Origin of the sequence: Flavobacterium sp. MFBS3-15 (genome assembly GCF_026107645.2) — a bacterium.
Lineage (GTDB): Bacteria > Bacteroidota > Bacteroidia > Flavobacteriales > Flavobacteriaceae > Flavobacterium.
This window is the reverse complement of sequence record NZ_JAPCHV010000019.1, coordinates 1-57,671: the sequence shown is the minus strand read 5'-3', so window position 1 is coordinate 57,671 and position 57,671 is coordinate 1. Positions and strand designations below refer to the sequence as shown.

The 57,671-nt window shown below is 47.6% G+C and carries 47 protein-coding genes and 1 tRNA gene (1 of these 48 running past the window's edge); 18 read left to right on the top strand and 30 right to left on the bottom strand.

The genetic code is table 11. The features are described 5' to 3' along the window. A protein-coding gene (locus OGH69_RS15640; RefSeq protein WP_265175429.1) for a DsbA family oxidoreductase crosses the window boundary here: on the top strand, positions 1–274 show its 3' end. It extends 422 nt beyond the left edge of the window; only the last 274 of its 696 coding nucleotides appear in the window; its start codon lies off the left edge, out of view; its stop codon occupies positions 272–274. A 412-nt stretch (positions 275–686) separates the two neighbouring features. Here the strand turns inward: OGH69_RS15640 and OGH69_RS15635 are convergent, their stop codons facing one another. From OGH69_RS15635 to OGH69_RS15620, 4 genes are read right to left on the bottom strand one after another with little or no spacing between them, the layout of a single operon-like run. Continuing rightward, complete coding sequence (locus tag OGH69_RS15635; protein ID WP_265175428.1) at positions 687–1,724, bottom strand: hemin-degrading factor; 1,038 nt, start codon at positions 1,722–1,724, stop codon at positions 687–689. A gap of 12 nt (positions 1,725–1,736) precedes the next feature. Further along, positions 1,737–2,513, bottom strand: a complete 777-nt coding sequence (locus OGH69_RS15630; RefSeq protein ID WP_265175427.1) for a heme ABC transporter ATP-binding protein — start codon at positions 2,511–2,513, stop codon at positions 1,737–1,739. A 2-nt stretch (positions 2,514–2,515) separates the two neighbouring features. Further along, positions 2,516–3,550 carry a FecCD family ABC transporter permease gene (locus OGH69_RS15625; protein ID WP_265175426.1) on the bottom strand — a complete coding sequence of 345 codons (1,035 nt, stop codon included), beginning with the start codon at positions 3,548–3,550 and terminating at the stop codon, positions 2,516–2,518. Next, positions 3,540–4,406: a heme/hemin ABC transporter substrate-binding protein gene (locus OGH69_RS15620; protein WP_265175425.1), complete on the bottom strand. Its 867-nt coding sequence runs from the start codon at positions 4,404–4,406 to the stop codon at positions 3,540–3,542. Before OGH69_RS15620 ends, OGH69_RS15625 begins: the two co-directional genes overlap by 11 nt. Before the next feature lie 284 nt (positions 4,407–4,690). Here OGH69_RS15620 and OGH69_RS15615 point away from each other — a divergent pair, with 284 nt between their 5' ends. The 4 genes from OGH69_RS15615 (at position 4,691) to OGH69_RS15600 (ending at position 9,940) form a co-directional block, all read left to right on the top strand. Further along, positions 4,691–6,328 (top strand): S41 family peptidase, encoded by a 1,638-nt coding sequence (locus OGH69_RS15615; RefSeq protein WP_265175424.1) that lies wholly within the window; start codon positions 4,691–4,693, stop codon positions 6,326–6,328. Between the two features lie 36 nt (positions 6,329–6,364). Continuing rightward, complete coding sequence (locus tag OGH69_RS15610; protein WP_265175423.1) at positions 6,365–7,033, top strand: sulfurtransferase; 669 nt, start codon at positions 6,365–6,367, stop codon at positions 7,031–7,033. A gap of 118 nt (positions 7,034–7,151) precedes the next feature. Then, positions 7,152–9,125, top strand: coding sequence for a KUP/HAK/KT family potassium transporter (locus OGH69_RS15605; protein ID WP_265175422.1), 1,974 nt, complete (start codon positions 7,152–7,154; stop codon positions 9,123–9,125). Further along, positions 9,125–9,940, top strand: coding sequence for an OmpA family protein (locus tag OGH69_RS15600; protein WP_265175421.1), 816 nt, complete (start codon positions 9,125–9,127; stop codon positions 9,938–9,940). The genes OGH69_RS15605 and OGH69_RS15600 overlap by 1 nt, the downstream gene beginning before the upstream one ends. Before the next feature lie 170 nt (positions 9,941–10,110). Here OGH69_RS15600 and OGH69_RS15595 read toward each other — a convergent pair whose 3' ends face one another. The 4 genes from OGH69_RS15595 to pgk form a co-directional block, all read right to left on the bottom strand. Continuing rightward, positions 10,111–10,566 (bottom strand): GNAT family N-acetyltransferase, encoded by a 456-nt coding sequence (locus OGH69_RS15595; protein WP_265175420.1) that lies wholly within the window; start codon positions 10,564–10,566, stop codon positions 10,111–10,113. Continuing rightward, on the bottom strand, positions 10,563–11,540 hold the full coding sequence (locus OGH69_RS15590; protein WP_265175419.1) for a DUF4837 family protein: 978 nt from the start codon (positions 11,538–11,540) through the stop codon (positions 10,563–10,565). The genes OGH69_RS15595 and OGH69_RS15590 overlap by 4 nt, the downstream gene beginning before the upstream one ends. A gap of 17 nt (positions 11,541–11,557) precedes the next feature. Beyond that, complete coding sequence (locus OGH69_RS15585; protein WP_265175418.1) at positions 11,558–13,300, bottom strand: lytic transglycosylase domain-containing protein; 1,743 nt, start codon at positions 13,298–13,300, stop codon at positions 11,558–11,560. A 92-nt stretch (positions 13,301–13,392) separates the two neighbouring features. After that, positions 13,393–14,583 carry a phosphoglycerate kinase gene (pgk, locus tag OGH69_RS15580; protein ID WP_265175417.1) on the bottom strand — a complete coding sequence of 397 codons (1,191 nt, stop codon included), beginning with the start codon at positions 14,581–14,583 and terminating at the stop codon, positions 13,393–13,395. A 227-nt stretch (positions 14,584–14,810) separates the two neighbouring features. On the opposite strand from pgk, the gene OGH69_RS15575 reads away from it, so the two are divergent. The 5 genes from OGH69_RS15575 (at position 14,811) to OGH69_RS15555 (ending at position 25,100) form a co-directional block, all read left to right on the top strand. Further along, positions 14,811–15,305 (top strand): YfbM family protein, encoded by a 495-nt coding sequence (locus OGH69_RS15575; protein WP_265175416.1) that lies wholly within the window; start codon positions 14,811–14,813, stop codon positions 15,303–15,305. Between the two features lie 19 nt (positions 15,306–15,324). Continuing rightward, positions 15,325–15,879, top strand: coding sequence for a hypothetical protein (locus tag OGH69_RS15570; protein ID WP_265175415.1), 555 nt, complete (start codon positions 15,325–15,327; stop codon positions 15,877–15,879). A 253-nt stretch (positions 15,880–16,132) separates the two neighbouring features. After that, the gene (gene holB / locus OGH69_RS15565; protein WP_265175414.1) at positions 16,133–17,281 is read left to right on the top strand and encodes a DNA polymerase III subunit delta'; all 1,149 of its coding nucleotides are present in this window, start codon (positions 16,133–16,135) and stop codon (positions 17,279–17,281) included. Between the two features lie 7 nt (positions 17,282–17,288). Beyond that, positions 17,289–17,684 carry a DoxX family protein gene (locus tag OGH69_RS15560; RefSeq protein ID WP_372339342.1) on the top strand — a complete coding sequence of 132 codons (396 nt, stop codon included), beginning with the start codon at positions 17,289–17,291 and terminating at the stop codon, positions 17,682–17,684. 444 nt (positions 17,685–18,128) lie between these two features. Continuing rightward, a complete protein-coding gene (locus OGH69_RS15555) occupies positions 18,129–25,100 on the top strand; it encodes a T9SS sorting signal type C domain-containing protein (RefSeq protein WP_265175412.1) in 6,972 nt (2,323 codons plus the stop codon). Between the two features lie 55 nt (positions 25,101–25,155). Here the strand turns inward: OGH69_RS15555 and OGH69_RS15550 are convergent, their stop codons facing one another. The 7 genes from OGH69_RS15550 to OGH69_RS15520 form a co-directional block, all read right to left on the bottom strand. Continuing rightward, entirely contained in the window at positions 25,156–27,441 is a 2,286-nt protein-coding gene (locus OGH69_RS15550; protein ID WP_265175411.1) for a helix-turn-helix domain-containing protein, read from the bottom strand. A 461-nt stretch (positions 27,442–27,902) separates the two neighbouring features. Beyond that, entirely contained in the window at positions 27,903–28,481 is a 579-nt protein-coding gene (locus tag OGH69_RS15545) for an OmpH/Skp family outer membrane protein (protein ID WP_265175410.1), read from the bottom strand. A 281-nt stretch (positions 28,482–28,762) separates the two neighbouring features. Beyond that, on the bottom strand, positions 28,763–29,617 hold the full coding sequence (locus tag OGH69_RS15540) for a class I SAM-dependent methyltransferase (RefSeq protein WP_265175409.1): 855 nt from the start codon (positions 29,615–29,617) through the stop codon (positions 28,763–28,765). Continuing rightward, positions 29,617–30,138 carry a hypothetical protein gene (locus OGH69_RS15535; protein WP_265175408.1) on the bottom strand — a complete coding sequence of 174 codons (522 nt, stop codon included), beginning with the start codon at positions 30,136–30,138 and terminating at the stop codon, positions 29,617–29,619. Before OGH69_RS15535 ends, OGH69_RS15540 begins: the two co-directional genes overlap by 1 nt. Beyond that, positions 30,138–32,009 (bottom strand): tRNA uridine-5-carboxymethylaminomethyl(34) synthesis enzyme MnmG, encoded by a 1,872-nt coding sequence (gene mnmG, locus OGH69_RS15530; RefSeq protein ID WP_265175407.1) that lies wholly within the window; start codon positions 32,007–32,009, stop codon positions 30,138–30,140. The genes OGH69_RS15535 and mnmG overlap by 1 nt, the downstream gene beginning before the upstream one ends. A gap of 428 nt (positions 32,010–32,437) precedes the next feature. Beyond that, entirely contained in the window at positions 32,438–32,863 is a 426-nt protein-coding gene (ybeY, locus tag OGH69_RS15525; protein ID WP_265175406.1) for an rRNA maturation RNase YbeY, read from the bottom strand. Then, positions 32,850–36,191 carry a coiled-coil domain-containing protein gene (locus OGH69_RS15520; protein ID WP_265175405.1) on the bottom strand — a complete coding sequence of 1,114 codons (3,342 nt, stop codon included), beginning with the start codon at positions 36,189–36,191 and terminating at the stop codon, positions 32,850–32,852. Before OGH69_RS15520 ends, ybeY begins: the two co-directional genes overlap by 14 nt. 302 nt (positions 36,192–36,493) lie before the next feature. Here OGH69_RS15520 and gltX point away from each other — a divergent pair, with 302 nt between their 5' ends. The 3 genes from gltX to OGH69_RS15505 all read left to right on the top strand — a co-directional run bounded on the left by gltX (position 36,494) and on the right by OGH69_RS15505 (position 39,644). Further along, on the top strand, positions 36,494–38,005 hold the full coding sequence (gene gltX / locus OGH69_RS15515; RefSeq protein ID WP_265175404.1) for a glutamate--tRNA ligase: 1,512 nt from the start codon (positions 36,494–36,496) through the stop codon (positions 38,003–38,005). 211 nt (positions 38,006–38,216) lie between these two features. Further along, a complete protein-coding gene (locus OGH69_RS15510; protein ID WP_265175403.1) occupies positions 38,217–39,209 on the top strand; it encodes an SPFH domain-containing protein in 993 nt (330 codons plus the stop codon). Positions 39,210–39,347: 138 nt separating this feature from the next. Then, positions 39,348–39,644: a hypothetical protein gene (locus OGH69_RS15505; RefSeq protein WP_265175402.1), complete on the top strand. Its 297-nt coding sequence runs from the start codon at positions 39,348–39,350 to the stop codon at positions 39,642–39,644. Positions 39,645–39,698: 54 nt separating this feature from the next. Here the strand turns inward: OGH69_RS15505 and OGH69_RS15500 are convergent, their stop codons facing one another. The 10 genes from OGH69_RS15500 to rnr all read right to left on the bottom strand — a co-directional run bounded on the left by OGH69_RS15500 (position 39,699) and on the right by rnr (position 48,291). Further along, complete coding sequence (locus OGH69_RS15500; protein WP_265175401.1) at positions 39,699–39,935, bottom strand: DUF6327 family protein; 237 nt, start codon at positions 39,933–39,935, stop codon at positions 39,699–39,701. A 2-nt stretch (positions 39,936–39,937) separates the two neighbouring features. Then, complete coding sequence (locus tag OGH69_RS15495) at positions 39,938–40,300, bottom strand: competence protein (RefSeq protein ID WP_265175400.1); 363 nt, start codon at positions 40,298–40,300, stop codon at positions 39,938–39,940. Positions 40,301–40,303: 3 nt separating this feature from the next. Beyond that, positions 40,304–40,651 carry a YtxH domain-containing protein gene (locus tag OGH69_RS15490; RefSeq protein WP_265175399.1) on the bottom strand — a complete coding sequence of 116 codons (348 nt, stop codon included), beginning with the start codon at positions 40,649–40,651 and terminating at the stop codon, positions 40,304–40,306. A 355-nt stretch (positions 40,652–41,006) separates the two neighbouring features. Beyond that, positions 41,007–42,692, bottom strand: coding sequence for a glutamine--tRNA ligase/YqeY domain fusion protein (locus tag OGH69_RS15485; RefSeq protein ID WP_265175398.1), 1,686 nt, complete (start codon positions 42,690–42,692; stop codon positions 41,007–41,009). 139 nt (positions 42,693–42,831) lie between these two features. After that, positions 42,832–42,902 (bottom strand) — tRNA-Cys (locus OGH69_RS15480). A gap of 72 nt (positions 42,903–42,974) precedes the next feature. Then, complete coding sequence (gene folB, locus OGH69_RS15475; RefSeq protein ID WP_265175397.1) at positions 42,975–43,334, bottom strand: dihydroneopterin aldolase; 360 nt, start codon at positions 43,332–43,334, stop codon at positions 42,975–42,977. Positions 43,335–43,456: 122 nt separating this feature from the next. Continuing rightward, positions 43,457–44,143 (bottom strand): LysE family translocator, encoded by a 687-nt coding sequence (locus tag OGH69_RS15470; RefSeq protein WP_265175396.1) that lies wholly within the window; start codon positions 44,141–44,143, stop codon positions 43,457–43,459. A gap of 319 nt (positions 44,144–44,462) precedes the next feature. Further along, the gene (locus OGH69_RS15465; RefSeq protein WP_265175395.1) at positions 44,463–45,104 is read right to left on the bottom strand and encodes a DUF2807 domain-containing protein; all 642 of its coding nucleotides are present in this window, start codon (positions 45,102–45,104) and stop codon (positions 44,463–44,465) included. A gap of 139 nt (positions 45,105–45,243) precedes the next feature. Then, the gene (locus tag OGH69_RS15460) at positions 45,244–45,924 is read right to left on the bottom strand and encodes a head GIN domain-containing protein (RefSeq protein ID WP_265175394.1); all 681 of its coding nucleotides are present in this window, start codon (positions 45,922–45,924) and stop codon (positions 45,244–45,246) included. A gap of 183 nt (positions 45,925–46,107) precedes the next feature. Then, entirely contained in the window at positions 46,108–48,291 is a 2,184-nt protein-coding gene (gene rnr / locus OGH69_RS15455; protein ID WP_265175393.1) for a ribonuclease R, read from the bottom strand. A gap of 120 nt (positions 48,292–48,411) precedes the next feature. Here rnr and OGH69_RS15450 point away from each other — a divergent pair, with 120 nt between their 5' ends. Both OGH69_RS15450 and rpiB read left to right on the top strand, forming a co-directional pair. Then, positions 48,412–48,651: a DUF2007 domain-containing protein gene (locus tag OGH69_RS15450; RefSeq protein WP_265175392.1), complete on the top strand. Its 240-nt coding sequence runs from the start codon at positions 48,412–48,414 to the stop codon at positions 48,649–48,651. A 752-nt stretch (positions 48,652–49,403) separates the two neighbouring features. After that, complete coding sequence (gene rpiB / locus OGH69_RS15445; RefSeq protein ID WP_265175391.1) at positions 49,404–49,832, top strand: ribose 5-phosphate isomerase B; 429 nt, start codon at positions 49,404–49,406, stop codon at positions 49,830–49,832. A gap of 663 nt (positions 49,833–50,495) precedes the next feature. On the opposite strand, the gene OGH69_RS15440 is transcribed toward rpiB, so the two are convergent. The 5 genes from OGH69_RS15440 to OGH69_RS15420 form a co-directional block, all read right to left on the bottom strand. Next, positions 50,496–50,813 carry a type II toxin-antitoxin system RelE/ParE family toxin gene (locus OGH69_RS15440; RefSeq protein WP_265175390.1) on the bottom strand — a complete coding sequence of 106 codons (318 nt, stop codon included), beginning with the start codon at positions 50,811–50,813 and terminating at the stop codon, positions 50,496–50,498. After that, positions 50,813–51,043 carry a hypothetical protein gene (locus OGH69_RS15435; protein WP_265175389.1) on the bottom strand — a complete coding sequence of 77 codons (231 nt, stop codon included), beginning with the start codon at positions 51,041–51,043 and terminating at the stop codon, positions 50,813–50,815. Before OGH69_RS15435 ends, OGH69_RS15440 begins: the two co-directional genes overlap by 1 nt. Before the next feature lie 477 nt (positions 51,044–51,520). Then, positions 51,521–52,210, bottom strand: coding sequence for a hypothetical protein (locus OGH69_RS15430; RefSeq protein ID WP_265175388.1), 690 nt, complete (start codon positions 52,208–52,210; stop codon positions 51,521–51,523). A 622-nt stretch (positions 52,211–52,832) separates the two neighbouring features. Next, on the bottom strand, positions 52,833–53,264 hold the full coding sequence (locus tag OGH69_RS15425; protein ID WP_265175387.1) for a contact-dependent growth inhibition system immunity protein: 432 nt from the start codon (positions 53,262–53,264) through the stop codon (positions 52,833–52,835). 122 nt (positions 53,265–53,386) lie between these two features. After that, positions 53,387–53,875 (bottom strand): hypothetical protein, encoded by a 489-nt coding sequence (locus tag OGH69_RS15420; RefSeq protein WP_265175386.1) that lies wholly within the window; start codon positions 53,873–53,875, stop codon positions 53,387–53,389. A gap of 397 nt (positions 53,876–54,272) precedes the next feature. Here OGH69_RS15420 and OGH69_RS15415 point away from each other — a divergent pair, with 397 nt between their 5' ends. The 3 genes from OGH69_RS15415 (at position 54,273) to OGH69_RS15405 (ending at position 57,540) form a co-directional block, all read left to right on the top strand. Beyond that, positions 54,273–54,758 (top strand): hypothetical protein, encoded by a 486-nt coding sequence (locus tag OGH69_RS15415; protein ID WP_265175385.1) that lies wholly within the window; start codon positions 54,273–54,275, stop codon positions 54,756–54,758. A gap of 84 nt (positions 54,759–54,842) precedes the next feature. Next, positions 54,843–56,966: a Tex family protein gene (locus OGH69_RS15410; protein ID WP_265175384.1), complete on the top strand. Its 2,124-nt coding sequence runs from the start codon at positions 54,843–54,845 to the stop codon at positions 56,964–56,966. A 196-nt stretch (positions 56,967–57,162) separates the two neighbouring features. Next, positions 57,163–57,540 carry a DUF5684 domain-containing protein gene (locus tag OGH69_RS15405; RefSeq protein ID WP_265175383.1) on the top strand — a complete coding sequence of 126 codons (378 nt, stop codon included), beginning with the start codon at positions 57,163–57,165 and terminating at the stop codon, positions 57,538–57,540. Positions 57,541–57,671: the final 131 nt, after the last annotated feature.

The window sequence follows — 57,671 nt, the reverse complement described above, 5'->3', positions numbered from 1 at the left end:
TGCCGGCTCCGTAGGGCTTGACACTGAGGCATTGGGCAAAGCCATGGGCAGCGAAGCCTATTTCCAGGATGTGGTAATGGACATACAGGAAGCCCGCAACATTGGCGTGCGTGGTGTGCCGTTCTTTGTGTTCAACCGCAAGTATGCCGTGAGCGGTGCACAGGAAGCCGAATCGTTCCTCGATGCCCTGCAAAAATCCTACGGCGAATGGAAAACCAATGCCCCGCTTGATATTGTCGATGGTGACAGCTGTGGGGCGGATAGGGAGTGTTAACGAGGTATGTACTATACGCACTGTCATTGCGAGGAGGAACGACGAAGCAATCTTTCTGCTCACGCAAAGCCGGTTACATAGAAAGATTGCCGCGCTCCGTTCCTCCGCTCGCAATGACTGTGCGGCTAAAAATCCTTGCTAATTCGGCCGAGTGAAGCTCTTCCCCTCCCTTGGAGGGGTGCCCGCAGGGCGGGGTGGTTAAAATGAAACGAATGCTTTTTTGTGCTATGTAAAACCACCCCGGCTTTCAGCCACCCCTCCAAAGGAGGGGAAGAGCTTCACTCAAACCTGAAGAGCCTGCTGAACAATCCATAAAAAATAAAATCCGGGCGATCCGCGTCATCCGCGTTCCCTTTCAAAAACAAAAAGCCGCTCCTCTCAGAACGGCTTCATAAAGATAACTTCCTGTAAATTATAGTGAAGCAACAAGCTCCCTCCACTCCTGAAGCTCAGGGATGCCCGGCTTCCTTTTGCCGAAGAACTGCACGATGATCTCGCCCATTTCGTTGAATACTTCAATGGCCGTCACCTCACCGTCTTCGGTCGGTTTGCGCACAATCCACGTCTGTGCGATCTTGCCGGTGTCCAGGTGCAGGTTGAAGTCAGGGTCCATCACGTTGAACCATTGGTTGTGCCACATGGTTTTGCGTACCAGGCCGGTATGTATCTGGATGTTGCCGCGGTTGCCTACAAAGCACATGATCGGCAGTTTTTGTCCCGCAGCGCCTTCCAGGATTTTTACTACGGTATTGTTGTCGACTTTTTTGGCGAAGTGCCCGTTCGGTGCAAGGCGAAGCGCCTGTGTACGGGTCACGCCGAATTTCTTAAGCATCCCGAAGAACGCGTGCGTATCGTTTAAATTTTCCCAAGCCTCGCGGAAACCCGCCACGTCTATCTCCTCATCGGGCTTCTCATCAATGATAAGCGGCACCGCTATAGTGGTTTCCTCCTGGCTCTGGTTGTCCGATTTAAATTGGGCTACCAAAGCATCAAAAGCTTCTGCATTGCTGTCTTTGGTAAGGTAGATCTTGTGTATCGCGAGCCCGTCTTTTCCAAAGAATTGGAGGCTTTTCCTGTCGCCATGCTCGCTGGTTTCCGACACGGCAAAAGCCTTGTCCCAGTGCGAAAGGAAAATACGCAGGTCGATGTCCTCGCCCACGAACAATCCCGCGAACGGGCTGCTGAAATCGGGGTTGAGGTAAACGCCTTTGCGCTCGTGAACGCACTCATCATTGCGGGTTAGGCCCATTACCTTGCCCAGTTTTTCAACTTCGGTCAATATGGCGGCAAACTCAGGGCGAAGGCGTGTTACGGTTTCGCCAACGCTTGTGGCTACAAGTTCGACCTCGCTAACGCCAAGCTGCTCGGCGGCATTCCGTATCCTCAGGTGTGGGTTTTCGGCTTTCAGGGCCTCCCACTGCGATTTCAGTGTATTGGTTGTGGTATCCATTATAGTGTGTATTTAAATTCCAAAAATGATTAAGGGGTTCCGGTTTACCGGATTCGGGCATATCGTACACGGAAAGTTGTACACCCGGCTTATTATTTCTTTTGTGAAAACTTTACAAGGCACGTCGTGAGCCACGATCTTTCCTTTTTTCAGGAGCATTACCCTGTCGGCAAACTGCGCAGCCAGGTTCAGGTCGTGCAGTACCATTACGGCTGTGTTGCCCCTTCCGGTAAAGTTCTTTACGGTATGCAGTATGCGGTGCTGGTGCAGTACGTCTAGGTTGTTGAGGGGCTCATCCAGAAAGACCAGCTTTTCCGACACATCATTATCCAGTTGGCACAATACCCTTGCCAAATGCACCCTTTGCTTTTCCCCGCCAGAAAGCGAGTTGTAGTCGCGGTCTTTCAGTGCGGCCACATCGGTTTCCTCCATGGCAGTAAGCACCGCATCCTTGTCTGTTTTGGAGGGCTGGGCATTAAAGTACGGGTATCGCCCCATCATGGCCACATCGGCCACAGATAACGGGATGTCGCTGTTGTTGCTTTGGGAGAACTTCGCCTTGTTTTGCGCCAGTTCCTTATCGTCCCACTGCTTAAAGGTTTTCTTTTTGAAGATAACAGGGTCGGCAGTTTTGCCCATTTCATTGGCCAGCACGCTCAGCAGCGTACTCTTGCCGGCGCCGTTGGGGCCTACAATCACGAGCAGCTCACCGGTACGGACCGAAACATCGATGCCTTCGAGTATGGTAAACTTACGGTGTGCGTACGATATGTTGTTTGCTTCTAACATAATTACATCTGTTTCCTGTTGCGCATCAGGATGATCATGAATATCGGTGCGCCCATGAATGCGGTAAGCACCCCCACCGATATTTCGCTCGGTGGGGCGATGGTACGGCTCACGGTATCGGCAGTGAGCATCAGTATGCTGCCCCACACCGCCGCGAGCGGCAATATGATATTGTACCTGCTCCTGAATATCAGCCTCAGTATATAGGGCACGATAAGCCCCATGAAGCTGATGGTCCCGGCAAACGCCACGCAGGCGCCTACCATGAGTGCGGTGAGTATTACAATCTGTTTTTTAATGCGTTCAACGGGTATGCCCAGGTGCTGCGCGTCGCGTTCGCCCAGCATCATGGCGTTCAGCGCCTTGCCCTTGTTGATGAGCATGCTAAACGAAAAAGTTACCACCACTGCCAGTATGCCGCATTTGGCCCATGTGGCCCCGGCAAGGCTGCCCAGGTTCCAGAAGGTAAGGTCGCGCAGCTCTTCGTCTTTACTGAAGAAGATGAGCAGCCCCATGACCGCAAACCCTATCGCCGTAATGGCCACGCCGCTAAGGAGCATCATCACGATGTTGGTGCGCCCATTCTGTGTAGAAAGGCGGTACACCGTAACCATTGTAAGCAATGCCCCGAGGAATGCCATAATGCTCAGCAGTGAGTAGTGCAGCGCTTCGGGTATATAGGGCCTGATGTAGCTCCCCAAAACTATCGTGATAGCAGCAAACACTGATGCTCCGGCTGTTATCCCAAGCAAATCGGGCGTGGCTAATGGGTTGCGGAACATACCCTGCAGGCACGTACCGGAAACGGCCAGCGCGCTCCCTATCAGGATGCCCATTACGATGCGCGGCAATCGGAGATCCATTAGTACGAAGCGTTCGGACGGGTCGATGCTGCCGTCGTTGGCCAGGATGCCGTTGAATATTTCCAGGAACGAATGTTTTTCGAATACAAAAACCCCGCTGTACAGCGACCACACCGCTAAAACGATCAGTAGCAGGAAACTCAGCAGCAGGTATATAAAGAGCTTATTTCGCATGTCCTGAAAGCAGCTGGTTCAGCGCTTTTGCCGCTTCGCCGGTGCGTGGGCCAAAGTTGGTAAGCAGGCCGCCATCCATTGTTATGATATTTTTATTCTTGCCGGCATTGGTCTTGTCTACTCCGGGAATTTTCAGCACGCCTTCGATGCCGTTAACGCTCTGCGCACCGCTTTCGAACAGCAGGATCACATCCGGGTTGCCTTTGATGAGCGCTTCTGGCGTGAGCGGCTTGAAGTCGGCAAAATCGGTCACGGCGTTCGCGCCGCCGGCCAGCTGTATCATGCCCTCGATAGGTGTTCCTGTTCCGCTAACCATCAGCATGTTCGCGCCACGGGCGTAGATGAACAGTACTTTAGGTGCTTTTTCAAACTTGGTAAAGCCCTGGCGGTCTGTGTCAATTTTGTCCTGGAGCGCTTTGAAGTCTTCATGGTTAAGCTCCGCAGCTACATCAGCGATAAGCTTTTTAGCTCCCGGGGCTGAAAAATCCTGTTTGAAAATGATTGTAGTAATCCCACTGCCCTTCAGTTTAGACTGCAGGTCAGGCGTCATGTCTTTTTCTGTTCCGAATATTATGGTTGGTTTAAGGTCTAATAATGCTTCTATCGAAAGCCCACGGGATACATGGCCAAGGTCTTCTATCTTTTCACTATTCTTAACACTTTCAGGATACGTTGAAGTAACGTCGCGCCCTACGAGGTTTTTTTCATAGCCTAAAGCCGCTATAACTTCTGTTACAGCACCGTTTAGAGAAACTATCCGGGAAATATCATTTTTGGGTTTGCTGTCCTCATTTTTACAGGAAACGGCCGCAAGCAGGATAAATGCTAAAGCCATGAAATTGGTTATCTTATTCATTGGTTAATGATGTTGTTTAAATTGAATCTAAATTAAGGCAAATGTATTATTTTTATTTAGAATGAAAAAAAATAAGAACTTAAAACTTAAGTGATGCGGCTTCATATAAGGGTTACCTGTGCATATTGATAGTGGCGGGGATTGGACATTACGCACTATTATTTGCCTTTTCCCGTTTGATATTCAGGATGCGGCACAAAGTTTCAGGTGACAATGGCAATAGATTAGCCTTTAATCCTTATTTTCGTAACACGATTATCATCAAAAAATAAAGAAAGGAAATTATGTTTACCAGGTTAAAGAAAAGATATGTACTGCCCACGCTTGCCGCCGGGTTTTTATTTGTTGGGGTAAGCTTTAAAGAGGATTTCTTTGAGATCGCCAAACAGATTGAGATATTCACCACCCTGTTCAAGACCGTGAACAACAATTATGTGGATGAAACCAATCCAGCTCAGCTAATGGACAAAGCCATAAAGAGCATGCTGGAGGACCTGGATCCCTACACCAACTACTTTAACGAGCAGGATGTGGTCAAATTCAAAATCAACAGTACGGGCGAGTATACCGGCATTGGCGCACAGATATCGCGCAAGGAAGGCAAACTCATCATCAAGGAGCCGTACAAAGACTACCCTGCCGACAAAGCAGGCCTGAAAGCAGGCGACGAAATCATACAGATTGGCGATGTGGTGCTTGCCAATTTTAAAGAAGATGCCAGCGAACTGCTGAAAGGCTCGCGCAATACCAAAATCGACATAAAATACCTGCGCCAGGGCAAGCCGATGAGTACCCAGCTGACACTGAACGAGGTAGATGTAAAGGCCGTGCCCTATTATTCGCTCGTTGGCAAGGAAACCGGCTACATTGTGCTTTCGCAGTTCAATGCCAAGGCTTCGCAGGAAACCAAGGCCGCGCTCATCGACCTGAAAGGCCAGGGCGCCAAAAACATCATACTCGACCTGAGGGGCAATCCGGGCGGGCTTTTGAACGAAGCGGTAAACATCTGCAACCTTTTCGTAAAGCAGGACGAGATCATCGTGACCACAAAATCGAAGAACGAGAAATACAACAACACCTATAAAACCCAAAGGCCCCCGGTAGACCTTGATATCCCGTTGGTTGTTTTGGTAGACGGCAAGAGCGCCTCAGCATCGGAAATTGTGGCCGGTGCACTGCAGGACCTTGACCGTGCGGTAATCGTGGGCAGCAGGAGCTTTGGCAAAGGCCTGGTGCAGCGCCCCCTTGACCTTACCTACGGCACACAGGTAAAAGTGACTATTTCGCGCTACTATACGCCTTCAGGACGCGGCATACAGGCACTGGATTATACGCACAAGGATGCAGACGGCAAGGCCATCCGCATTGATAAAAAGGATTACAATGCCTTTAAGACCCGCAAGGGCAGGACAGTATATGACGGTGGCGGCATATTGCCCGATGTAGAGCTGGATGAATCCAAACAAAGCGCCATTGCCGATGCGCTGATACGCAAGGACGGTATTTTTAATTATGCTACGGTATATTACTACAAGAACCCTAATGTAGGCACAGCAATACCCACCGTTTCAGATGCGGAGTTTGAAGCATTCAAGGCGTACCTGAAAAAAGAGAAGTTTGAGTTTGATACCGAGACCGAAAAATCGCTGAAAGAAGTGCTTGAGGTAGCCAAAAAGGAAAAAGTAGACCAAAGCATTGCGGCCGAATACAACCAGCTGCTCACCGCGCTGCAAAAAAGCGAGGAGAAAGAGCTGAACCTCCACAAGAACGAAATAAAGCAGCTGCTTTTGGATGAGCTCATCAAGCGTTACCAATACAAGGAAGGGCTGTATAAATATTACACAACGAGCAACGTTGAAATCCAAAAGGCGGCGGCACTGCTTAATAACGCTGCCCAATACAACAAGATACTTTTAAAATAATATTAATCCCGGCCGCATTGCCGGGATTTTTTTGCCATGCAGCAGCCCCTCCCTCCCATCATCGGCCCAAAAGAACTATTGCTACTTCCAAAGGGCGGCTATATCCTCATAGATGCCGGGCCATCACGCGAACGTTATAACGACACGCACCTGCAGGGCGCTCTTTATGCCGACCTTAACGCCGACCTTGCACAGGTTCCTCCAGACCCGAAGGATGGCGGGATGCAGGCCGCGCAGAAAGAGGGTTTTGCGGCAAGCCATGCCATTGAAACGCCAAAAGGCAGGGAGGATTATACATTCTTAAACTGGCAATTGCCCACAGCAGATATGGATGGCGCTGCTACTGCCGCTGCAGGCGGAGAATCAATTGTCATCGATGTACGTGACAAAGAACGCTTTGCAGGCATTACAGAACCTGTCGACCCCATCGCGGGCCATATACCGGGAGCAATTAATATTCCGTTTGCATCGAACCTGGATGCGGATGGCAAATTCCTTTCACCTGAACTATTACGTGAAAAATACGTTGCGGCGCTGGGGAATATCCCCACCGGAAATGTAATAGTGCATTGCGGTTCGGGCGTTACGGCATGCCATACACTGTTGGCGCTGGAACTTGCAGGGCTGGGCATTCCTGCCTTATATGTGGGTTCCTGGAGCGAATGGTCCCGTAATGGCAAACCGATTGCCGGCAACATTAAGTGATTTCTTACATCTTATTCCCGCAAAGACCAAATATAACACGTTCAAACTGGCGGATTTATAAAAAACATATACCTTTGCCTTCTAATCTAATTTAATCGTGGGCCATAGTCACAAACACATGAGCAAGGTAACCCTTGGCGGTCTGATAGTTACCTTGGGGATTATTTACGGAGATATAGGAACCTCGCCCCTATATGTAATGAGGGCAATTTTTGGCGAAAAGGAAGCCATACGTGAAGAACTGGTGCTTGGGGCACTATCCTGCATCTTCTGGACAATTACACTCCAAACCACGATTAAGTATGTCTGGCTCACCCTAAAGGCCGACAACAAAGGTGAGGGCGGCATCTTTTCGCTGTACGCGCTGCTTAAGCGCTTCAAGAAAAAATGGATGATCGTACCTGCCATCATAGGGGGCAGCTGCCTCCTGGCTGACGGGTTCATTACGCCTCCCATCTCTGTATCCTCTGCCATTGAGGGTCTGCGCATTTATAATGAGGATCTTGACACAGTACCTATCGTCATCTCGATACTTTTCGTTTTGTTTTTCGTGCAGCGTTTCGGAACATCGCTCATCGGCAAGGCTTTTGGCCCTATGATGCTGCTGTGGTTCAGTATGTTGGGGGTACTGGGAGTAATTGCCATATCCGGGAATGTATTTGTCCTGAAAGCATTAAACCCTTACTACATTCACTACCTGCTCGAGATGCACAGCGAAGGCTTTTATGTGCTTGGCTTCGTATTCCTTTGTACTACGGGTGCCGAGGCGCTTTACAGCGACATGGGGCACTGTGGCAGGGGCAATATCCGCGTGAGCTGGATATTTGTAAAGACGATGCTCGTGCTCAACTACTTTGGGCAGGGCGCCTACCTTATGGCCCACAAAGGCGAAACCCTTACGCAGATAAGCGGAAAGCCGCATGACCCGGCCAACCCTTTCTACCTGTTGATGCCCGAGTGGTTCCTTCCTTTCGGTATTGCCATTGCCACATCGGCTGCGGTTATCGCATCGCAGGCGCTCATCAGCGGTTCGTTTACCATGATATCCGAGGCCATGCGCCTCAACTTTTGGCCGAAAGTTTCGGTTAAGTACCCTTCAGAGCTCAAAGGGCAGCTTTACATCCCTTCGGTCAACTGGATGCTGTTTGCGGGCTGTGTTTCTATTGTACTCTACTTCCGCGAATCGAGCGCCATGGAAGCGGCCTATGGCCTTGCGATTGTCATATGCATGCTAATGACGACATCACTATTGGGTATGTTCATGGCTACACGCCGTTACCCTACAGTGGTGATCCTGGCAATAATCACGGTTTACCTTGTTATTGAGGGCGCTTTCTTCATGGCAAATATCGACAAATTCCACAATGGAGGCTACGTGTCAGTTATTATAACGGGCGTGTTGGGTGTAATAATGACGGTGTGGTTCTGGGCGAAAAAGATTCGCAGCGAATATACCGAGTTTACCAAGATCGAGAACTACAAGCAGGTATTGTCTGAATTGAGCAATGACACGTCCATACCAAAATATGCCACCCACCTGGTGTACATGACCAATGCCCAGCTGGGCGACGAGGTGGAATCGAAGATCATTTATTCGATACTGCAAAAAAGGCCAAAAAGGGCTGACATTTACTGGTTTGTACACGTGAATGTGGTGGATGAGCCCTACAAAATGGAGTACCGCGTACGCGAAATCATGAAAGATGACGTTATAAGGATAGACTTCTATCTCGGATTCCGTGTGGCGCCAAGGATAAACCTTATGTTCAAGCAGGTGGTGCGCGACATGGTGCAGAAGGGCGAAGTGGACATTACCAGCCGCTATGAATCGCTTAACCGAAACAACGTTATAGGCGACTTTAAGTTTGTACTGATAGAGAAATTCCTGTCATACGACAACGACCTGCCGTGGTACGAGAGGATCGTGCTCGACATTTACTTTGTGCTCAAGCAGGTAAGCCTCTCCGAAGGCCGTGCGTTTGGCCTGGACAGCAGCTCGGTAAAGGTGGAGAAATTCCCGATAGTGATCCATCCGCCGGAAGACCTCGTGCTTACGCGTGTTGATGAGAGCAATGTACATAATAACGATTGATGAAAAAACTATTTTACCTGGCGGTCCTTTTGCTTGTGCAGCCCCTGATAGCACAGGAAGAGACGCTTTATTCCATTTACTTCGAATTCGACAAATATAACCTTGACGACAAGCAGGGCAATAACGTAGTGGCCTTTATCAAGGCGATCGATACCACCAGGATCGAAACCATACAGATATTTGGCTATTGCGACGACCGCGGCAAGGACGAGTATAACTTTAAGCTTTCGACCAAGCGCGCCAATACCATACGCGACACGCTGATTGGCCGCGGTATAAAGAACAAGATCATCGTGACCATAGAGGGCAAGGGCCGCATCATGCTCGATGAAGACATTGATAACATAAGCGAGGCACGTTCCAAGAACCGCCGCGTAGACGTTGTGGTCAACTTCAGGCCGGCGCCACCGCCAAAGCTCGATCCGGGCTTTTACAATACGATTAAGAAAGACATGATCGTGGGCGATCACATTTACCTGGAAAATATACTCTTTGAGCGCGGCAGCAGCAAGCTCACCGCCAAATCGCGTACCGAACTGGAAAAAGTAGCCCGGCTGCTCCAAAAATACAAGAACCTCAGCTTCGAGATACAGGGCCACATCTGCTGTACGCCATCGTTCCACAAGGAGGCTATTGACAAGGACACCAAAAAGCGCGAACTCTCAACCAACAGGGCGCTGACGGTTTATAAATTCCTCGCCTCAAAAAACATCCCAAAGACACGCATGGTCTACAAAGGCTATGGCAACACAAAGCCTCTGGGTAAAGGCAGCGAGTACGACCGCAGGGTGGAACTGGTGATTACGAAGATTTAATTTCAGATTTCAGATTGTAGATTTCAGATTGAGGTCACTCCTGCCGGATAATTGGCCACATGAAATTGAAAGATATTTAATCCAGGACTTTGCTTGATTAGAACACCGCTAACCGTTTTTTGATTTACCATTTTTCAGATTATGAGTGTAGCTCAATCTGAAATCTGAAATCAAAAATCTGAAATGGCATGCATCCGGATGTGCGGTATGTCATCTTCAAGATACTGTTCCCCATCTTGTACAAAGCCGTGGCTTTCGTAGAATTTTTTCAGGTACAGCTGTGCCGAAATGGTAATGCTTCCGGTATTAAAGTGCTGTCTTATACCGTCAATCGAGGCTTTCATCAGGCTGTGGCCCCATTTTCGGTCACGGTATAACGGACTGATGACCACCCGGCCTATTGAGGCATTGTCAAAATAATAACCGGGCGCAAAAAGGCGCGTATAGGCCACAATCTTACCGTCATGGCTGCCCAGCAGGTGCAAAGCCTTGTCGTCTTTGCCGTCAATGTCCTGGTAAACGCAATTTTGCTCCACCACAAACACTTCACTGCGCAGTTGCAGCACTTGGTATAGTTCAGGTAAAGAAAGTTCGTTAAATCGCTTTATTTTAAATTCGGGGATCATAGGAATTTTATGGACTTGATTATCGACTCCAGTTCCATGATAAGGTCCCTTTTGTCGGAAGACGGGCTGTAGATGAACCCTTCTACCACGAGGTAGCATTGGTGCTTGTCGTCGCGGATGGCATAGTTGAGGAAGGGGCCGTTCATGAAATCGCCCTCCATCTCCCAGTTGCCGCGGGTTTCAAAAGCCCGCTTATCGTTAAAGCCGGTCATGAAAAAATAAGGCGAATAGGCCTCTTCGGTAACCATGAAAGTGCCCTTTTCAGTACCATGGATGTATTGCCGGCCTATGGAATCTCGCATCCTGATAATATTGTTCAGGATATCCTTATCCCTTTCCAGCACATCATATTTAACCGTATACAGCAACACATTGGTGTTGCCGCTGGGGATATCTTTCTTGAGCCAAAGGAATTTGTCGTTCTTAACCGGAATGCCGTACGTTGCCGGAACGTTGATGGAAATGCCGTACTGCGAAGAAAAGACGCTTTCCGTGAGTAGGCCTTCTTGCTGGTTTCGCTTTTGGATTTGTGCAATCTCGGTTTGCCTTATGGTACGGATCACCTCATCGGCATGCATGTCGATAAGCTCCAGCAGCTCATCTATAGACCTGCCTGTTATGGTAAATGTGTTTTGGGGCTTGCAGTTGCCGTCCTGCCTGAACTTAAAATCCCTTTTCCCGGATTTCTCCACCACAATGATGTTCCTCAGCTTTGTCATGTCGGCCTCAAACGATGCGTCATTGAGCTGGCTAAGGGTAAAAAGGGGCTCCTCCTGGCTAAGGCCGTCTAGCGGGGCGGCAAACCTTTTGCGCAGGCTGTCGCCTACCTCGCCGTTCCAAAGCACATCATCTATTACGATCGATATTTCGTTAAGTTTGCCGGCAGAGACTTCGGCATCGGTTTCTTCACCCGTTTTGCAGGCAATGCAGCAAAGCATGAAAACAAAACAAGCGAATTGTTTTATTTTTCCCATGGTGAGGTTGTATTTGATTAGTTTACCTCTTTCACCTTCAGCTTCATGCCCGGCTGGATGCTCTCGCCCTGGATTTTATTCCATGTTTTGAGGTTCTCCACAGTAACACCGGGGTGTTTTTTGGCAATGCTGAACAATGAATCGCCTTTTTGCACAATATACATGCGCTGCTCTTCATAGCTGGTAGACCTCGACTTTCTCGCAGGCTCTTTGGCAGCCACTTCGGTTTTGGCTTCCGCTTCGGCCACATCTTCTGCAGCCTCTTCGGTTTCTTCCGGTTCTTTGGTATTTTCGGCTATAGCCGTTTTGCTGTTGGCGGCAACATCCTTAGCTTCTTTGGTTTCTTTTTTCGTTTCCCTGGCGGCAATCGCTTCTTCTTCCTTAACCGGTGTGCTGATCGTGATGGCCTTTTGGATCTTCAGCCTCTGCCCTATCTGGATGTTGTTGCCCTTTATCCTGTTCCACTTTTTCAATTCAGCCACGCTTACATCATATTTGTTGGCAATGGCACCCAGGTTGTCGCCACGTTTTACCGTGTACGATTTTGTAGTTACAGAAGATGTCCTCTTCTTTTTGGCCGATGGGGCAGCATCATTGGATGCATAGGCCGTTTCCGGCTTGCTTACAAAGAAAGGCTTTTCGCGAAGGCTTTCCTCATAATCAACATAGGCATATACGCTGTTTTCGTTGGAAGCGAAAATGGCAGCCTTATCTTTCGGAAGTCTTATGTAGTGGGCTTTATCTGACGTGAACGGAACAATGTCCAGCTTGTAGATCGGGTTCAGGAACTGCAGCTGGCTTACCGGCATGTCGAGCAGTTTCGAAATCTGCTTGAACGATATCTGGCGCTTCACCATTATGGTGTCGGTCTCAAAATACGATAGCGGTGCTTTTTTAGCATTGATGCCGTGCTCTTTGGCATATTCGTAAATGTACATCGTTGCCAGGAAGGTAGGCACATACGCCTGTGTTTCCTGCGGCAGGTTTTTGCGGATGTTCCAGTAATTGTGGTAGGTGCCAGAGCGGCGTATGGCCTTGGTCACATTGCCCGGCCCGGCATTGTACGATGCAAGCACCAAATCCCAGTCGCCAAAGATGTTGTACAGGCTCGACAGGTATTTGCACGCTGCCTCGGTAGCTTTCAAAGGGTCGCTGCGCTCGTCAACGTAGGAGTTCACCTCAAGGTTGTACTGCTTGCCCGTTGGGTACATGAATTGCCACAACCCTGTTGCCCCTACCCTGGACTTAGCCCTTGGGTTAAGCGCCGACTCGATCACGGCAAGGTATTTTATCTCGATAGGCACATTGTATTTGGCCAGATGCTCCTCGAACATCGGGAAGTAGAATTCCGATATGGCCATAAGGCGCTCGTACGAACGCGGCCTGTTCTTGAGGTACGATTTTATGATGTTCTCCAGCCCCTTGCTGTACTCAATGTTAAAGGGTGACTTCGCATCCAGCGCGGCCAGCCTTTTCCTGAGCAGCTCGGTATCAAGGACATAATCCACCTCAACATCAGGGTTGATGTTTTTCAGGTCTTCCTGCATGCCTTCAAAAAGGTCCTCATTGGCAAGCTCCTTCAGCCAAAGGCTGTCGATACATGCCATTTCCTCATGGTGCGTGAACGATGCCTTGATGGAATCTAAATAGGATAATTTCGTTTCAGTCTTAAAAGGGATGCCTGCATCGGCGCTTTCCTGGGCAAAACCCGTAAAGGAAAACAGCGCGAGGACAATCGGCATTACACTTTTTTTAATCATAATTTACTTTTTTAAGGAGTTAAATTACAGGGCTTTGCATGCTACAAACCTATAATAACTCCATAGTGTGTTTTCTATTATAAACTTTAACACTACTTGCCCTGTATAGCGGCAATTCCCGGTAGTGTTTTCCCCTCCAGCATTTCCAGCATGGCGCCACCGCCTGTGGAAACGTAACTCATCTTCGGCTCAAGGCCAAACTGTTTTACTGCCGCTACCGAGTCGCCCCCGCCTACCAGCGAGAAAGCTCCTTTTTCTGTAGCTTCGGCTATGAAGTTGCCAAGGGTAATGGTGCCTTTGGCAAAGTTTTCCATTTCAAATACGCCCAGTGGCCCGTTCCACAGAATGGTTTTGGACTCCAGGATCACTTTTTTGAAGTTTTCCAGTGACTTCGGCCCGGCATCAAGCCCCTGCCATCCGTCCGGTATCTCGTTCACGTCAACCACCTTCGTGTTGGCATCGTTCTTAAACCCGTCGGCAGCAATAACGTCTACCGGAATGTGCACCTGTACGCCTTTCTCTTTGGCTTGCTTCAGGATGTCGAGGGCCAGTTCCTGCTTGTCGTCCTCGCAAATGGAGTCGCCAATCTTGCCGCCTTGTGCCTTTACGAACGTAAAGGTCATGCCACCGCCTATGATCAGGTGGTCTACCTTGTCCAGGATGTTTTCGATAACCGTGATCTTCGACGAAACTTTCGACCCGCCCAAAACGGCCGTTACCGGCTTTTCGCTGTTTTTAAGCACCTTGTCCAAACTTTCGATCTCCTTGGCAAGCAGTGTGCCAAACACTTTATTTTCAGGAAAGTAATTTGCTATTATCGTTGTAGATGCGTGCGCGCGGTGTGCGGTGCCAAAGGCGTCGTTCACGTACACATCGCCCAGCTTGCTCAGCTTTTCGGCAAAGCCTTCATCACCGGCCTCCTCTTCTTTGTAAAAACGGAGGTTTTCCAGCAGCAGCACTTCGCCCGGCTTCAGGCCGGCAGCCGCCTGGGTTACCTTGTCGCCTATGCAGTCGTCTACAAATTTCACTTCAACGCCCAGTATTTCAGATGTCTTGGCTACAATGTGCTTCAGGGAATATTTATCTTCTTTCCCTTTCGGCCTGCCCAGGTGCGACATCAGGATCATGCTCCCGCCGTCTTTCAGTATCTTGTCGATTGTTGGCTTGGCAGCTTCGATGCGGGTGTCGTCGGTAACGTTGAAATCTTCGTCCAGCGGTACGTTGAAATCTACCCGTATTACTGCTTTTTTGCCATTAAAATCGATATCCGAAAGTGTTTTCATTAGGTCGTGTTTTTAGATTGTCCTGATTTTGAAGAAAGGCAAATATAATCGTTTCTGTTAATAAATAGCCAAAAAAATGTTCACAAACATTTCTGTATTTGTTGCAAAAATATGGATTACAGCAATTTACACATATGTTAAAGTTGTGTTATGTAATGAAGGGGGAGTTTTTTGTAACCAATTCGTATATTCGTAAAATTACATAGCAAATATAATCATCATCAAAAATGGGAATAGTCTGTGAATTATATCGTGCAAGCGACAAACTCATTGCAGAGATAGCCTCGCATCCGCAAGGAGCAACAAATTTTGTAAATGAAAATTTTGCTAATGTAGAGGGCGATCTCCCTGGTGATGGTACAGAATCATCTATGGATAAGGGATGGGATGTTGCTTTTTTTCTGTTAAAAGAGGCCGACCCCTCGCCCAACAAAGTACTTTCGGGTTGGCGTGGCAAAGCGTTTGATGAAAGTAATTATGATACCCCTTATTATCTCACATCAAATCAGGTCAAAGCCATGGCTCCCGTACTTGCTGCCCTTAACCACCAGGATATTAAAAACGCTTACAACCTTGAAAAGATGGAAACAGAAGAGGTGTACAGGGCCGGCTCATATATTTTAAATCAGTGGGATTATTTTATAGCTCACACCAACGAAATTATTGATATTTTTAAAAAGGCTGCTGAAAACAATGAGGGAATTATTATTAATTATAGTTAAACATCTTTGACAAAGTTATATGCTCAAAAAATACCTGACCCTCTTCTTCCTCGCAACCTTATCCGCTCATGCGCAACAAATCACCCAGGAACAGGCGCAAGACGCCTTTAGGAATGCCGATTTTATTTCTGAACTGAACTACACCGAAGGCGACCCTCTTTATGCCGACCTCAGCAAAGGCAAAAAGGGCGATATCATCATAAGAGGCCGCGAACTGTACAAAATCATGGGGCACGATGGCGTGGTGACCCAGCGTTACGGCAGCCTGTACCTCGATGCCGGGGCCTGGTCGCCGAAGGAAATAAAAAAAGCTAAGGAAGCCGCAATTAAAGCCTACAGGGAAGGCACGCCGTTCGAAATCATCATTGAGCAATATTATCCGGGCGACGGCAAGGAGATGGCGAAATTTGAAACCCTTGCCGCGACCATGATACCGGCCATCACCAAAGCGCTCGATGCACACAAGGCCGGCGACATATTTGCAGTAGAGGCAGGAGATGACACCTATGTGATCGTGAAAAACGGCGAGCCCTTTAAAAAGAAGGCGGTGCAGGTGCTGTATATGACGTATTAGTGATTTGGTTTGAATCGCCTGTTACAGACCTCACCCCCAGCCCCTCTCCTTTGGAGAGGAGAGCCGGAACCTGCCGACAATCTTTACGCTCTTTTTAAATAACATCAGGGTAAAATTTCCATTCAATATCCCGCAGAGTGAAGCTCCTCTCTCTCCTTTGGAGAGGGTTGGGGTGAGGTCAACTCTCAAAACCCCGAACCCCGAACCCAAACCCTGAACTGAAAACTCCCAAACTATTTTCTATATTTGCCCTATGCTTTTTTCAGAGATCATCGGCCAGGGCCACATCAAAAGCCATTTGACCAAAAGCGCGTCGCAGGGGCGCATACCGCATGCACAGCTGTTCATCGGGCCCGAAGGCTCGGGAACCCTGCCCATGGCGATTGCATACGCGCAGTATATTTTGTGTGCCAACGAAGCCGGTGAAAACTCGGGCGGCAACGCGGCCTGCAACCTGAAATTTGAGAACTTTTCGCACCCCGACCTTCATTTTGTGTTCCCCGTGGCGGCCAACAGCGAGGTGAAGAGCCACCCTGTGAGCGCCAACTTCCTGAAGTACTGGCGGGAGTTTATTACCGAAACGCCCTACGGCAGCCTTTTCGACTGGTATAAAAAGATCGACATACAAAACAAGCAGGGCCAGATAGGCGTGGATGAGGCAACGGAAATCGTTAAGGCGCTTTCGCTGAAGGCCTATGAGGGCGGCTACAAGGTGATGATCATCTGGATGGCCGACCGGATGAATACCGCCTCTGCCAACAAGCTGCTGAAGCTGCTGGAAGAACCGCCGCAAAAAACGGTTTTTATATTGATCGCCGAAAGCGAGGACGATATCCTGCAAACCATACTGTCGCGCTGCCAGGTGCTCCACTTCGGGCCGCTGAGCGAAAACGCCATATCCAACCGGCTGGCCAACCAGCTTGCTATTCCGCAGAATACGGCTACAAAAATAGCCCACCAGGCCCAGGGCAACTACAACAAAGCCCTGCATCTGCTCAACGGCGATGATGACGGCCACCCGTTTGAAGAGTGGTTCGTGCAATGGGTGCGCGCCGCCTTCCGGGCCAAGGGGAATGCCGCCGCCATACACGACCTCATCGCGTGGAGCGAAACGATTGCCGCAATAGGGCGCGAGCCGCAAAAGCAGTTCCTGCACTTTTGCATCGATATGTTCCGGCAGGCACTGCTGCTCAACTATAGCGCGGGCGACCTGGTTTTCATGGAACCTACTGTAGAAAAATTTAAGCTGGAAAATTTTGCGCCCTTTGTCAACGGCAGCAACATCAACGATATCTTTAAGGAACTGAGCGATGCCCTGTACCACATAGAGCGCAACGGCAACGCCAGGATCATCCTTACCGACCTTTCGATAAAACTCACCCGATTAATCCATAAAAAATAACATCATGATACCACAGCCTGCCATAATCCTGATACTTGCCTTTTTGGCCATCACCTTCATTCAATCCGGTTACGACAAGGTAACCGACTGGAAAGGCAACCTCGAATGGCTGAAGGGCCATTTTTCGCAAACACCCATCCGGAACATGGTGCCGCAGTCGCTGTTCCTCATCCTGGTGATGGAGGTGTTTTCGGGCGCTTTTGCCGTAATAGGGATCATTGAGATATTTGTCAATGGGGGCGACCAATTCCCAATCCTTGCGGGAGTACTTTCGGGCATAACCCTGCTGTTCCTCCTCCTGGGCCAGCGCATGGCGAAGGATTATGACGGTGCGCGTACCATAGTCATTTATTTTATCCCGGTTGTTTTGCTGCTGCACTGGCTGAATGCCGTGGCACTGTAAAACCCTTCAAAACATTTTTTTTTAAGGTTTGGCCTCTTCTGCCATAGCCTTTACTATCTCATTGGTCTTTATTGCCGAATGGCCGGTAAGGTATGCCAGCACCACAGGGCATAAACCGATATAAATGGGCATTTCGGCATTAATTCAACCCGTTGATTCAGACATATCCTTTTTTAAACCAAAGTAATAACAAGCCAACCCTTACAAAAGAAAATATCGCGTTATTTTCTAATTCTTAAAAGACTGCCATTCAACGATAATTAACGGCAGATGGTCGATGAATTGCCGCTATTTAACTTATTTCTAAATTTCCACACATAATATTGCAATAATTTTAGCTATTTAAAAATTTAATAATCAATTCTCACAATTAAATAAAAAAATGCCCAGTGAGATTAGAGATTCCTAAAATTCAACCTTCTTATTAGACTAAATTGCAAATTTATGATACTAAAACTACCATCCGCATCGGCATGTCTCCTGATGGCCTTTGTAAGCGTCATTCCATTTTTTGGAAGAGCACAAACAACCACGGTCTTCAGCTCAGATTTCAGCACTTCCGCAGGCACGTCCTACAGCGGTGCCAACGGACTGATAGGCACAAACAGCACCTGGTCTTTTTTGAGGAGCGGGGCTGATTTTGGCGCCCGTATAAATTCGGGTTACCTGGCCCTCACTAACGATGCCACGGGAACTGCGAACGTGTCCGGTTGGGGCCTTGCCTATGCCAACAATGCCGTTTCGGCACCGTACAGTACGGCGCTTGCGTCGAACCCCGGGTTGGTGACATGGACATTCAACATGCGCCAGGTACGCTCCAACCCCTCCGGTCCGGCTAATGGCTACTATGCTAATGCGTTTGTGCTGGCAGGCACATCGAACACCACAGCAACTACAGGATCGGGTTATGCGGTGATACTGGGCCAGTCCGGCAAAACCGACCGCCTCAGGCTCATACGCTACACGGCAGGCATCAGGACATCGTCAGACATTATCACTTCCAATACATCAGGACTTTCCGATTTTGGCAACCAATACCTGAGCGTAAAGGTTACCTACAACCCTGCGTCCAATACCTGGGAATTATTTGTACGCAATGATGGCAGCGTATTCCAGGATCCGGCAGCCGGCAGCCTTACCTCTCAGGGAACGGCTGTAAACAGCGGTTCAACAGCCACTTCACTCCCTCTTATCGGCACTTATTGGAATGCTGCTACCAAGCGCAATCAAACCTCCTTTTTTGATAATATCAGGGTTACTGTTGCCACACCTTTCATAACAACCCTTTCCCCTCCTTCAAGGATTGCAGGCACAGGGGCATTCAGCCTTGTTGTGGGCGGAAGCAACTTTACCCCTGCCTCCATAGTACAATGGAACGGGAGCAGCAGGACCACAACCTATAACTCCGCTACCGGAATTACAGCCGCAATCACGGCTGCAGACATCGCATCGGCCGGTACAGTGCCTATAACTGTAATTACGGGTACCACTGTTTCCAATATGGTAAACTTTACCATCGACGTTGCCGGTGTGCCTACAATATCTCCGTCCACAAACGTGCTGCCCGGCTTCAGTACCGTAACGGGAACCGCATCGCCCCAGCAGAGTTTTACTACTACAGGCGCTAACCTTACCGGAAACATTACTGCTACGGCACCAGCAAATTTTGAAGTTTCGCTTAGCAGCGGGTCCGGATATGCCGGCCAGATAACTACGATACCTTCGGCAACAACGCCAATCTATGTACGTGTAAAAGCCGCTGCCCCTGCCGGATTGTACAGTGGCAACATCACGCTTTCCGCGGCGGGTGCCACCTCAAGGCAGGTAGCCGTTTCGGCAGTTGTGCTGTCTTCAGAACCTACAACATCGGCCACATCCATTAGCTTTAGCAATGTTACGTCGATATCCCTCACTACGGGCTGGACATCGGGCAGCGGCACCAGCAGGCTGGTGGTAATGCGCGCAGCTTCTGCCGTAAATGCAGCACCTACAGATGGCGTAACCTACACGGCATCGGCAGCTTTTGGCGCAGGAAGCGACCTGGGCAACGGAAACTATGTTGTGTATAGCGGAACCTCCAATTCGGTAAACGTAACCGGCCTTTCGGCAGCAACCACCTACCATGTGGCTGTTTATGAATTTAACGGTGCCGGGGGTACGCAAAATTACCGTACCACTTCGCCCCTTACAGGCAGCCGTCTTACCCTGAATGCCCCTGTTGGCCTGCAGATCACGGCCATGAATACCCAAAATACCATCAATTTTGACACTTCTGTTGAGGGTGTAAACAACGCGGCCTTCAGCGGTGCAGGCTTCAGCACCGGGACACAGCCGGGCGAACTGAGTTCCAACAGTTTTGCCATAACCGGATTTAGCGCCGGCAACCTGGCTTTTGGGGCAGATAGCCCTGAAGACAGTGTTTATGACAGCGGGCAGTCTGACGGCGGCGAAACAGATGCGGGCCTGTATGCTTTTGAAGTGTCGCCCAATAATTATGCCCTGGGCGTGCAGCCTGCCACCGGCGAGTTCTCACCGGGAACAATTACACTGCGTTTCCAAAACCAGACGGCAACGCCTATAACCTCTGTGAGCGTTGGGTACAAAGTATATGTATACAATGACGAAGCAGGATCTAACAGCTTAAACTTCAGTTATTCTCCGGATAACATTTCCTATACTGCCGTTGCGGCACTTAACCATACTACAACGGCTGCTGCCGATGCATTGCCGGAGTGGAAAGCCTATTATAAAGTTGCCACCATACCGGTAGCTGTAGCTGCTAACGGTTATGGCTACATCCGCTGGAGCGGTGCAGCCGTATCGGGCACTGCTTATGACGAAATAGCCATAGACGACATTGTGCTTGTGGCCAACCCAACCAGCACGTTCGCATCCTTCAGCGGTACTGCCGAAACCTTTACGGTAGCTGGCAACGCGGGGCTTTCGGGTGCAACTACTGTTAACAGCAACATCGCATTCTCTAACAACAGCTACCTTGCTATTGGGGCCAATACCCTGACACTGGCAGGCACCATGACTCATTCAGCTTCTGGAAACCTGAGGGGAGGCGCATCAGCCAACATCATTTTGAGCGGCAGTGTAAACCCTTCGCTCAGCTTTGACCAGTCGACACCAGGGACAACCAACCAGATAAACAACCTTACAGTTGCCACAACCAATGGCAATACGGCTACTATGGCAACACCGCTGGCAATTGCGGGCACATTGACCGTAAATGAGCTGCAGACCCTCAACCTGGGCACAAATGCGCTTAGCGGTGCGCTTACAACCGTTGCCAACAGCGGCACTATAAGTACCCAAAATACGACTTCTGCACCACTGCCATCAGGTAAAACCTGGTCGGGTACGGGAGTTGTGCTCTTCAATGGATCTGCCCAGCAAACCCTTCCTGCCGGAACGTATGGAAATGTAACCATCAGCAATGCATCAGGCGCTGTAACCGTTGCCGATGTAACGGTAAACGGCATCCTTCACCTGCCGAATGCCAACCCTACGGCAACGACGGGGAGCCTCGCCACAGGAAGCAACACGCTATTTATGGGGCCTGACGCCATAAATACCGGTACCGGTGATGTTAGTGGGATCGTAACGCGAAACAGCGGAATCATACCTAACAAGGTATATACTTTTGGCCATCCGTATACATCGGTCGTTTTTCCAACTTTAGGTACATTGCCAACTTCCATGAGCCTCAAAATCGAGCCCGGTGTGGCGCCTGTTTCAAAACCCGACGCGATATTGAGGAGGTTTGATTTCATACAGACCGGCGGTACGGGAACAAAAGCAATCATATCTGCACATTATCTTGATTCTGAAATTAACGGGAATATAGAAAACAGGCTTGTGGACTGGGTAATAGTAATCGCCTCGGGTACAGGCATTCCGCAGAGCCGTACCAATTACAGCGTTTCAAATAATTTTGTGGAACTCGCCAACGTTAACATGGCTTTCTTTAGCTCATCATTCGGAACCTATAACCTTACCCTTGCCAACTCCCTTGCCAATACGCTGGTTTGGAACGGTTCGCAAAGCGATTCATGGACTACCGCGGCCAACTGGACACCAAACGGAAGCCCGGCATTTGATACCAATGTAATAATCCCGGATGCCTCAACTACACCAAATGATCCTATTTATAACAATGGTTCAGAAGTGGCGACCATTTCTATTGAGGCCGGCGCCATTCTCAATGCCGCGGAGGCATCGGTATTTACCGTAAAAGGAACTTCGGGTGCCTGGATCAACAAAGGCACATTTAACGCTTCGACAGGCACCGTAGTGTTTGATAACGCCAACGGATCTGCCGATGCAACCATCGCGGGGATTACATCCTTCAACAACCTTACCATCGCCTCAGGTACGTCATTGCGTCCGCTAACCAACTCTGTAATAAGGCTCGGCGGGGTGTTCACCAAGCCCGGTAACTTCTTTACTGCCGGTGTACACAGTACATTTGAATATACCGGTACAGGACAGACAGTAGTTTTGCCAAACGGTGCGCAATCAGCCTACCACAACCTTACCATCAGCGGTACCGGGGCTGTTTTCCCGGCTTCACTGAATGTAAGGGGCGACCTGGTACTCAACCAAACGGTTGACTTCACCGGCAAAACCATTGAAATGTCGGGTAATGAAGAAGAGTTACAGATAATAGGCGGTACCGTAAGCCCAACATTCGATAACCTGACTATAAACAATGCAACCAGCAAAGTAATATTGGCCACCAATGCAACTGTAGCGGGCACCCTTACACTTACAGTCGGCAAGTTTGACATCCAGGGTTATGACCTTACGCTAGGTGCCAACGCCGTAGCAGGCAGCTTCTCTTCGACAACAATGATTGAAGCCGACGGAGCGGGTGTAGTCAGGAGGCCGTATACAGTAACAGGGTCATATACCTTCCCGATAGGCGAAGGTATTGATACAACCGTATATTCACCCATAACGGTGAACGTTACCTCGGGTACATTCAGCAATGCTTATGTGGCCGTGAACATGAAGGATGTGAAACATCCTAGCAACAACAGCGCCGACAACTACCTGACCCATTACTGGAATGTGACGCAAACCGGCATAACCGGGGCTGTAGCCACGATAACAACTACCTATGAGGCAATAGATATTGTGGGCTCACTGGGCAATATCAGTGCGGCCCAGCTGAATGGCACATTCAACGTTGCCACTAACCCGTGGGTAAAATTCGCGGCACTGTCCGGCGGGACGCTTACCGCTGCAAACGCAACGCTTACTGCCGGCCAGACATCATCGTTTACCGGTATCGACTCCTCGCCATTTACTGCCGTGATCACGGGTGAAGGCTCTTTCTGCGAAGGCGATGCCGTTACACTCACAGCTGAAGTAAGCGGCAGCAATCCGCCATACAGCTATTCATGGTCCGGCGGGCTGGGCACAGCAGCGACAGCAACGCCTCCTACCACAGTTGCCGGTACAACCACTTATACGCTGGCCGTAAGGGATGCAAATGGCATCGAAGTTACCGACACTGCCGATGTGGTGGTATCATTGCAACCGGTAGCAGGAACGCTTACAGGAAGCCAGGAAATATGTGCCGCCACGACCCCGGCCGACATTACTCTTACCGGCTATACCGGTACAATAGTACGCTGGGAACGGTCTATCAATACATTGTTTGCCAACCCTGCGTTTATACCAAGCACATCGGCAACGCTTTCCGGGGCGCTTATAGGCACCAACCTTGCATCTACAAGGTATGTGAGGGCTGTGGTACAAAACGGTACATGCCCGGTAGTATATTCAAATTATATTGAGATAAAAATAAGCGCAACCACATGGGACGGTACCTGGAGCAACGGTGAGCCTACCGCGACAACTGCGGTTATATTCAATGCCGACTTTACTGCCACCGAAGACATGGCTGCCTGTAGCGTAGTCGTAAATACAGGTGCGAACGTAGTAATCCCGGCAGGGTTCAATATGACCGTTGATGGCGCAGTTACCATAAATGGCGGCACATTTACAGTTGAAAACAATGCCAACCTTGTACAGGTTCGTGATGTAAATAACAGTGGTGAAATAGAGGTCATTAAAGACAGCGCCCCGATATACAGGCTGGATTATACCTTGTGGTCATCGCCGGTTGACGGACAAACGCTTAAGACCTTTTCGCCGCAAACGCTCAACAACCGTTTTTACACCTACAATCCGGTAACCAACGGATATACACAGGTAAGCGACCCGGTAACTACTGAGTTCATCGAAGGAAAAAGCTACCTCATCAGGGTAGACAATACTCATCCGTCATTTGTAAATACATCCACCCCCGGCACCCCGTGGACCGGTACTTTTACCGGCGCGCCGCACAATGGCAACGTAGATGTAGCGGTAACCCCTGGCTTTAATGCCGTGGGCAACCCCTATCCGTCATCGTTGAATATAGCCGATTTTTATGCCGCAAACTCGGGCAACCTTGCCCAGGATGCTTCATTGTTCTTCTGGAGGAAGAAAAATGACACCAACGCATCGAGCTATGCATCGCTCACGCTGGCAGGGTACATTGCCAATGATGCCTTTGGCGGCGACAGCAGCAACGGACTGTTCAGCGACCCGGACGAAAGCGATGAGTGGGTAATCAATACCGGCCAGGGCTTTATAGTATACAGCACAGGCAACACTGTTTCGTTCAACAACGGTATGCGCAGGGGCATAAACAACGGCCAGTTCTTCAGGAATGCCATGGACACAGACAAATCGAGGCTGTGGCTCAACCTGACGGGCTCGCTTGGCGAATTCAGCCAGATGTCGGTGGCCTATACGCCTAATACCACCCTTGGGCTCGACTATGCCTGGGACGGCAGGGCCATTACCGATGGCGATGTGGCTATTTATTCCCTTGCGGGAGAGACTAAGCTGGGCATACAGGCAAGGCCGTCATTCGACGCGTCAGACATTGTGCCGCTGGGTGTAAAAATTACCGCTGCCGGCACCTACAGCATCTCGCTGGATCATTTTGACGGCGTGTTTGCACAAGGCCAGGATATATTCATCAAGGATAACCTGCTGGGCGGCATGACCCACAACCTTGCCAACGGCCCGTACGAATTTGCCGCAGAAGCAGGAACCCTGGCAGGCAGGTTTGACGTGGTATATGCACAGGCGCTGGGAACAGGAAGCCCTGATGCCAATGCCAATGCCCTGATCGTATACAAGCAGGAAAATACCATCCATGTCAATTCCGGCAGGATGGAAATGAAGTCGGTGCAGGTGTACGATACCCGGGGAAGGCTGCTGTACAGCACCGATGGAATTAACGACACAACTGCAGTGATTTCCGGACTGCAATCGCAGGAACAAATGCTTATCATAAAAGTAACGGATGTAAATGGTGCCGTTACCAACAGGAAGATCATTTTTTAAGTGTGCCGCCCCCACCTAACGAGCCCCGTTGCAATTTGCACGGGGCTTCTTTTACCTAATCCATGCTGGCCCTGTAAAACTTCAGCTCACTCCAGGTGAATGCATCGCCGTGCATTTCCTTCAGCGGGCTCAGCGATTCACCTTCAAAACCTTCGAATATCGTTTTTAAGGCCGCTATACGGTCGTTTGGCAATACGTCGGACAGTTCTACCCTGCCGGATTCAATTAGCTTCGCCAGGTGGCTTTCTATCGTTTGCTGTGTCAGCTTGCGGGTGCGGGCAATGTCCTCCACCGGCATTTTTTGCTGCCATAGCTCAAAGGTTTCGTCTACGGTGCTTTTTTTCGCTTCGGCCGGCTTTTTCTTTTTGGAAACATAGCGCTGCGGTGCGTACAGGTCCTCCTCCCCGTCGCCATCCATGAGCGTTGCCGGGTTGTTGCGCATTACCGCCCTTATCGCCTCGAGCTTTTTGATCTTGTACGATTGTATCTCGGGCGTGACCAGGCTTTCGCGGCTGATGTCCCTTCCCTCTTTCACCAGTTCGGGGAGCAGCTTCGCCTTCATCAGCCGTACGACTGCCGCGGTTTGCAATTCCTCCAGTACAGCCAGTTCTTCATAAAAGGTCTTTGCCTTTCGCTGGCGCTTGATTTCCTCCATGGTTTCCAGCACGCCCATGGCCATGCGGTCGAGCGTGGGGAAAAAATAGTTGGCTGCCGCCGCAACCCTTTCGCCTACAAAAGCGAGGTCCACCGGCCGCTGCGCGAAAAGCCTGTTGAGCTGCCCTATGAATTTATTCGCCGCATCGAGTTGGGTATGTATGGCATTTTCCTGGCGGGCAGCCCATTCGCGGTACTGCGATTTGAGCGCTTTGGGGCCCTCCTGCAGGTAGCTCATTTTGTGACGCTGCCATTCAGTGGCCAGCTCACCCCATAAGAAACTGTTTACCAGAAAGTTATGGATGAAGTTCAGCGTTTCGCGCTGCAGCGAATCCTCCAGGTGCGACGCTTCAGCCTTTGCCGAGGCATAATCCATCACGTCGGCATCGCTCGAAATGCCATTCATATGCATCGGGGAAAGCAAAATAAGCCCCTCTAATGAACGTAATCGCGACAGGGCAACGTAGGCCTGCCCCGGCATGAAAACCTGCGACACATCGAGTACAGCTTTGTCAAATGTCAATCCCTGGCTCTTGTGCACGGTAATGGCCCATGCCAGCCGGAGCGGGTAGTGGGTAAATGTACCCAAAACCTCCTCGTTGATTTCCTTGGTCGTGGCATCTACAAAGTAGCGCACGTTCTTCCATTCGTATTTTTCGGCCTCGATGGTGACATTCTCCTCAGGGAAATGCACCAGCACCTCGTCATCCGACAGCGATTTGATTACCCCTATCTTCCCGTTGAAGTACCGCTTTTCTGGCGAAAGGTCATTCTTTATGAACATGACCTGTGCACCCACCTTCAGCTTCAGCTCCTCCTCTACCGGATAGATCTTATCGGGAAAATCGTCAACGATATCCGGCCGGTACACATACTGCCTGCCCTCCAATTCTTCAAGCGATGCAGCGTTCATGGCATCGGCCTTGGCGTTGTGGGTGGTCAGCGTAATGTAGCCCGTATTCTTCTTCACGTCGAAGGCAGGGTTTACAAATCCGTTGAGTATGTCGAGGTCACCATTGGTTATAACATTGTTCCTCAAATTGTTAAGCACGCCGATGAAGGCAGCGTCGGTCTGGCGGTATATCTTGTCCAGTTCAATGTACAGCGGCGGGTTTTGCTGCACCACGTGCGAATGGAAAAAGAACTTGCCTTTGTAGTATTTCTTCAGCACCTCCCATTCCTCGTTTCGCACTACGGGCGGCAGCTGCAGCAGGTCGCCGATGAACAGCACCTGCACCCCGCCGAAGGGCCGTTCATTCCTACGGGTCGTTCTCAGCATGTAGTCGATGGCATCCAGCAGGTCGGCCCGCAGCATGCTGACTTCATCAATCACCAGCAGTTCCAGGTTTTCGAGCACGGCTTTCTTGTCGGCGCGCATCCGGAAATGCCGTCTCAGGCTATCTTTAGTTTCAAACTTTACGGTATCGCTGAACTGGAATGGCAGGTTGTATTCGGGAATGAAGCCCGCAAAGGGCAGCTGGAACATGGAGTGGATCGTGACACCGCCTGCATTCAGTGCGGCAATGCCCGTAGGTGCCACCAACACGGTATTTTTATGCGTGGTGCGGATGATCTCGCGGAGCAGCGTGGTTTTCCCCGTACCGGCTTTTCCGGTCAGGAATACGGAGCGATTGGTTTGGTTGATGAATTTGAGTGCATAGGATGCGGCGGTAGAGAGTGTTTCCATTGGCGTATAAATAATGCCGAAAAGTACAAATTTTTGCTTATATAATAGAAAAAAATCTTAGTTTCTGTTGACTGGATGCTGATGCCCGCAAAGCCCTATTCTATTACGAGATTAAACTCATGCGTTGTGGCAGAGACGTTGCAATGCAAACGCTCAAACGAATAGTTTCCCCTAAATGTAATTGAGATTTCTCCACTCCGCTGCGCTGCGGTCGAAATGACAACGTTTCATAATGGCGAGTACGCTACTTTTAGATTTTACGGAATGAGATTTCTCCACTTCGCTACGCTACGGTCAAAATGACAGAGATGAGTGTAGCTACGCTCTGTCATTGAGAGATAGAATGATTAAAACAACATGAAATTGGTTGGAAGAGGTCAAAACAAATTGTTCCCCGTGGAACATTAATGAAAAATGCCCCCAGTTTGGGAGCATTTTTATAGTATTTTCTAAGTGAAAGATTATTTAGTTTCTTCTTCTTTTTTAGGTGTGGCTTCTGTTTTAGCAGTACCTTTATACTTGTCATTCAGCTCTTTAAGGATATCGTTTGTTATGTCGTAGCTGTCTTTGGCATACAATACACTGTTGGTGCTTTCACCGCTGCCGTAGATGTAGTCATAACCATTTTTCTTGCCGTAATCCTTAATGAACTTCTTCATTTTGCTTACAGCAGAGTCATTTTTAACTCCAAATTCGCCCTGAAGCTGCTTCATCATTGCTTCCTGCTCCGCCATGAGCTCCTGCTCCCTCTTCTGGAGCTGCTGGCCTTTCAGCTGTGCCCATTGCTGGCCTTTCACCTTGGCTTCTTCCTGAAAGCTGGCAACATCCAGTTTCCACTGCTGCACCTTGCCTTCAAGCTCCCTGCCCATTTCTTCCATTTTTACTTTGCTTTGCGACTCCAGGTCCTTAAACTCTTCGTAGTCTTTGGAAAGCTTTGAAGTATCTACATAGGCAGTCTTAAATCCGGAAGCATCTCCCCCTTCTTTGTTGCATGAAAACAGTGCCAGCGCACAACCGAATATCAATAATGATTTTTTCATTTCCTGAATTTAGATTAAAAAATTTCGCGTAAAAGTAGTGATTAGTTTTAATGTGCCAAAATGGGTATTTCAGATTTCAGATTTTAGAATTGAGATGATAGATAAAAGTTGCGAGACTGTTCCGCGAAAAATTCCCAAATAAGAAATACCTATAGTTGTCTCTGCAATCATAAAGTTTCACAATCAAAATCGACTTTAAATAAAGCGATTTAAGCAACTTTTGAAAATTCAGCGGCTTATCGGGTGTTTGCGGGTTAAAAAGGCCGAAAAATCGCCTTCAATTAGTTTTTAGCGATTTTCAGGACATAAATATGCGATGAATACTCCCTATTCCGTGCCGCTTTGCGGTTTGACTTCCATCCGGTCAAAAATCCTTTCACAAAACTCATTTTCCCGGTTTTGTATTTTTCGGAAAGCAGGCTCACATAAAAACTGTCAAATTTCATGGGCAGGATTTTTATGAGCTGTATGCCCTGGCGTGCAAAAAGCTTTTCAATGGCTGTTTTGGAAAAATGCCACAAATGCCTCGGCACGTCGTAGGCCGCCCAAAACTTGCCATAATAATGTGCATCGTACGATTTGAAATTCGGCACCGCAATAATAATTACCCCATCAGGTTTCAGGATGCGTTTTAGCTCAGTAATCTGTGCTTCCACATCGGGCACATGCTCCAAAACATGCCACATCGTGATTACATCGTACGAATGATCGGGAATTGCTTCCAAACGCTCTGCAAAAACTACGCCTTTGCCTTTTGCAATGCTTTTTGCCTTATCACTCGGTTCAATACCCGTAATATTCCAGCCATTTTCTTTGGCTACTGCCAAAAAATCGCCTGTACCGGCACCAATGTCCAATAATTTGCCTTTTTGCGGCTGAAATCCCTGCACCAGCTTTATTTTATCGCGCAAAGCCTTTTGCTTAACCGTGTGGTAAAGCTTTTCGAACAAGGAGCGCTTGCCGTCGGTATGCGAAATGTAATCATCACTTTCGTAATAGCGGCCCAGGTTTTCGGGTGAGGGCTGCGGATGCGTTTTCAGGAGGTCGAGATCGGCGTCGAGCAGCAGTTCAAATTCTTCTCCTGAAACAGAATGGTCCTTAACTTTAATATAAGTGGTAGCGTTACTAAAATCCATTAGCTTTTATTGAATTCGTCTTTTAATCCTTCGAGGTATTGTATCGTAATGTTCTTATAAAGCGAATTTTCCTCCAGGCAGTCTTCGTTGGATTCACTTATGACCGACATTGCTAAAAATTTCGCTTTGGTTAAAATGTTGGCTTTTGTCTCTACATTGGTCACCATAAACTGCGATACGTCAAAATATTTTTCCAGCTCGTCATTGGTGTACAGGAAAACCTTTAAGCGATGTCCGTCTACGGTAACCCAATACGACACGTCGTTGGATGTACCCAGATCATATTTATTGGCCAGGAATTGCGCGAAGGGCATTTTACTCTGGTCGTTCTCAAAAATAAAAGCGGTTAGGCCCTTTTCCCTTCCCAAAACTTCCTTGCCGTTTTCCATCAGCACAAAGCTATTGATCTCTACGGTATGCCTTGGCGTAATGCACGAAATTGCCAGCATCAGTAGTAAAAACACGAAAAACCCTTTACTCGAAAGGGTTTTTACAAATCGTTTCACGTGGAACATTCCCATTAGCGTCCCATGTGTATTAGTAATACCGATACATCTGCCGGAGACACCCCGCTGATGCGCGATGCCTGCGATATGGTAACGGGCTTGATTTTCTTCATCTTTTCACGGGCTTCGTGCGAAAGGGATTTCACCTTGTCGTAATCGAAATTCTCCGGGATCTTTACATCCTCAAGCCTGTTGAGCTTGTCGGCGTTGTTCTTTTCCTTTTCAATATAGCCAGAATACTTCACCTGCACCTCGGCCTGCTCCACCACTTCCCTGTCCAGGTCGTGTTCGGCAATGTAATCGCGCACACGGTCAAATTTCAGCATGTCCTCCAGCTCGATCTGCGGACGGGAGAATATCTTGAACATCTTTTCCGACTGCGTTACCCCAGGCGTGTCCTTAGCTTCCAGAACCGGGTTCACCTCAGCAGGCGTTACGCTCGATTCCCGGAAGAAGTTTACGAAAGCCTCGCTTTCGTCCCTTTTCTTTTCCATGCGGCGCATACGGTCCTCTTTGGCCAGCCCAATCTCGTATGACAGCGGTGTAAGCCTGAAATCGGCGTTGTCCTGGCGCAGCAGTGTGCGGTATTCGGCTCGCGAAGTGAACATCCTGTACGGTTCTTCGGTGCCTTTGGTGATCAGGTCATCGATAAGCACGCCTATATAGGCCTCATTGCGCTTCAGGATGAACGGATCCTTACCCAGCACCTTCAAATGCGCATTAATGCCCGCCATAAGCCCCTGCGAAGCGGCTTCCTCGTAGCCTGTGGTACCGTTTATCTGCCCTGCGAAGTACAATCCCTCCACCAGCTTTGTTTCCAGCGTATGCTTCAACTGTGTGGGCGGGAAATAATCATATTCGATGGCATATCCGGGGCGGAAGAATTTCACCTTCTCAAACCCGGCTACAGAGCGCAATGCCTTAAACTGGACATCCTCCGGAAGGGAGGTTGAAAAGCCGTTTACATATACCTCCACCGTATCCCAGCCTTCCGGCTCAACGAAAATCTGGTGGCGGTCCTTATCGGCAAAGCGGTTGATCTTATCCTCGATCGATGGGCAATAGCGCGGCCCAAGGCTTTTGATGCGCCCATTGAACATCGGCGAACGGTCAAAACCTTCCCTGAGGAGGTTGTGCACTTCTTCCGAAGTATAGGTCATCCAGCACGAGCGTTGTTCCTTTAGCGGCTTCGTAACTGCCGAATACGAGAACTTATCAGGGTTCTCGTCGCCCGGCTGCTCAATCATCCTGGAATAGTCCAGCGAGCGTCCGTCAACGCGTGGCGGTGTGCCTGTTTTCATCCTTCCGGCCTCAAATCCGGCACGAACGAGGTCTTCGGTAATGCCGTAGGCAGCGCCCTCGCCTGCCCTGCCGCCGCCAAACTGCTTCTCCCCGATATGGATCAAACCATTCAGGAACGTACCGTTGGTGAGCACCACGGCTTTCGATTTAATTTCAATCCCCAGCGACGTTCGGATCCCGGCAATCCTGCCATCCTCGATAAGCAGACCCGACACCATTTCCTGGTAAAAATCCAGGTTCGGGGTACGTTCCAGCATCAGTCGCCATTCCTCTGCAAAACGCATCCTGTCGCTCTGCGCTCGGGGGCTCCACATGGCGGGCCCTTTGGACTTGTTGAGCATCCGGAACTGGATGGCCGTCTTGTCGGTCACAATGCCCGAATAGCCGCCCAGCGCATCGATTTCGCGCACGATCTGTCCCTTTGCAATACCTCCCATGGCAGGATTGCAGGACATCTGCGCGATGTTTTGCAGGCTCATTGTCACCAGCAAGGTCTTCGAACCCATATTAGCGGCAGCGGCCGCTGCCTCGCTTCCTGCGTGCCCGGCCCCCACTACTATCACATCATATACCTCGTTAAACATCTTTTATTCTTTCTCCCTGTTCCACGTGGAACAGGGAATTGATTATTTTCTATTTATTATTTTTTTATTGCCACTCTGCCGTCATTGCCGGTCGTCTGTCATTGCGAGCGGAGGCACGGAGAGCGGCAATCTTTCCTCCGGCACAAACAACATAAATCACTTTGAAAGATTGCTTCGTCGTTACTCCTCGCAATGACAGCACGGGAGCGGCTGTCGCCGCAATATTTTTACAAACGTTCCACGTGGAACGCAGCGAAAACAATATAACGAAAACCTCGCAGCTTCAAGAGGAGAACGTTCCACGTGGAACGCGGATCAAAACTACCTCTTTGTATACCTTAAATTCATCATGAAGAGGTCGTAAATTCATCCTGCAAGACCCCCTGAAATCATACACAAGAACCCTAAAACCACCCTAAAAAAGATGTTTAAGCGGTTGGTTCCACGTGGAACATCGCCATCTTCTCCTCCTCCTTGGCGCGCATTTCCCGGGCATCTTCGTCGGTCTTGTCTTTATAGCCGCAGTAGTGCAGTATGCCATGCGCCATTACCCGGCGCAGCTCGTCCTCAAAAACCACGCCGAACTCGGCCGCATTTTCTCGTACCCGCTCCACCGAAATGAAGATATCACCGCTGATAAGGCTGCCCATGGTATAGTCAAAACTAATGATGTCAGTCAGCGTATCGTGGTCAAGGAACTCAATATTCTTTTGTAACAGATCTTCGTCGTTACAAAAGATATAGTTGATCTCCCCCTCATCATACTCCTCGGAGTCGATGACTTCCGACAGCCATGCTTCGTACTTTGGCTCATCGGCCAATTCAAAATCAGTCTCGTAATTAAAGCTTATCATCTTTCCTGAAATAGGTTTGTACCCTTTGGTTAAAATTTGGGCGCAAAGGTAGGCTTTGCCTGTTTAATATCTCCACACTATTCAAATATTCTTTCAGTGCCGCAGGAAGTTCCCTCGGGGCGTTGCTAAAGTCCTTTTTGTTGGTCTGGGACTGTCTTTTGTTCTCTTCGCCCTGCTGCTGTATCGCCTTGTCCAGCTTGAGCAGCTCATGCTTCAGGTTCTGCATCTTCTCCATGGTCTGTTTGTTCAGCCCTTTGTTCAGCAACTGCTTTTCGATGTCCTTCATCTGCCTCATGGCGTTCTGGCCACTACCACCCATGCCTTCCTTGTCAAGGGCTTTCTTCAATTCCTCACGCAGGCGCTGCTGTTCTTTATATATCTCCAAAAGCTTACCGGCATCGCCTTCGCTGCCACCTTCGCCGCCTTCACCCTCTCCCTGGCCTTTCTTGCCGCCGCCCGGCTCCTCACCTTCTCCGGGTTTCTTGCCTTTGCCGCTTTGCTTTTCCATTCCCTCGCCCATCTTCTTGGCAAGGCCCTCCTGCTTCTTGATGATGTCCGGCAGCTGCATTCCCTGGCCCTGACCCTGGCCTTTGCCCTGACCCTGGCCTTTTCCTTCTCCCATGCCCTGCAATTGCATCTGCATGCCGTTGAGCACATCACTCAAAAAGTCGGCAAGCTTGTTGGCCGAAGTAACCGCATACTGCTGGTTCGACACCCCGCGCGGCACCACGTTCTCGGCAAGGTCGGCCAGTGCTTTATCTACATAATAATGCACATTGCCTACTTCCTTCGTTATCTGTTCCGTTATCTTAGGATTGCGCAGCGACATGGCAAACAGGCTGTCATCTACATGGCGGAACTGCTGCTTGAGGTCCTGCTGCTTTTTCAGGTATTTGGCATAGGAAGCCGAGCGCCCGTTAGTCGACTTAAACTGCCCCATCACCTCCTCCTGCGAGAAGGAATAGGCCAATAGGTTGTCCAGTATCTGGCGCAGCATTTTCACGTCCTCCTCCATCTGCTCCATCTCGCCGCCGGCCATGGCATCCATCATCTCACCGCCCATCTGCTTCATTTTCTCTGCTGCCGACTTTTGTTTTGGCTTGGCTTTGGAGGCTTTTTCCTTGCTGTCCTTGTTCTCTTTTTTAAGCTCTTCCGAAGCCTTTTTCATATCGTCCTCAATGCTCTTTTCCTGTTTCTCATCGGTAGGCACATCCATTGGCTTCTTGAGTTCCTGGTTCTGTTTGTCCAGCTCGCGCATCTCCTCCTGCAGCTTGTCAAACTCTTTGTTGATCTCGTCCTGCTTCTGCGCGTTGTTGTCTTTATCCTCAGAAAGCTTGTCCTGCTTTTCGCCCAGCTTTTCTAGTTTCTCCGCAATTTGTTCGGCTTTTTTCTCTACATAAAAGCGCTTGGTCAGCTCCACCAGCTGCTCAAGGTTCTTGGAATTGTCTTTGGCATTCTGCTTGAACTTATCCAGCTTATCAAACAGTTCCTCCTCTTTGAGCTTGTTGGTAAGCTCTTTCAATTCATCTAAAAGCTTCTGGTTTTTCTCGGCTTCCTTCTCATTCTTTTCAAGGCGCTTCATCAGCTCTTCCTTAAACTCATCCTTCTTTTCAGGGTTGAACTGCTCGAGGTTTTCGCTCAGCTTTTTAGAAAATTCCTTCATCATCTCATCCTGCTGCTTCTGGCGGTTGATGAAGTCCTGTATCTTCTTCTGGTCCTTAAAGTCCATGTTGGTTTTCTCCTTGCCCATCTTTTGGAGCTTGTCCAGTTCGCTCATCTGCTTGTCCTGGTTCTTGATGGATTTCTCAAGGCTGTTGATGTTGCTGTTCTGCTCCTGCAGGGCATTCTCCTGCTTCTCCTCCTCGGTCAGTTCCCTGTGTGAGAATACCGATGATTTCGTGCTCTTGTAATTGTGTACCGCGTCGTTGTCGAACACCTCAAAATAGTACTCATAGTTCACGCCCTGCTTAATATCAAGCCCTGTAGGGAACGAATAGTAAAAACGGTCTACCGGCTCCTTCTTAACGGCAAGGCTAAGGCGTTTGGCGGCATTCGGGTTGTCCTGGGGATAATATACGATCTGCAATTTGGTAAGCCCGTAATCGTCGCTCAGTTGGCCGAGAACTATGTGGCGGTCCAGCTTCAGGCTGTCCGGTGCGCTTTCCACGCTGATGGTTGGGTACTGGTCCCTGATGGTCGTGATCTGGTATTGCAGCTTTTCGTGGTGCTTTACCTTGTCATTGGACGTAAGGATCTGGTAGTCGGTATTCTGCAGGATGGTTTTGGCCAATGTAAAGCCATTCTCCCCCGGATTGAAGGCCGTTGCAGTACCGTTGCTGTTCCATTCAATGGATTTTGTCGCCAATGCCTCTACCCTCCAGGTAACTTTTGTGCCTTCGGGAACCACGGCATTGCCTGTTCCACGCACAACTTCGGCCTTCTTGCCCAAGTAGCCCGGGAAATTCAGCACCATTTCAAAGTTGGCAATGGTAGGCACGGCCACCACGGCCAGTTCATACGGCTGAGATGTAACGTCGTTGGCTTTGAGTTGGAATTCCAGGTTCTTTGTCGGCTTCTCAAAACGGTACTGGAACACTCCGGGCTTGACATTCTCCAAATAATAGTTCTCGTCGCCAATGGTTATCATGGCATTCTCCGGTACTACAGTCCCTTGGGTTTTTACCTGTAAAAGGAAATCGGTGTCCTGCTGCGCGGTAAGGGAATTGTTGGTCACAATGAATTCAAAAGGTGCCGGCGGGGCATAATGCTTATTGTAGTTCACCACCCTGTCGAAGCTCTTGGTAAGTACCGCTGAGTTGCCACTGATCATGAAGAACAGGATGAGCAAAAGCGGAATGGCCGCATAGGGAACATATTTCAGGTTCTTTTTGAAGTTGATGGCATTGGCAAAAGGTACCGGCTGGAGGCTGTTGGCTTTCTGTTCGATGGAAGCGGCCAATAGTTCCGACTGCTGCGACTGTCCCGATAACTGGAGGAAGTTGGTTAGCTTATCGCTCACCTCGCTGAAGTGCGTGCCGATGATGTCGGAAGCCTGGCGGTAGTCAATGCCCTTCTGCAATTTGAACAGCTTAAATACCGGGAATAATATGAAACGTACCAGCAGGAACACCTCTACCCCGATGAATACCCAGAACAATGCCGTGCGACCGCCCTGCGGCAGCCAGAGGAAATATTCGACCAATATCGTGAAGATAAAGTAGAGCAATCCCAGCCCTATGAAGAAGATTGTTCCACGTAGCAGCTCATTGGTATAGTACTTTTTGATGAAGGCTTCGAGCTTGGCGTATATGATGTTTTTTGCTTCCAAAATGTTGACAATTGTTAATAACCGATAAAAATACAAATTCCGTTGGATAAGTAACGTTAAAAATGGCATTCTATGATGTTGATAACAAGCTATTACAGAGAGATGGACTAAGGGCATAGCGTCTTATAGTTGTTGATACCCTGATTAGTCCTCTCCCCGGCCCTCTCCCAAGGAGAGGGTGACGCGACGTAACACTCTTGCCGCATAACGAATTACTTTAAGAGCTTTATAACTTTACGACTTTATGACTTTATGACTTTGCAACTTCTTTCCCCTATCTTTGCACCCAAAATTAAACAACAATGCCAAAGCAAGTCCGTGTGCGTTTTGCGCCAAGCCCAACCGGGCCGTTACACATCGGCGGTGTAAGGACCGCCCTTTTCAATTACCTGTTTGCCAAGAAACATGGCGGGGTTTTCTACCTAAGGATAGAAGATACCGACCAAAACCGTTTTGTTCCCGGAGCGGAAGAATACATCATCGAAGCCCTCAACTGGCTGGGCATACCGTTTGATGAAGGTGTTGGCAAAGAAGGTGTTTTTGGCCCCTACCGCCAAAGCGAAAGAAAAGCGATATACAGTGCCTACGCTGAGGAGCTGATCAATTCCGGATGGGCGTACTATGCCTTTGATACACCTGAAGCGCTGGATGAACTGCGCAAAAAAGACGAAGCCGAGGGGAAGACCTTCATCTACAACCATACCAACAGGGAAAAGCTGGATACCTCTCTTGTACTATCCAAAGAAGAAGTGCAAAAGCGCCTTGATGCCGGTGAGCATTACGTGATCCGCTTTAAGACACCTGTAGGCGAAACGCTGCACCTGAAGGACATCATCCGTGGCGACATAAAATTCGATACCAACCTGCTCGACGATAAAGTGCTCTTCAAGAGCGACGGCATGCCTACCTACCACCTGGCCAACATTGTGGACGACCACCTGATGGAAACCACCCACGTGATCCGCGGTGAGGAATGGCTGCCCTCCCTCCCGCTCCACGAGCTTTTGTACAAAGCCTTCGGATGGGAAGCGCCGCAGTTTGCCCACCTGCCATTGATACTGAAACCTGTGGGCAACGGAAAGCTGTCCAAGCGGGATGGCGACAAACTGGGCTTCCCGGTATTCCCATTGGAATGGAAAAACCCTGACGGCACTACATCATCAGGTTACAGGGAAAACGGTTTCCTCCCGGAAGCGGTGATTAATTTCCTGGCACTGCTGGGCTGGAACCCCGGCACCGACCAAGAGCTGTTTACGCTTGACGAACTGGTAAACCTTTTCGACCTGGAGCGTGTACATAAGGCAGGCGCCAAATTCGACCCGGAAAAGAACAAGTGGTTCAACCACCAGTATTTCGGCAGGCAGGACAATGGGGTTTTGGCGCAGCAGTTATCACAAGTACTGCTGGAGAAAGGCATCAATAAGCCAACAGAATATGTTACAGAAGCCGTACGCCTGGTAAAGGAACGTGCGACTTTCGCCAGTGAGCTTTGGGAACTGACGGATTACTTTTTTGTTGCGCCTGAATCGTACGACGAAAAGGCCGTGAAGAACTGGAAACCGGACACTGCTGAACTTATGGAACAGCTTATCAGCGTGCTGGGCAATACACTGGACTTCTCTTCTGCCAATGTAGAGACCGTTACAAAGGCCTGGATGGAAGAAAACGGCATCGGGATGGGCAAGGTGATGCAGCCGCTGCGTTTGAGCCTTGTAGGCGCCATGAAAGGCCCGCACCTGTTTGACATCATCGCCCTTATAGGAAAGGAAGAAACGATTGCCAGGATAAGAAAGGCTATTGAAAGCCTGAAATAGTATTACAACAAAGAGTAAGAGATTTCTCGTTGCGTTAGTCATTTCTACGCAGGAGAAATCTCTTTTCATTTACATAATGGAGGTTGCCCCACTCCTCAAACTCCTGTCGAAACCTGACGTAGTGGTTCGGCGAAGCCAAATGACACGAGATCTAACAGTTGGATAATCGTGAGAATTTCGTACCTTACCACAAATCAATTAAAACAACATTATGGAAAACATTTTTTTGTATGTATTGCTATTTCTTGCAGTAATCATTTTTTTCTCCTCCTTTTTTACGGTCAAGCAGCAAACGGCTGTTATCATTGAGCGTTTTGGAAAATACCACAGTATCAGGCAGGCGGGCCTTCATTTGAAAATACCGATCGTAGACCGCATAGCCGGGCGTGTCAACCTTAAGATACAGCAGCTGGACGTTATCATTGAAACCAAGACGAAGGAGAACGTATTCGTGAAAATGAAGGTATCAGTGCAGTTCAAGGTAATCCAGGAGAAAGTATTCGATGCCTTTTATAAGCTGGAGTACCCGCACGACCAAATTACTTCGTATGTGTTTGACGTGGTACGTGCCGAAGTACCAAAACTAAAGCTGGATGACGTATTTGAACGCAAGGATGACATAGCTATTGCCGTGAAACGAGAGCTTAACGAAGCCATGGCTGGCTATGGGTACGACATCATCAACACGCTGATCACCGACATCGACCCGGATCCGCAGGTAAAGCACGCCATGAACCGCATCAACGCTGCTGACAGGGAGAAATCGGCAGCAGAATATGAAGCTGAAGCACAGCGTATACGTATTGTGGCCAAAGCCAAGGCCGAAGCTGAAAGCAAGAGGCTGCAGGGACAGGGTATAGCCGACCAAAGGCGCGAAATTGCGCGCGGATTGGTAGAAAGCGTAGATGTGCTGAACAAAGTGGGCATCAACTCGCAGGAAGCGTCAGCGCTTATTGTGGTGACGCAACACTACGATACGTTACAGGCCATAGGCAGTGATACCAACTCCAACCTTATACTATTGCCCAACTCACCGCAGGCCGGCAGCGACATGCTCAACAACATGGTGGCATCGTTCACTGCCTCCAACCAGGTGGGTGAAGCCATCAAGAAAGGCAACCGTAAAAAACTAGAGGACGAAAGGAAGAAGAACTGGCAGCAGCCTCCAACAGACGAAACTCCTGACGAAACCCCAACAGAATAGTTCGAAGCCGCTGAGATAATCAGCGGTTTTTTTTATGCCCAAAATTTTATTTCAGGCAAGGGCATGTTAAAATTTATAATACCTTTAAACCCAGGCCTGAAAATTTTGTCTAACCACTAAATCAAAAAACATAATGGTATGAAAGGTAAATTTGCAGCTGCTTTTATAATGGCAGCACTATTCGGTACTACAGCTGCTGTAGCGCAGGAAATAGAAAAACCGGAAAACAGGAGAAAAGAAATGATCAAAAGGCTTGACACTGACAATGACGGGAAGATAAGCATGGCTGAGGCTGAAAAGTCTCCAAAAGGAAAACTAAAAGAGAACTTTGCCGCTATCGACACGAATAAGGATTCCTTTTTGGACGAAAGCGAACTGAAAGCGTTCATGGAAGTACGCCGTGAAAAAAGAATGGTAAAGAAAAAAGGAGAGTAATCAAAAAGCCGCTGATGTAATGTCAGCGGCTTTTTCTTCATTCTCCCCTCCCCATTAAAATATCTTTTTAAACAGCCATGTCAGCGCAGCACTCTTCAGCGGCCCGGATAAGAGCCCGAGGACGCCCAGCACTTTACGTGGTGTTTCCCCAATCAGGTTCATCGGTGCCAGGCTGTCTTTTGTCTCCTCCAGGTCTTTCATAAGCCGTGCATAGGCAAGATCCTTCTCTACTTTCAAAATCTCAAGGTCCCTGTTGATTTCGTCGTAAGAGTGATATATTGTTGAATTCATGGCTAGTATTTCTTTAAGAATATTTTTGAAAAGCGCGAAAGCATCGGGCCTTCTACAATTTTATCCTGAACGTAGTATACCACTATTGCCATTACCAGGTAAATGAAACCTACGATAAGGAAGCCATAGGCAAAATTATCGAGCCAGTAGCCAATGGCTAAAGCTGCTGCAATGGAAAAAAATATGGTAACAATAGCCAGCATGAGCGCAAGAAGAATAATCTTCAGCATCATGGTAGTCGACTTCATGAGTATCTTAAAGCCCCACAGCTTGTAGTACTTTACATTGGCGTCAATAAGACGCTTTGCCTCATTTTTAAGGTCTTCCACATTATCTTTTACTTCTTCAAATGCCATGCTGTCCATAAATTATTTACCGCCAGCGGAGTTTCCGTTGGCAGCTGCTGCCTTGCTGCTTTTCAGCTCTTCCAGTTTGCGCTCAAGGGCATCGATGATCTCATCTTTTTTGCTTTCTACATTTGAAACAAGGTTATCAAGGGTAGATTCAAGATCTTGCTTAGCGCCACCGAATTTGCTTTTTACAGCTTCAGTAAGGTCACTCAGCTTATCTTTTATCTCGTCAGCTTTAGAGCCAACACCATCCCTGATTTTTTTCCTTGTTTTAGATCCCTCATCCGGGGCAAACAAAATTCCTAATGCTGCTCCAACTGCCGCGCCTGCAAGCACGGCCACTATAGTTCCTGTTTTACCAGCCATAATATTTCTTTTTTTGAATTAATAATTTCTTTTTATAAAGATACGGCAAATAAATTTTTGTAGGATGTTAATGTGTAGTTAATTGAACGCTAAAGAATGTGAAAACTAAAAATAAAGCGATTTGCTGCGTTTTTTCGCTTGTAGGCGAACACTTTTATTTCCTACAAAAATTATTATCTTAAATCGAACGTGTGGAGGTTGCTTTTAATAGTTATTACTAATCATTTTTGATGTAATCATTACAAAAAACAATAATTAGAAATATTCGTTTTCAATCAGAAATCAATCAGAATAATCTATAATAAAAAACCGATAGCTATTAACTATCGGTCTTCACTCTTTTATAAAAAATGGATTACTCCTTACTCTCGATTTTCGCCCATGTATCCCTAAGCCCGACCGTTTTGTTGAAAACAATCTTTTCGGCATTAGTATCCGGGTCTACACAGAAGTAGCCAAGCCTTTGAAACTGGTACCTCTCCCCCGCCTCAGCGCTTTTCAGGCTTGGTTCCAGGTATCCTGTAATGACCTCCAATGAATTAGGGTTGATGAACGTTTTAAAGTCCACATCCTTGTCACCGTCCGGTGCTTCGTTGCTGAAAAGCCTGTCGTACACCCTTACTTCAGCAGTAACAGCATGCTGTATGGATACCCAATGGATAGTACCCTTTATCTTGCGCATGCTGGCTTCAGTGCCGCTGCCGCTACGACTGTCGGCATCATAGGTACAGTGTATTTCGGTAATGTTGCCATCGGCATCCTTAACCACGCTTTCGCCTTTGATGATGTAAGCATTCTTAAGTCGTACTTCTTTTCCTAAAGTCAGTCGGAAATATTTGCTGTTGGCATTTTCCATAAAGTCTTCACGCTCAATGTACAATTCACGTGAAAAAGGCACTTCTCGGAAACCTGCGCTTTCGTCTTCAGGGTTATTCTCTGCTTCAAGCCATTCTTCCTGTCCTTCCGGGTAATTAGTAATTATCAGTTTCACAGGGTCAAGCACTGCCATCACACGCGGTGCGGTCTTGTTCAACTCTTCCCTTACGCAGAATTCAAGCAGCGATACATCGATAAGGTTGGTACGCTTGGCGATGCCTATGGTGTCGGCAAAATTACGGATAGCCATTGGCGGGTAACCCCTTCTCCTCATACCGGAAATGGTACTCATCCTCGGGTCGTCCCAGCCGGTTACATGCCCTTCGGTTACCAATTGCAGCAGTTTACGCTTGCTAACCACAGTATGGCTCAGGTTGCGGCGGGCAAATTCGCGCTGTTTAGGGCGCACTTTCGCGCTGTCATATATCTGGTTAAGAAACCAGTCGTAAAGTTCCCTGTGCGGCAGGAATTCCAGCGTACACAGTGAGTGTGATACCTGTTCGATATAATCGCTTTCGCCATGTGCCCAGTCATACATCGGGTAAATGCACCATTTATCGCCGGTACGGTGGTGGTGCGCATGGAGTATCCGGTACATGATGGGGTCGCGCATCAGCATGTTGCTCGATGCCATGTCGATCTTCGCCCTAAGGATATGCGTACCTTCCGGGAATTCTCCATTTTTCATGCGTTCAAAAAGGTCGAGGTTTTCTTCTACAGAACGGTCCCTGTAAGGGCTGTTGGTACCGGGCTGTGTGGGAGTGCCCTTTTGCTTCGCCATCTCTTCCGACGACTGGCTGTCAACATAGGCAACTCCTTTTTTGATGAACTCCACGGCCCAGTCATACAGTTCCTGGAAATAGTCGGACGCATAGCGTTCCTCAGCCCATTCATAGCCAAGCCATTGCACATCTTTCTTTATCGCATCTACATACTCCTGCTCTTCCTTGGCAGGATTGGTATCGTCAAAACGCAGGTTTACAGGCGCGTTGTACTTTAGCCCCAGCCCAAAGTTCAGGCAAATGGCGCTGGCGTGGCCCACATGCAGGTAGCCATTCGGCTCCGGCGGAAATCGAAAACGCAGCTTGTCATTGGGCAGTCCGTTAGTTAAATCTTCTTCAATGATATGCTCTATGAAATTGAGCGACCTTTCTTCAGTTGACATAGTTTTTTTGTATGAAGTGCAAAAATAGTAAAAAGTTTCTGAGGTACTTAGTTTAAAGTTTCAGGTTTGGAGTTCAGGGTTTGGAGTTGAGTAAACCCGGAAAAAACAAAAAAAGCTGCCTTTGCAGACAGCTTTTATGAGGCATCTAGCGGATTCGAACCGCTGTAGCAGGTTTTGCAGACCTGTGCCTAGCCCCTCGGCCAAGATGCCATAAATATGGATGGCAAATTTACATATATTTTACACTAACGCAAGAAAAATCAATATAAAGTGCAATAAAAATCAGGTACGGTATTCTTCCAGCTGGATGGTTACTGCCTCTACGTCACCACCAATGGGAGGGTTAAGCTTTGAAACTGAAAGGACTATCCTTGAAACTTCTGGCAATTCGCTAAAAATTCTTTTCACGATGCGCTGTGCCACATGTTCCAGGAGTTTGGAGCGTATGGCCATTTCTTCTACTACAATCTTATTCAGCTGAACATAATCTACAGTATCGGCCAGTTCATCGGTTTCCATGGATTTACGGAGATCTGCCTTTATTTCAAGATCAACCCTGTAATCAGACCCAATTTTACTTTCCTCAACCAGGCAACCGTGGTAGGAAAAGGTGCGTATATTTTGGAGTTTTATAGTGCCCATTTTGAGTTTATTTATTGAAATACAAAGTTACAAAGTTTACAGTTTCAGATCATCCGGGTGTAGCTTTTCCCCTCCCATGGAGGGGTGCCTGAAAGGCGGGGTGGTTAATCAAAAATCTGAAATCATTCAGCAGCAGCCTGGTTTTCAAACTGCTCAATCATTTTAGTACTCTCTTTTGGAAACCATCCCTGTATCAAAAGCGCCAAGCCAAAAACCATCAGGATAATGCTTATGCCCTGCTTTATCTTGGTGATATTCTTCATGGTAAGCTTGCTGCGCAGCTGCTTGGCCAGCATTATCTTGCCAATATCGATAATGAAATATGTTGCAATTACGGAAGTAAAGAAAATAAATATCCTTGATGGTTTGAGATCCAGTTGCGGGCCCCAGGTAATGATGATGGCCAGCCAGAAACCCAGCACACCAATATTGATGAAATTGAGTAAAAAACCTTTTGCAAAGAGGCTGAAATAATCTTTTTTGATAATATCCCGGGAGGCATCGTCTATAAGTTCGTTTTTTGAGGTTTTCCTTATTTTAAAGAAGGAAATCAGCCCATACGTAAGCATGATAAGCCCTCCAAAGATGAACAGGGCAGGTTCGTCCTTTATTTTTTCCAGTAGCTTGTAGCTGCTGAAATAAGCAATGAGAATAAAAACAATATCTGAAGTGATAGCACCAAGATCAAACGCCACGGCCGACCTAAAGCCCTTAATAACACTGGTTTCCAGCAATACAAAAAATACGGCGCCGGGCATGACACTCAGGAAAAAACCAAGCGGAATAGCGCTGAAAATGTCCTCTAACATTAAGTAACGATTAAGAAGGCAAGTTACAATTTTAAATTTTTAAATAAAAACAGTTATTTTTTTGGAGCACGGATTAATCATAATGGCAGGCCATCTCTTTTTATTTTACCACAAGGGTCGCAAGGAATTACGCTAATGTCACAAAGATGTACGTATAAGGAGCACAAAGCGAAGCGTAACCTTGTGCCCTTCAAAAAGTGTCTAACCTGTGTACTTTGTGAAAAAACTTTGTGATCCTTGTGGTAAAAACCAGTACTGAATAAAACAAAAAACCCGGAAACATATCGCTCCCGGGCCTTTCAACTACTATTAAAAAAAATTATTTTACCAGTGTTATCTCTGCGTCAGAACCCTTGGTTTCATTCACTTTTTTAGGGTTTCCGTATATGGTCAGCTGCCCGTCAGATCCTACCGTGGCGGTAACCGCACCTTTCACCTGTATCTCGGCCTGGCCATCTGACCCTATGGTAACCATGGCATCTTCAGCTACAAAGTCTTTTGCATCGAGCTCAGCGTCAGACCCTATGGTAACCGTCATTTCTTTTGTTTTACCTTTAATGCTTACCTGGGCATCCGAACCTGCAGCCAGCATAAGCGATTGTACATTCAGCTTCAGGCTCACCTGGCTGTCGGCAGCGGCAGCCAGGTTAAACGACTTGCCTTTTATCTCATCCGATCCTGCTACCTGCGTATCAGCACCGGCAGCAATGCCTTCCAGTTCGCCTTTATAATATAATGTTACCATGCCATCCCCATCAAAAACTACACTGTTTCCGTCCTGTTCAATGGTCAGTTCATCATCTCCTGCTTCATAAACTGCTTTATTGGTATTGCTTTTCACGAGCTTCATCTGGATATCACCTTTAATGGCAACATTTATAAAATCTTTAAGTTCCTGTGTTTTTTGTGCCGATGCAAACTGGAATGCCACAAGGGCTGCTGCTAAGTATAATGCTTTCATAATGTTGTTTTTTTTTATATTGAAATATTAATTTAAAACAAAAGACCTCAAACATTTTACAATGTTACAGTTTGCATAAAAAAATCCGGTTACAAGTAAAAATTTCCTGTAACCGGATTTATATCCTGTGTTAAAATACTTATTGTGATTGTCCTATTATCTTTATCCTGCCACCGGCAAACTCTTTTTGGTCTACCTGCTTAGGGTTGCCGTAAATATTGATATCGCCTCCTGCCCTTGTTTTGGCTTCAACATATTCGCTTGCATACACATCAGCTTCGCCCCCGGCATTGATGGTTATGGCAGTCTGGTTGGTTTCCAGGCTCCTCATTCTTAAAATACCACCCGAAGTTACCAAAGCATCATGATTGCCTGCCGTGCCCGAAATATCAAGTATGCCTCCTGAATTTGCTTTCGATTTCAGTTTTTGTACCTCAAGGTTTAGCTTTATTTCAGCACCTTCTTTAGCATTCAGTTCAAATGCAGTAGAAATAAATTTATCCTGCGATGCTATCCTGGCACCTTCACTGGCTTCTACCTGATTGATCTTTCCTGTGTAATATACCGTAACGCTAACGTCTTCTCCTTTAAGCAGCTTGGTCAGCTTCATACGGATTTTCAATTCGTCGTTCTTGGTAACGATTTCTACATCATCCTTACGCGAACCGTTGATGATCACCTCATTCTTATCCGATTTTATCAGCGTTACATCGATCTGGTCAAAGGCGCGGATAGTGGTAAACTCCCCTATCGTTTTGGTTATCTGTGCCGAAAGCATTTGCCCCAGCACTAAAAATGCGATTACAATAAACTTTTTCATACTCTCTGTTTTTTGAATAGGTATTCGAAATTTCTAATAAAGACTCAAAAAGTACGCCAGTGTTACAGTTTTGGTTTTTATACATTTGAAAAAATAAACGGAAATGTCACATTGAGCGCAGTCGAAATGCGGCGTTTCCGTTTATTTTTTCTTCCCGGCTGCGCTCGAAGTGACAAACTAAATTTACTCCCCTTTTTTCTTTAAAAAAGTAAAATCAAGCTGTTTCTTAACCAGGTCGGCGTTCTTTACTTTTACGTAAACCTCGTCGCCCAGCTGCAGGATGTTGTGCGTTACCTCGCCTACCAATGCATACTGTTTCTCATCAAAAGTGTAATAATCGTCCCTTATTTCGCGGATACGGCACATGCCTTCGCACTTATTCGACACAATTTCCACATAAATACCCCATTCGGTCACACCGGAAATAACACCCAGGAATTCCTCATCCTTATGGTCAAGCATATATTTTACCTGCATGTACTTGATACTGTCACGCTCGGCACTGGCGGCCAGGTTCTCCATATCGCTGGAGTGGGCACACATCACTTCATACGTTTCCTCATCAACCGATTTCCCTCCGTCAATGTAATACTGCAGCAATCGGTGCGCCATTACATCCGGGTAACGGCGTATGGGAGAGGTAAAATGCGAATAATAATCAAACGCAAGCCCGTAATGCCCAATATTTTGGGTAGAATACTTGGCCTTGCTCATACTTCGGATGGCGAGGGTATCTACAAGGTTCTGCTCCTTTTTGCCCTGCACGTCCTGTAACAACGTATTCAGTGATTTTGATATCAGGCTCTTGGATTTGAAGTTGATGCTGTAGCCAAATTTGGATATCACTGTTTGCAGGGCAATCAACTTATCCTCATTCGGTTCCTCGTGGATACGGTATACAAATGTTTTCTTTTGTTTGCCAATGAATTCAGCTACTTTCCGGTTAGCTAAAAGCATGAATTCCTCGATCAGGTGGTTAGAATCTTTAGCCTCCTTGAAGTACACTCCGGTTGGCTCGGCCTGTTCATTCAGGTGGAATTTCACTTCAACCTTATCAAAGGAAATGGCGCCGTTGGCCATTCGCTTCCTGCGCATGATTTTAGCCAGCTCGTTCATTTTAAGCGTTGCATTGCGAATATCTTCGCTTATGGTATAGGTTTCCCCGGTCAGGGATACTTCGGCCGGTATGGTGGCGCTCTGCGTTTCTATGATGTATTGTGCTTCTTCGTAGGCAAAGCGCTGGTCCGAATAAATGACCGTACGCCCAAACCATTGGTTTACTACATCAGCCTTTTCATTGATCTCAAACACTGCCGAGAAGGTATATTTCTCCTCATGCGGGCGCAGCGAACATGCAAAGTTCGACAGCACCTCAGGGAGCATCGGCACTACCCTGTCTACCAGGTATACCGATGTGGCCCGCTTGTAGGCCTCTTCATCCAGTATTGTCCCTTCCTGCAAATAATGCGAAACATCGGCAATGTGGATGCCTATCTCATAGTTGCCGTTGTCCAGCTTTTCAAAGGATAATGCATCATCAAAGTCCTTGGCATCCTTTGGGTCAATGGTAAAGGTCAGCGTCTTGCGCATGTCCCTCCTTCGGGCAATTTCCTCCTCATGTATTTCGGTATCCAGCTTTTGCGCAAATACCTCTACATCAATAGGAAAATCATACGGCAATCCGTATTCGGCCAGGATCGCGTGGATCTCGGTATTGTGCTCGCCCGGCTTGCCCAGTACGCGGATCACTTCCCCGAAAGGGCTGTCTGCTTTGGCCGGCCAGTCTTCCATTTTCACCAGCACGACATCGCCGTTTTCAGCCTCGCCCAATTTATTCTTAGGGATGAAGATGTCGGTGTACATCTTTGGGTTGGCGGTTGCCACAAAGGCAAAATTCTTCTGTATGTCGATAACGCCAACGAATTCCGTTTTGTGGCGTTCCAGTATTTCTACTACCTCGCCTTCAGGCCTTCTGCCACGGCGGCGGTTGTATATGTACACTTTTACTTTGTCCTTATCAAGGGCCTTGTTCAGGTTATTGGTCGGGATAAATACATCGTCCTCAAGGTCGGGCGAAACAAAATAGGCAGTTTTCCTGCTTGTCATGTCTATTGTGCCTTCTACATAATCAGCTTTGGATATCACTTTATACTTTCCGCGGTCAATCTCCTCGATCTGTTCCTGCGAGGCGAGAATCTTCAGTTCCTTAATGATCTCGTTCCTGCTTTTGGTATCGTCAAGTTCCAGTATTGCGGCTATCTGTTTGTAGTTGAATGACTTGTTTGGGTCTTTGGCAAGTATCTTGTAAATCTTCCTGGAAAAGTCCTTTTCCTTTTTAGCTGACGGTTTTCCGTTCTTTCTGCTCATAATTTTTCTTAAATAATGGCTGAAAATTACGAAGAACAATCAGATAAGTCCCTACCTTTAATGAAATAATAACTTTTAAATACGTAAATTTATGCAGGCTTTACGTAATAATACAGCACCATGAACCACTTCGTTACCGCCGCAGTCTTTACCTACCCACACGAAATAACCGTTATAAAACACCTGCTGCAGGAAGCGGGCATCAACCATTATTTCGAAAATGAAGCCATGGCCGGCATAGCTCCCATGTACTCGCACGCTTTCGGGGGCATCCGCCTGAAAGTGCACCCCAACGACCTCGACACCGTAAAAGAGATCCTTGACCAGTTTACCTCCGACCAAAATTTAAAAATCGTCTGAAAGCTGAAAAGGTTTTCAACAGTTATTAAAAACAACAAAAAAAGATTTTTTAAAATTTAAAATTTTTGATGGTTATGATTGCTTGTTAATAGTGCCAATAACTTTTTACGTAAACACCGCTTCTTACAACTTATATAAAGTTGTACAAAGGTGTCAACAATGTTAAGAAAACGTAAACAGATTAAAATGAAGTGATTTCGTAATTTTCGTGACAGGTTATCAACAATGGTTAATTTCTGCTTTACGATACCGATTTGTGATAAGTAAGTTTGTTAATTCCTGTTAATAAATCGTGTTAACCTTTTCATAACATTCCAACAAAATTGTAAGAAATAAATTTGGAAATGTGGTTTGCATTTCGCCTTAGAAAAAATTCTGTCCAATCCTGAAAAAACTTCTCTTTTTTCATTTTTAGTTATCAACAATAATTGTTAAAATACAAACGCTTTATTTTCAGGGTATTTTTATATTTATCAACAGTATAGTATTTTAACATATTTAGTACTATATTGTTAGGCATGTAAAATGTAATGGTTGTGTAAATAATTGATTTTTAAGGAGGTATTAGAACATTACATTCTTGAAACACGGGAGAATGGAATTGAACAGATTTTAATGTGATTTTTTTAACCTTATAGTGAACATATTTGGGATAATAGGCAAGAGTGAAGCTGCTCCCTTCTCCTTTGGAGAGGGGTTGGGGGTGAGGCTCTAATTCCCTACCTTTGCCCCAACAACATAACTCCATTACAATGAAAATTTCCATCGGCAACGACCACGCAGGCCCCGACTACAAAAAAGCCATCGTAAAATACCTTGAAGACAAAGGGTATGAAGTGATCAACCACGGTACTGATACCTTTGACAGTGTAGACTATCCCGACTTCGTTCACCCCGTAGCTACCGACGTTGAGAACGGCACGGCAGATTTCGGCATCATCATCTGCGGCAGCGGCAACGGTGTGGCCATGACGGCCAATAAGCACCAGAAAGTACGCGCCGCACTGTGCTGGACCAAAGAAATTTCGGCGCTGGCGCGCCAGCATAACAATGCCAACATCATCAGCATCCCGGCCCGCTTTACTGCCATCCACCAGGCAGTAGACATGGTAGATACGTTCCTGAATACAGCTTTTGAAGGCGGCAGGCACCAGCAACGGGTAGATAAGATATCGTGCTAAGTTAAAGGAACACGGATGACCGCTGATTAGCGTATCATCACGGATAGTATAAACACTGATTTAGTCAATACATGACTGGTCAGTGTTTTTTTATTGTAATAATTATTCCGGCAAAAGTGCAGCTCCTCCCTCCTTTGGAGAGGGGTTGGGGGTGAGGTCTAACCAGAAGGAGTGTTACGTTCCGTCACCCCCTCTTTGGGAGGGGGCCGGGGGGAGGACTATACAGCAAGAGTGTTACGTTCCGTCATTTGACTTCGCCGAACCACTGCGTTAAGTTTCGACCGGAGCGAAGCGAAGAAATCTCTATTAAAGGATGAGGACTTGAGATTCCTCCTACCGTCGGAATGGAATAGCCGCACTGCGTATCCGGTAAGTTACGTTTCGTCACCCCCTCCGTGGGAGGGGGCCGGGGGGAGGACTATGCGGTAGAGTGTTACGTTCTGCCATTCGAGATTCCTCCTATCGTCAGAATGGAAGAGCCGCACTGCGTATCCGGCAAGAGTGCAGCTTCTCCCTTCTCCTTTGGAGAGGGGCCGGGGTGAGGACTATCAAGCAAGAGTGTAGCTCCTCCCCTCTCCAAAGGAGAGGTGTTGGGGGTGAGGTCTGTTCGTCAATCGGTGTTTTCGAGTTGGCCGAGGGAGCATTGACTATGTTATGTACAAATCATTTTGTCCGCATTATTTTAAACGGACTTTGCCTTGTGTCAAAAACATCGGCAATTTTGATCAGTTGGGTTGGTTCATCAACCGAATAAATAAGTTTGTAATTACCGCAAATGATAAAGCGGTATGTCTCTTCCCTGTTTAGCAAAGCACCTACCAGTGGATAGGTTTCGGGGTCAATTAATAGCATGTCAGCCTCAAACAAAATCTTTTGTATAATGGCTAACGCAATTCTCAGGCCTGCCTTTTCAGAATAATATTCAAAAATTTTGTCTAATTCTGTTTCGGCAGCATCAGACCAGATTATGGAATAAGCCATTACTTATATTTGGCCAATAATTCAGCACTGGTTTTATACCGGCCGTTCCGGAAATCATCTTCAGATCTGTCAATCCTGGTATTGAGTTCGGCAATAGTCATAGGCTTGAAAGTATCCTCATTATGGGAAAATTGCTGTCTCATCACAATTTCTAAAATTGCAATAGTTTCCTCATCGTCCAGTTTGAGGAACTCCTGTACAAATTCTATTTTCCTGGTTTGTAAATCCATAGCAGATAATTATTACTTCAAAAGTACGGAATTAATTTTAAATTTTTTAGTGGAACAAATCGCAGGAGGAATGTAACGACTCTCTTTCCTTCTTGGGTGAGGTCTACCGTTAAGAGTGTAACGTCCTGCCATTTTGAGATTCCTCCTACCGTCGGAATGGAATAGCCGCACTGCATATCCGGCAGGAGTGTTACGTTCCGACACCCCCTCCCACAGACGGGGCTGGGGGGAGGACTATACAGCAAGGGTTTTACGTACTGCATTTGAGATTCCTCCTATCGTCGGAATGGAAGAGCCGCACCGCGTATCCGGCAAGAGTGCAGCTCCTCCCTTCTCCTTTGGAGAGGGGTTGGGGGTGAGGTCTACCGGCAGGAGTGATTACGCTCCGACACCACCTGTCGTTGCGAGGAAGAATGACGAAGCAATTTGAGGTGTTGGGTTGGGCCCATCCTGCTGAGAACTGCTGCAACAATAAACTTACTTTAAAACTATTTTATTAAAGTTTTCCGGTTCAGTTTCAAAGTACTCACTTTTAAAATCATGTATATCTGAATAACCGAATTTTTCCGGCAAGTAAAACCTTATTTTGCCTTCGGTGGATTTCATTACATTGAAAATATAAGAATCTGATGGTTTGTAAGGGTCATCGATTTTTTTGTGGATTTCCGAAATTAAACCTGTCTCGGTTAGATCAGAAGACACTATCCTTACCGACATGTTAGTTTTAATGCTGACCGGCTTTGCGAGGTTTAGGATTTTAGTATATTCCTTGTCAGTGTATATATAGGCTATGGTTTCCTGAATTGTAGAATAACTGCTGTGGGAGTATTTCTGCCGCCCTTCCCATTTTTCCACGAGGATTACAAAATACTTTTTGTTTTTATAGTTCAGTGCCTTGGTCTGGATGCTTAAAAAGCTTTGATCCGTCATTGACTGGGCCGTGCCATTCATGGAACTTACATATTTGCCTTTATAACCTTTATCGCTACTGATCATATTCGGGTAATCCACCCATTCCTGGTCGGCAGTATTAAAAGCCCACCCGGTAGCAGATTCCAGTTTGCCCGATTCCGCTGAAAATGCAGGCTTCGTGCCATTCACACGCTCCTGCGCAGCAACATTAAGTAAAAATAAAAATAAGGTAGTTACGGTAAAAATACTTTTCATGGTTTAGAAGATAATAATTAATAGTTGGGCTGATTTAATCGCTTTTAATCATCGTTGGTAGTGCCAAATGTAGAAAAAAATCTTATTCATAATTAATTTTCCTAATTTTTTTTTTGCTGTTACTAAGGAAGAATGATGAAGCAACTTGAGGGGGCCGGGAGGAGGACTAATGGGCAAAAGTGCAGCTACTCCCTTCTCCTTTGGAGAGGGGCCGGGGGTGAGGTCTACCGGAGAGTGTAACGTACTGCATTCGAGATTCCTCCTATCGTCGGAATGGAAGAGCCGCACTGCGTATCCAAGAGTGTTACGTTCCGTCACCCCCTCCGTGGGAGGGGGCCCGGGGGAGGACTATACAGCGAGAATGTTACGTACTGCATTCGAGATTCCTCCTATCGTCGGAATGGAAGAGCCGCACAGCGTATCAGGCAGGAGTGTTACATTCCGTCACCCCCTCTTTGGGCCGGGGTCGGGGGGAGGACTATCCGGCAAGAGTGCAGCTCCTCCCTTCTCCTTTGGAGAGGGGTTGGGGGTGAGGTCTACCGGCAAGAGTGTAACGTACTGTCATTTGAGATTACTCCTACCATCGGAATGGAAGAGCCGCACCGCGTATCAGGCAAGAGTGTTACGTTCCGTCACCCCCTCTTTGGGAGGGGGCTGGGGGGAGGACAAACCCCTCAAATGCCTTTTTTAACTCTTTCCGGCTTATGGACGCCTCAATAACCGCCTCATTTTGCCGGTAAATCGTTGCTACCCTCTCCCCCATTCCGGGGTGTTTTTCCCAAAAACCGCCTTCGGCGGAAAGCACCACTTTAAGCAGGTCGCCCTCATAAAAATCACCTTCGGCAAGAATGTTTTTGCTAAGCTCCAAGATGGCCAGCGGCATCAGGTATTCCAATGAAATGTTCTGCCCGATCATAATGCGAAGGTCCTCGATGGTAAAGTCCTGTAACGGCTTTTTACGCAGCGCATGGCAGGTACGCACCAGGTAGGAGCTGTAGGTAGGTTCGCCCCAATCGGTGTTTTCGAGCTGGTCGAGGGTGAGGGATAAATTCAATTGCATAGTATTTTGATGCTATATTCAGCAAGAGTGTTACGTTTCGTCGCCCCCTCCGTGGGAGGGGGCTGGGGGGAGGACTATCCGGCAAGAGTATAGTCGTGCCCTTTTATAAAGAAGAGTTAATTCCTGTCAAGCCACTCGAAAGCCTCCTTCTTTAACAGAGATTCGATATTTTCAAGGGTGGCACCAGGATAATAACCTGTAAAATCAATTCCGTAGTCAAGATCGTCCCATGCATAGTACAGAAGATAAAAAGGCATTAGATCCGGAGGCAAATCTTTTTCCATCGCCAACTTATGTAAGCGCCCAAGGTTATTGCGCAGCGAATTGTTTAAAATAATTTCAGTAGAATAATATCTCAATATTACGCTTAGAGCCTCGTCCCCTTCCAGTAACTGTAAGCCCATATCCTTTAACACTGCGGCAATATAGGGACTAATTTCCCGCGACTCAATGGGAGGTCCAAACGATGCCAGCATCAATAGGTTTGGGGTTTCAAGACCATTTTCCAAGAGCATAATGGCCCAATCCACAGCAAGATCGTAGTTAAAATAATTATCGTATTTATGTGTTTGGATGTAAGAGGTAATATGGGTATTAAGTGGCATTTTATTATAACTACAAAATGTATGTGTACTAAAAATTACGATATTAATCTTCTTATAATCTCATAAAGCGCATTAACAATCCGATAGCAGAAATGAAATATACCCGGAATGACCTCCAGTCAAAAGAAATTTTTTATCATTTTCATCGCCTGATTTATTATCTTCAAAATAATTCCATAAAAATAAGATTAAGCAATTGCGAATCCAATAACAATAAAAATACTTTCATCCTAAATAGGTTTCATCCTTATGATTAAAAGAAGCTAAACTTACAAAATTTCCCACCACTCCTCTCCCACCCCAAAAACTTTTTCTCCATAGTTGCAATCCAAACCGGATATCGGTCCGCCCTGAAAATCCAAAAACTTTATTAAGTTTGCGTACATAAAATCAAAGTATGAACGCCATTTTTATCTACATCGGAGTCGCGGTAGTTGTCGCACTGATTATTGTTATTTTCATAATAAGGGGCAAGGCCAGGCGCCGGGGCCAGGACGGCAGGAACAGTATTTCCGGGCTGAAGCCGGGCAAAGCCAATTATGAGGTTGACCTTCCCATACCATTTAGCGAGGCCGCACTTTTGAAAATTAAGCAAGTGCTGGCCCAAAACAACTTCAGGATAATCGACAACGTACAGGACGGCATCATTGCCTATTCGGGCAAAAACGAGGATGCAACCTTAGGCGGATGGCTCAATATAAACCCGTTTAAGCTTCCCTTCAGGATTGTGGTAGCACAGGGCACTGCACAAACCATCAAAGTTCTGTTTGCCGACGATTACGGTTTCCAGATACTTAATAAAAGCCAGTTACAAAAGTTCAACGACGTGTACAGGCCTGTTTTTGTTCATTATGCTGACCTGATCAAAAAGCAGTTTGACTAACAGATCGCCGATAACACTTACATTGATCCAGTTTAATATCAGGCGACAATCTGCTTAGTTTGTCGCCTTCCTAAATTTTACCCCATGACCAACCTCCAATACATTGCCGCACAAGTCACTGCCAATACCAAAAGCATCGAAGCCACACTGCAACTGCTGTCCGAAGACTGCACCATACCGTTCATTGCCCGCTATCGTAAGGACATGACCGGCAACCTCGATGAGGTGGTTATCGAGCAGATCGCAAAGCTCAGCCAGGCGTATGAGGCCATTGTAAAGCGCAAAGAGGCCATACTGAAAAGCATAGCTGAACAGGATGCGCTGACCAAAGAGCTGGAGCAGAAAATAACCGCCAGCTTCGACCTTACCGAGTTAGAGGACCTTTACCTGCCCTACAAAAAGAAAAAGAAGACCCGCGCCGATGTGGCCCGCGAAAAAGGCCTGGAGCCATTGGCAAAGATCATCATGGCGCAGAACGCTGACGATGTGGATTTCATCGCCTCCAAATACCTGAACGGCCAGGTGCCGAATGAGGACGAGGCGTTGCAGGGCGCGCGCGACATCATCGCGGAGTGGATCAACGAGAATGTGTACATCCGTAAGTCGCTCCGGAAAATTTTCGGCCGCAAAGCGGCTGTTACAACGAAAGTCACCAAGGCCGGCAAGGAGGATGAGAAGGCCAAAAAATTCGAACAGTATTTCGACTGGAGCGAAAACCTGGCCAAGGCTCCCTCCCACCGCCTGCTCGCCATGCTGCGTGCCGAGAACGAGGGCTTCATCAAGCTAAAGACAGAAGTCGATAACGATGAGGTGCTCGACTTCATGGAGCAGAATATCATAAAGAATAACCGGGATACTGCCACCCACCTGAAGCTCGCCGTTGCCGACAGCTACAAGCGCCTGCTGAACCCGGCCATATCCAACGAGGTGATGCAGGAAGCCAAGGCCAAAGCCGATGCCGTAGCCATACAGGTGTTTGCCGCCAACCTGCAGCAATTGCTTTTGGCACCGCCACTGGGCGAAAAGCGCATACTGGCCATCGACCCCGGTTTCCGCACGGGCTGCAAGGTCGTGTGCCTGGACGAGAACGGCGGCCTGCTGTACAACGAGACGATTTACCCGCACGCGCCGCAAAACGAGTCGGCCACCGCCATGAAAAAGCTGCGCTCAATGGTCAACGCCTACAAAATCGACGCGATATCCATAGGCAACGGCACCGCCAGCCGTGAAACGGAGCATTTCATCAAAAAGATAGCATGGGACAAGCCCGTGCAGGTATTCATCGTGAGTGAGGCCGGCGCATCGGTCTATTCAGCCTCGAAGATTGCGAGGGAGGAGTTCGGCAGTTATGACGTGACGGTGAGGGGCGCAGTGTCCATTGGCCGACGCCTGAGCGACCCGCTGGCCGAACTGGTAAAGATCGACCCTAAGGCCATCGGCGTAGGCCAGTACCAGCACGACGTGGACCAGGGCATGCTGAAGGACGAGCTGGACACCGTAGTAATGCGCTGCGTGAACTCGGTGGGGGTGAACATCAACACGGCAAGCAAGTCGCTGTTGGGCTATGTGTCGGGGATCGGCGAGAAGCTGGCCGAGAACATCGTGGCCTACCGCGCGGAGAACGGCCCGTTTGAAGACCGCAGGCAGCTGAAGAAAGTCCCAAGGCTGGGGGAAAAGGCCTACCAGCAGTCGGCGGCGTTCATCCGCATCCCAAATGCGCAGAACCCGTTGGACAATTCGGCCGTCCATCCGGAAGCCTACCCTATCGTCGAAAAAATGGCGAAAGACCTGAAATTAAAAACGGCCGACCTGGTCTCGAACAAGGATGCTATTGCGAAGGTTCAAATATCGCATTACGCTACCCCAAATATCGGCTTGCTCACACTCAAAGATATCCTTAAAGAGCTCGAAAAACCGGGTTTGGATCCCCGTAAATCAGCCAAAATTTTCGAGTTCGACCCGAATGTAAAAACCATGGCAGACCTCCGCACCGGTATGGTGCTGCCCGGCATTGTGAATAACATTACCAACTTTGGCTGCTTTGTGGATGTAGGCATCAAGGAAAGCGGGCTGGTACACATCTCGCAACTCAGGGAAGGCTTCGTAAGTGATGTAAATGAGGTAGTTAAGCTGCACCAACACGTTACCGTAAAAGTAGTTGAGGTGGATGAGGCGCGGAAAAGAGTGGCCCTGACGATGATTTTATAGCCCGCATAAGGCACTTTTGACAGTCCCTAATCGCCGATATGGATTATTTGTTATATATGCGTTTTCCTTGCATATAATTTAGTTTGAAGCAAAAATTAGTGGGAATTTTTATAAAGTTGCAAAAAGAATATATCGCATTTGGTTGTGTTTCAAAAATTTATATATTCGTCATATTAACCATTAACAAACTTTTAACATGGAAAATTTCGGAACAGGCTTTTTTTTGTTTTTTGGCGCTATTGCCATCCTAATGATTGTAAGCCAATGGAAAATTTATGAAAAAGCAGGAAAGCCTGGATGGGCGGTTCTTATCCCAATCTACAGTACGTTGGTTCTTCTGGAAATCATTAAGAAGCCATGGTGGTGGCTATTGATGCTGCTTATCCCGATTGTTAACATCGTATTTGCTATTATGATGATAAACGGGCTTTCAAAAGCATTTGGCAAAGATACAGGTTGGACATTAGGGCTGTTATTCCTTGGGGTTATCTTCTATCCAATCATGGCATTCGACAAATCAATACAGTACGTATACAACAAAACAAACGAGATGGACAGCATAGGTAAGGAGTAAATACTTACTGCATTGACTAGTCCTAAAATAGGTTGACTATTTTTTGATTATACAAATTTGATAAAAGTTCAGACATTTTCAAGTTGTCTGAACTTTTTCTTTTTAAAAGATATTAGTTTGACTTTATCCTG

What these genes read in the sequence shown, in the direction of transcription:
- OGH69_RS15635 (WP_265175428.1), bottom strand. Translation starts at nt 1,724, where the DNA reads ATGGATACCACAACCAATACACTGAAATCGCAGTGGGAGGCCCTGAAA.
- OGH69_RS15630 (WP_265175427.1), bottom strand. Translation starts at nt 2,513, where the DNA reads ATGTTAGAAGCAAACAACATATCGTACGCACACCGTAAGTTTACCATA.
- OGH69_RS15625 (WP_265175426.1), bottom strand. Translation starts at nt 3,550, where the DNA reads ATGCGAAATAAGCTCTTTATATACCTGCTGCTGAGTTTCCTGCTACTG.
- OGH69_RS15620 (WP_265175425.1), bottom strand. Translation starts at nt 4,406, where the DNA reads ATGAATAAGATAACCAATTTCATGGCTTTAGCATTTATCCTGCTTGCG.
- OGH69_RS15615 (WP_265175424.1), top strand. Translation starts at nt 4,691, where the DNA reads ATGTTTACCAGGTTAAAGAAAAGATATGTACTGCCCACGCTTGCCGCC.
- OGH69_RS15610 (WP_265175423.1), top strand. Translation starts at nt 6,365, where the DNA reads ATGCAGCAGCCCCTCCCTCCCATCATCGGCCCAAAAGAACTATTGCTA.
- OGH69_RS15605 (WP_265175422.1), top strand. Translation starts at nt 7,152, where the DNA reads ATGAGCAAGGTAACCCTTGGCGGTCTGATAGTTACCTTGGGGATTATT.
- OGH69_RS15600 (WP_265175421.1), top strand. Translation starts at nt 9,125, where the DNA reads ATGAAAAAACTATTTTACCTGGCGGTCCTTTTGCTTGTGCAGCCCCTG.
- OGH69_RS15595 (WP_265175420.1), bottom strand. Translation starts at nt 10,566, where the DNA reads ATGATCCCCGAATTTAAAATAAAGCGATTTAACGAACTTTCTTTACCT.
- OGH69_RS15590 (WP_265175419.1), bottom strand. Translation starts at nt 11,540, where the DNA reads ATGGGAAAAATAAAACAATTCGCTTGTTTTGTTTTCATGCTTTGCTGC.
- OGH69_RS15585 (WP_265175418.1), bottom strand. Translation starts at nt 13,300, where the DNA reads ATGATTAAAAAAAGTGTAATGCCGATTGTCCTCGCGCTGTTTTCCTTT.
- pgk (WP_265175417.1), bottom strand. Translation starts at nt 14,583, where the DNA reads ATGAAAACACTTTCGGATATCGATTTTAATGGCAAAAAAGCAGTAATA.
- OGH69_RS15575 (WP_265175416.1), top strand. Translation starts at nt 14,811, where the DNA reads ATGGGAATAGTCTGTGAATTATATCGTGCAAGCGACAAACTCATTGCA.
- OGH69_RS15570 (WP_265175415.1), top strand. Translation starts at nt 15,325, where the DNA reads ATGCTCAAAAAATACCTGACCCTCTTCTTCCTCGCAACCTTATCCGCT.
- holB (WP_265175414.1), top strand. Translation starts at nt 16,133, where the DNA reads ATGCTTTTTTCAGAGATCATCGGCCAGGGCCACATCAAAAGCCATTTG.
- OGH69_RS15555 (WP_265175412.1), top strand. Translation starts at nt 18,129, where the DNA reads ATGATACTAAAACTACCATCCGCATCGGCATGTCTCCTGATGGCCTTT.
- OGH69_RS15550 (WP_265175411.1), bottom strand. Translation starts at nt 27,441, where the DNA reads ATGGAAACACTCTCTACCGCCGCATCCTATGCACTCAAATTCATCAAC.
- OGH69_RS15545 (WP_265175410.1), bottom strand. Translation starts at nt 28,481, where the DNA reads ATGAAAAAATCATTATTGATATTCGGTTGTGCGCTGGCACTGTTTTCA.
- OGH69_RS15540 (WP_265175409.1), bottom strand. Translation starts at nt 29,617, where the DNA reads ATGGATTTTAGTAACGCTACCACTTATATTAAAGTTAAGGACCATTCT.
- OGH69_RS15535 (WP_265175408.1), bottom strand. Translation starts at nt 30,138, where the DNA reads ATGGGAATGTTCCACGTGAAACGATTTGTAAAAACCCTTTCGAGTAAA.
- mnmG (WP_265175407.1), bottom strand. Translation starts at nt 32,009, where the DNA reads ATGTTTAACGAGGTATATGATGTGATAGTAGTGGGGGCCGGGCACGCA.
- ybeY (WP_265175406.1), bottom strand. Translation starts at nt 32,863, where the DNA reads ATGATAAGCTTTAATTACGAGACTGATTTTGAATTGGCCGATGAGCCA.
- gltX (WP_265175404.1), top strand. Translation starts at nt 36,494, where the DNA reads ATGCCAAAGCAAGTCCGTGTGCGTTTTGCGCCAAGCCCAACCGGGCCG.
- OGH69_RS15510 (WP_265175403.1), top strand. Translation starts at nt 38,217, where the DNA reads ATGGAAAACATTTTTTTGTATGTATTGCTATTTCTTGCAGTAATCATT.
- OGH69_RS15505 (WP_265175402.1), top strand. Translation starts at nt 39,348, where the DNA reads ATGAAAGGTAAATTTGCAGCTGCTTTTATAATGGCAGCACTATTCGGT.
- OGH69_RS15500 (WP_265175401.1), bottom strand. Translation starts at nt 39,935, where the DNA reads ATGAATTCAACAATATATCACTCTTACGACGAAATCAACAGGGACCTT.
- OGH69_RS15495 (WP_265175400.1), bottom strand. Translation starts at nt 40,300, where the DNA reads ATGGACAGCATGGCATTTGAAGAAGTAAAAGATAATGTGGAAGACCTT.
- OGH69_RS15490 (WP_265175399.1), bottom strand. Translation starts at nt 40,651, where the DNA reads ATGGCTGGTAAAACAGGAACTATAGTGGCCGTGCTTGCAGGCGCGGCA.
- OGH69_RS15485 (WP_265175398.1), bottom strand. Translation starts at nt 42,692, where the DNA reads ATGTCAACTGAAGAAAGGTCGCTCAATTTCATAGAGCATATCATTGAA.
- folB (WP_265175397.1), bottom strand. Translation starts at nt 43,334, where the DNA reads ATGGGCACTATAAAACTCCAAAATATACGCACCTTTTCCTACCACGGT.
- OGH69_RS15470 (WP_265175396.1), bottom strand. Translation starts at nt 44,143, where the DNA reads ATGTTAGAGGACATTTTCAGCGCTATTCCGCTTGGTTTTTTCCTGAGT.
- OGH69_RS15465 (WP_265175395.1), bottom strand. Translation starts at nt 45,104, where the DNA reads ATGAAAGCATTATACTTAGCAGCAGCCCTTGTGGCATTCCAGTTTGCA.
- OGH69_RS15460 (WP_265175394.1), bottom strand. Translation starts at nt 45,924, where the DNA reads ATGAAAAAGTTTATTGTAATCGCATTTTTAGTGCTGGGGCAAATGCTT.
- rnr (WP_265175393.1), bottom strand. Translation starts at nt 48,291, where the DNA reads ATGAGCAGAAAGAACGGAAAACCGTCAGCTAAAAAGGAAAAGGACTTT.
- OGH69_RS15450 (WP_265175392.1), top strand. Translation starts at nt 48,412, where the DNA reads ATGAACCACTTCGTTACCGCCGCAGTCTTTACCTACCCACACGAAATA.
- rpiB (WP_265175391.1), top strand. Translation starts at nt 49,404, where the DNA reads ATGAAAATTTCCATCGGCAACGACCACGCAGGCCCCGACTACAAAAAA.
- OGH69_RS15440 (WP_265175390.1), bottom strand. Translation starts at nt 50,813, where the DNA reads ATGGCTTATTCCATAATCTGGTCTGATGCTGCCGAAACAGAATTAGAC.
- OGH69_RS15435 (WP_265175389.1), bottom strand. Translation starts at nt 51,043, where the DNA reads ATGGATTTACAAACCAGGAAAATAGAATTTGTACAGGAGTTCCTCAAA.
- OGH69_RS15430 (WP_265175388.1), bottom strand. Translation starts at nt 52,210, where the DNA reads ATGAAAAGTATTTTTACCGTAACTACCTTATTTTTATTTTTACTTAAT.
- OGH69_RS15420 (WP_265175386.1), bottom strand. Translation starts at nt 53,875, where the DNA reads ATGCCACTTAATACCCATATTACCTCTTACATCCAAACACATAAATAC.
- OGH69_RS15415 (WP_265175385.1), top strand. Translation starts at nt 54,273, where the DNA reads ATGAACGCCATTTTTATCTACATCGGAGTCGCGGTAGTTGTCGCACTG.
- OGH69_RS15410 (WP_265175384.1), top strand. Translation starts at nt 54,843, where the DNA reads ATGACCAACCTCCAATACATTGCCGCACAAGTCACTGCCAATACCAAA.
- OGH69_RS15405 (WP_265175383.1), top strand. Translation starts at nt 57,163, where the DNA reads ATGGAAAATTTCGGAACAGGCTTTTTTTTGTTTTTTGGCGCTATTGCC.